The sequence below is a fragment of the Caballeronia sp. AZ7_KS35 genome, from assembly GCF_023631045.1.
In the GTDB taxonomy this organism is placed as follows: Bacteria; Pseudomonadota; Gammaproteobacteria; order Burkholderiales; family Burkholderiaceae; genus Caballeronia; species Caballeronia zhejiangensis.
In genome coordinates this window covers 1-54,292 of sequence record NZ_JALQDV010000071.1, presented here as the reverse complement: position 1 = coordinate 54,292, position 54,292 = coordinate 1, and the positions used below count along the sequence as shown (strand labels likewise).

Here is a 54,292-nt window from a genome sequence, read left to right as displayed (position 1 = left end):
CGTCGCGCCTGTTCGCGGCGCTGCATCTCCATCTGCTCGCGCTGCGCTTTCATTGGATCGTCGGCCTGCACAGTGCTTGCCGGTGGCGGAGCCGGTGCCGCGGCGACAGAAGAAGTACTCGCCGACTCGTGATCCTTGAGTTTCGGCACAGGCTTCCTGTCAGGGATCGAAATGTCGCTATTCGCCGCTGACTTGGCCGTGTCACTGCCGGTGTGCTTGACCAACCACACCGCCGCGATGGCTCCGGCCGCGATCGCGGCGATGGCGATGCCACCAAACCGCTTCTTTCGATTGTCGACGACCATCGATGCATTCGCCTGCTTCTCCCACTCACGAACGGCTGCTTCGCGGTCGTCTGGAGCATTGGTGTTCGGATCCGCCATATCAGTGCTCCACGGCGCTGCGTGTTGAAGCGGTGCTCGTGTCAGCACGGCGATAAGGATTGGCGTTGTTCTGTACGCACAGGTGGGCATCGCCGTTGCGCAGCGTGAAAAGGCTCGCCGTACGTTTGACGACCATGTACGGACCTTCCCGGCGCGGACTGACGGCGGACTCCGTCCCGTCCGGGCCTACGGTGTAGAAGGAGGGAATCTCAGCGTTCTGGTCGAAGAGGAAATACGTGAACTGGCCATCGTCAAACGCGCGTTTAAGCGGAATTGCGGCTTTGTCGCCGGACACGCCGTAGTCAATATTCAGTCTCGCAGGATCAATTCCGTTACTTGGGCTCGCGTCGGCCCGGCTTGCGCCCGCGAAACCGCTCATACTCGCATTTTGGTTCGAACCGGAGTTCAGGTAGATGAAGCGCACAAGAAACGTCTGGGTTGTGCGCGCCTTTGCACTGGTGAGCTTGAAGTAATAAGTGCGCTTGTCGGTCACGACAGTCAGGTTGGTTGCAGCATTCGGCTCGACCGGCTTGATGAACAAGCGATTTTGGTAGGGCACCGTCTGCCAAGCGATCGAGTCACCCAATGAGACGACTTTAACGATCTCGTCGTTGGAAAACTCGATGGAGGTCTGGTAACCGTATGTGCCGACCACCTCGTAGACTTGATTGGGATCATACGGAACCTGCTTGACGCGATCATCGGTTACAAGCGCATGAGGGAGTTTGGCCGCAAGTGAAGAGGCAGGAATCAGCGAAATCGTCACGCTGCTGAACATGGCGAAAGCGATGGGAGCGGATTTGAAGTTCATGGTCTGATTCCTTGCACGAAGCACTTACCGACGGCGCGTTACTGGCGGCTCAACTCTTGATCCTTCCGATACCCCGTCGTGGCAAATCCGAGCGCGTTCTCCCAACGGTCGCCCAACGCGAGCGGTTTGAACGTAAAGGTGTAGCGCACGAGCGCCGTGTAGTAGTCGGTCTTCGGCGGGCTGCCAGGCTTTTCGGTGATCGATTGAAACGAAACCTGATACGCATCCTTCCCGAGCGACGTGATACCGGTGATCTTCGGATAGCGACGGCCGCCCTGGCCGAGCTGGTAGTAGGGGTTATTCGCGTTATCCGCGCTCGTCTCCGCGTCATACTGAGCTGCGACCGATTGCGTCGAATGCAAGCGACAGAGATCGGCGAAGCGTTGCCGCCAGTCCGGGTCAAACGTGTTGCAATACATGATGAAGTCGTACACCTGGCTCTGAACAAAGCTCTCCTGCCCGGAGATCGTTTCCTTGTTGACCACCTGTTGCTTTACCACGTGTCCGTTTGCATCGAGCACGGACACGACAGGAATGACCGTGTGAATGTTGGCTAGCACGGTGATCGCGCTAGCCATGCCGCCTACCACAAAGAGAAGCAAACCGATGAACAGGTATGCGCGGTTGCGTTCTTGCTTGAGCTTGTTCGAGCCGCCAAGCTGCATCCGTTGGGTGTCAGTGTCGCCTTTGAACGTTCTTCTGCCGAAGCTCATTTGAGCGACCCCCTGGTTATCGTCCGAGCAGCCATCATCAACAAAGACAAGCCTTGTACCGATGCACCGCCGGAAAGGGATGCAGCCCAGCCTTTGACTTGCAGCATGAAGATGATCAATACACCTTCAACGATGTAAAGATAAGCAACTTGCTGTACGTTGATAAATGCGGCATCCGTGACGCTCGAGGCTTTTCCGGCTTCGTCAATCGCATCGCCAAACGCGAGAAAACCAAAACGGACGATGGCAATAACCAAGATATAGATAAAGCAGAAATTCAACATCTTGCTCAGCCAATTGATGGCCCACTGCCGTGTTTGTTCAAAAAAGAAGAAGCCGGCGAAGACCGGTAACAGAACCATCGTAATTGCGAGGCCGAACTTTGCGATCGTCATGTAGACGAGCGCAAGCACAAACAACACGCAATTGATTAGGAAGAGACCGAATCCCTGCAGAATCATCCCGAATTGATACCAACTTACGTTTTGCATCAACGCGGAAACCTGGCCAACGTTGTTATACAGTGCGTCGAGCATTGATGCCGTCGATCTGCCTGACATGATGGTCGAAGCCACTCCTTCCATGAACGACGTGAAGAAGCCATAGATGCTTTGGCCCATGCCTCCCCAGTTCAACGCAGAGAATACGGCGGCGGTCATGAAGGCTTTTGCGAGTAGGGCGTTCCATCGCATCGGCTCGTAACCGCCATATATCTTGTAGCCGGAAGCCGCCCAGTAGAGCACGGCGAGCAGATAGACAGGCGTAGATATGGCTCCAGCAAGAGCGGGGTAGGTCTGCGTCAGGAACGACTGAGTTACGCCATCGGCGGCGCCAATCATTCCTTCGAGGGTCATTGTCGCCATGGATTGCTCGAGCCGTAGAGCTGCTTGAAATGTGCAACTACATCGGGCGCTTGAATATCTGCCTCGGTCAGCGTCACGCCGGTGTCTGCCTTGACCTGTTCAATCACCTTGACCACACAGCCAGGAATCATCTTCCCGCCGAATGAAGGATCTTTCGCGTACAACTCTGCGAAGCAATGACCCGGATACCATTTGGCAACCGCTACCTTGTCCGCTCCAAGCAGCGGGTTCCCGCTGCCTTTTTCAATCGTTGGCGTCGACGATGGGGTCATCTCTTGTGGGGCAATTGTGGAAGGTACGGCAGGCTCTCGGCTGAGAGTCTTGAGGAGACCGTAGCCACCGACAAGTACCACAGCAGTACTCGTCAAGATCCATGTCCAAAGGTGTCTAGACATCTCCATTCCTCCCATAGCTAATTGCGTTGATCGGTTCGAATGAGCAGGCGCACGGCGATCTCTCGAGCTTGCCAGACGTACTGGTGCAGCTAGAGAGCACTGCGCCGATCACCAAAACGACAACTGCGCGGATGCTGCGTTTAATAAGCCACAGCGGGAGCCATACCGAGGCAGTGCAGATTTTCAGAACTAGGATGAAAGGCTTCATACTTTTCCTCCTTCTGTGGCATGTTCCTTCCTACGAAGAATTTGCTATTTCTTCCATTGATAAAACTTCTGATTTCCGGCAGTAGCTTGATTCTGTTGATTCAATAGATTCGCCTGCAAATTCATGTTCATCGCGTTGAGCTTCGCCATTGCGCTCGACAACATGCCGTTCTCGCTGGAGATGCGGTTCTGCAAGTCTTGGGCGTCTTTAACGTTGGTCGTTGTATCCACCTGCTGACTCAGCACGGACAAGTTGTTGAGGTGCGTCTGGACCTCGGAATACAGCGAGTCCCCACCCGCTAAAGCAGCCCGAACGGAATCTGTGCTCATTTTGTACGTCGTCGCATTTTGCGCACTCGGATCCGCGAAGACGTCCTGCGGCATAGTGTTGATGAGCTTCTCGTAAAAATTTTGCCTCGCGCCGAAGGTGCCGCTCTGCTGTTGCGAAACGACCTCCTGCCACGAGCCCGGTACAACCGATGCCGCGTTGATCGACTGATTCAACCCAATCGACCCGCGACCATAACTTCCGGTGACAGCTGCATACTGATCTTTCAGAGTTCTGTACTGGTCCTGCAGTTGCGAAAGTTGCTGCTGGAGTTGCAAAAAGGTCGCGGCATCAAACGTGGGAATTCCCGTGGCGTAAATGGGCACCGAAACGCTGAGCGTGGCGCCGAGAGCGATGGCTAAAAAAGTATTCTTCACGGTCACGCTCCTTCCCGCTTGAGGTTGTGGGTGTTCTCGGCGAGCGCACGCCGCATGAAAACGGGCACCCATTGTTCTGGTTCGTCGGTCTCGAGTTCACTGATGATTCGCTCCATCAGCGCAACACCCTTGTCGTTCGACGACAGGACAGGAATGAATTCACGCATATCAGACAGATCGAACTTGACCCGAATCGACTCGTTGCCGCGCCGTATCAAAAACTTGAAGCTCTCGGGCGGAGTGTCGTGAACGAAGTCGAACTCGCCGATCGTCAGCCCGAGACGGTCCACCAGATCGGCCTTGCTCGCCTCGCCGTTCGGAAGGAAAATCTTCGTTGCGGTCTGCTTCTGGATCGAATCGGTTTCGCAGTAAAGATATTTCGCGTCGGGCGTGACGAAGATCAGCAGACCGTTCTTGCGGCGAATTTGCATGATGTAGCTGTCAATTTTCTCGCGCCAGTACGCGTGTTTGACAAGATTCTGACCTTCCTCCAGCACGAGGATGAACGGCTCACCGTTCATCGACTGCTCGATGCGGTGAAACGGATAGCTCAACACGACAGGCAGCTCGGGTTGAGCAACTCCGTCCTTGATAAGCTGCCGCATTTCGAAGCAGTAGTGCCGGCACCGGGTGAGGTCGATGCTATCGTGCTCGTTGTCGAACACGCCCCAGTTGGCACCTGCTGAGCCATTCGCGCCATGCCAGATCCGCATGTCCTTCGCGAGTTCGCCCTGACCAAAGCACCATGCAACGTTGCGCAAACGTCGGTCTTGGAAAGGCAAGACGTCGTAGTTCTCGGCGACTGCCCGCTTGAATCGCTCGATGTCGTCGGGAACGAGCGTTCCGCCATAGCACGTGCGCATCAGCGTCATCAATTCCACGAGGTACAGGCGATTCTCGGGCGAGTCGGGTAACTTGAAGGGATTCCAACCGGTGTTTCCCTGAACCGACAGCGTGGTATGTGGCGCACCCATCGCTCGCATGAACACTTTTGCACCCTCGCGGTTATCAAACCAAAACACTCGAGGCCGGGCCTTGTCTGCCATGGCTATTAGTGCCGACAGTAGTGTGGTTTTCCCCGCTCCAGTGTCTGCGGTCAAGGCCAAATGACCCGCGACCATCCCCTCCATTTCTCGGTGAAAGTTGAAGTAGTAGGCGGTGCCGCTTTCTGTCTCAAAAGGCATGATCGCAGGCCCCCACAGGTTGCCGTCAATCTTTCCAATCGCATAGTTATGCAGCGAAGCAAATCCAGCGAAGTTGCCGGACTTTATCCTTCCGCGCCGGCCGATGAAGTGCTGCGCTTGGCCGGGAAGCTGGGACCAGAAGAACGTCTCGACGGCAAACCATTCGCGCACTGCTTTGACGCCAAGATTCACGAATGACTTTTTGAGCAGCGCGACTGCATTATCGAGATCCGCAATCGTTTGCTTTTTGTTCTGAATAGGGTCGACGTGCGTTGTGGCAGCCGGTACATGGGCGAGTATCGTCAAATGATGCAGGCCGTTGACCGCCCGACCGCTCGTCAGGTCGCGCAAACCATCCGTGATTTCCTTTCTGTCCTCTTCGGCACCGCCCTCCCGGTCGTTGACCACGAGACGTCGCCGCTCCTGCTTCATATCGTGCTCGGCAGTGATCCGGTCGCTGAAGAAGAATGACTGTGTGACGATGTACTCGACGGGTTGTTTCAAAAACTCGTTGAGCATGTGCGAGGGCGTGCGGGCTGGCCATTCCGCCATGCTTAGCATGGCGCCGGCGCGCGATGCGCTGAGATTTTGCACGGCCATCATGTTGCCGACTACCTTGAAATCCAGCCACGACACGGCAAGCGTACGGTCGAGTTGCAAGTCCGTGATGGGTACGCGCTCGTCTTCCAGATTGATGAGGTAGTGGAAGAAGCCGGCAAGTTCCGAATAGTCCTCGCCGAGATAGTCTTCTATGTTCTCGCGGTCATAGGCCTGACGAACGCCGTACTGTTTCTGGAACTCTTCCCAGCTCAGATCAAATCGATGGATCGCGACCTGAGCGTCTGCAGCGCTTACCTGTTCATTGGCGAACTCTGGCCGGCGTCGGACACACAGCTTTCGAGCGCCATAGCCGGATAGGGTCTGCACAACAAGATTCGTGGCTTCGTTTAGATCCTTAGCCTGCTCTTCGAACGACTCGTGGTTTTCGGACGAAATCCTCGCAACTGCGGCGAGAGAGAAAATTCGGTCCAACAGTCCTGGTGCGCCTTGCCGAAAGCGATTCCGTACGACGCTGATGTAAATTTTGTTGACGTAGAACGAACGCTTTTCATACCGTTCCCGCCAAGCTGCAGCAAAGCGCTGGGCAAACCAAGTACCGCCATCACCGTGCGGGTACTGATTGACCTTGCGACGAATCAGGTGCACGTATACTCCGCGGTCGCTGTTTGCAATCGAGCGCAGCACGGTATTACGTCGGCGCTCGAATTGCTTAATTTGCGTCGCACTGAACGAGTCAAAGTACAAACCATCAAGCTCAATAACCTGCACTAGACCATCATCTTTCGTGATGACAGTCTCGTCGTCGTAGTGCGCGGTGTACGGGATCATGTCGCTTGCCGCCATTTCCTTATCATCGAGGGCAGCCCCATCTGGCAAGGGCATCGACAGCGACATGTCGAACTTCTCTCTCAGAATATCAACGAGGCGCATAGCGTCGGCATCTCCAGAAGCGCTTGTTTGGGCAGGCCTTTAGATGCGTTGCGGCGGCCAAGATGTCAAACAAGTAAACGTCTTTGAGACAGATTAGGTAACTAGCAAGCAGCAGAAAGGGTATGGCCATTGCCGGCAGTATTGACCGCGCGATCATCGCGGCCATGCCAGGAATGTAGAAGCTCATTGCCAGGCTTGCGAGCGTCAACCCACCGACCATCGTTGGGCGAGTCATCGCAGCGACAAGCGCTTCCCCTTCATCCTCGTGCGATTCCTCGCCCGCGCTCATACGATTGTTCCGGCCGAGCGTGCCTTGAGATCAGATACGATGTTGGGAGCAAAGAAGACGAGGCCAATACCGAGGCCCCACCCGCCGAGCGTCATGAGATCGATGCGGCCGGTCTTCCAGCGGTATCCTTGAATCGCCAAGGTGATGATGCCGATGTAGTAGCCCCACTCATAGATCAATAGTTGTGTGACCGACCTTAAGAAGGCAGTGATCCCGCCAAATGTTCCTGAGGCATCTTGAGCGTGTGCGAGCTGCGGAAGAAGGAGAAGGGCGATCACGCAGGCGTTAGCCGTCAGGTCGAGCGCTATGTCCAGTCGATCGGCTTTGTGTGATTGAGCGGATTGATTTGCGTTCTGAACTTGCATTTTGGCCCTCTCATGAGCTGAACCGCAAGGTTCATTGATTTTCGGAATTGCTTATAAGGAATACTAATTTATGAGTCGGGTTGATCGGGGTTGCAAAGACGAGCTTAGTCGCTTTTTGGTTGATCGAACTCGATCGTCGCCTCGGGCTGGAGGTGAGTTGTTTCTCTCATACGGATCCTGAGTTCGACTACCAGTTGAGCGTTTCTTGATCGCTCTTCTGCCTTGGCGCGTGCGCTAAGCCATTCGTTCAACTCCTTGGGAATTCGATACTGCGATCGAACAGATTCGCCCATTCTCGCTCCCTCCCTCGCTTTCGTCACTATCAAGTGACTGCTAGTCACTACACATCAGTGCCTGGCTAGTGTCAAATTTAACTATGGAAGATACCCACCGCTCACAATATCGCTTGCCTTGGCCGCTCTACGAAGAGCTGAAGGCAGCTGCGGAGAAAAACCGCCGCCTGCTGAACGCGGAACTTGTGGCTCGGCTTGAATCAACGTTTCCGCAACTGACGCTGAATACAAACCGGGATCTGTCGACACTGCATATCGCCATTTCTCGGATGTCGCTGGCGGGACTCATGACGCCAGCCGAGATTACGATGTTTGCGCAACGCATGCTCGACCTCGCGGAGCGAAAAGGTGGCACCGATGACGTACCTCGATAGTGCCTATGATCAGACAAAATGTCGGATTCTGTCGTAATGTAGTGCCACATTCTTTGTAAGAGTTTGTTTCATTGTCCCTTGGCGCATCGCTGACAGCTGCAGCAGAGACTCCGCGATTTCGCGAGCAGTTGGCCGGTAGGGTACGACTTAAGTTCGTAGCAACAGCAAATTGCCAACGATGCGCCGCGTTGCTTTTCTTCGGCGCGTCCGTGCACGGGAGGTGTGTTCTCGTATTGCCTTTGGTAAAAGGGCAGATTTGCGAGTGACGAGGCGAGAGCTGGCGATTGTTGCAGCGAGCTGAGCGCTGCATGAAGACGCCGGAGTCGGAGTGAGCGCCGCTGCTTGTTGCAGTCGAAGAGACGCCAAAGTCGATAGAAGTATCTGCGCTGCTAACTGAGTGCGTCAAATCCCTGTTGCAGAAGAGTGGCCTGTTGAGCAAAACCAGCGGGGTCTCGTGATCTCAGCTTGCGCAAGTTCTCGATTTTCCATCGGATAGCTGGAAGGTCGCGCAGATGGTCGTAGCCCATCAACGGCCATTCATATTCGAGCTGGACCAGCGAGATGAGAAACTTTCGCTGCTCAGGCGTCAGGTTCCGCGGAAGATCATGGTGAAGCCGCGTCTGCACATCTCTCAGTATGTCAAGGCTAACGGGATCGACGGTCATGCCGACAAAGCCTGCCTCATAATCGTTTTCAAGTGAGCGCGGCTGGGCAAACAGAACTTCGTGCACGGGGCGATTATGTCCAGCGAGATATCCGACGAAGCCGCGACAAAATCTTCGTGCAGTCCAGTTGTGTCATACATATGCTGCACGTCAAAGATGTTTCGCGGGTGTTGGCGGTCCAGCGCGGCCACGAGCTTACTGCCGTAGAGCTCGGCATCAGACAACGTCGGCACTTCGAACTCAACTCGAAACATACGCTGCGCACGCGGGACCACGGCGCGCCTCACTGTTGGTGTCAGAGTCCCCCGAAAAACGTAATTCACCTCGACTTTCACCTGCGCATTAGCGGATGACACCGTTAGCTTCACGTCGTCACCCTGATGCCGTCCACTGGCCGTCGCCATCGAAACGGTATGACCTTGCTGTTCAACTGCCGTCTTCACGCGCAACAGTTCGCCATTGATAATGGACAGGGCCTCGTTGCGATCGGGACCGTGGTCGCGCATGACTACGTCGATATCAACCGAGAGACGCGGCAGGTCCTGAACAAACATGTTGATGGCCGTACCGCCCTTCATGGCGAAGTGGGGCGTATCAATACGTCTGGGGTGATCGCCAGCATGAGCCGGACGGTTTCGAGGTACTGGTCATTCATATCGAATCTTGCAAGGCAAGCGATTAAGCTTTCAAGGTGAATTTCGGAGCATCCTTCCGACTGCTGGTCCATCGCCGACCGGGGCCGAGCCGGTCAACATGTCGCTGGAGGTCGTGACCCCATGCGAAGCCGCTCGCTTGGCCGAGGTCGCGGACGAGTTTGACGACCTTCACGCGCGTACAGTGTGAGAGAAGGGTATCGAGGACCTTTGGCCGTAGGTTGCGAAGCGAGGACACGAGGTTCATCGCTTCCTCCAAAGGCTGACCTTTGGCCCGGCGCTTGCCGATATCGCTGGCAAGTTCCAACAGAGCACGCTCAGGTTCGGAGACAAGCACGGAGGGGTCGCGATTGGGGAGCGCCGAGAGGAATAGTTTCGGGGGCATGTCGGCGTCGAACAGGCGCGTGGTTTGGAACGTATAAGGCATGTATTCCTCGATCCAATCCGGCATCGCATGAGATTGGTCGGCCCACAGGACGATGCGGTCTCGGAAGTGCAGATTGTGGCGCACGCCTTGCCAGTCCAGCGCGGTTTTTCCACCCACATGAAGGCTGGGTATGCGTCTGCTCAGGTAAGCCAAGATCCCGGCGGGCGTGGGCGTGTCGCCGACGAGCAGGTAGGCACCTTTGGACAAGCGTTGCAGCCATCCCGCTTTGACGAAATACGTGGTCTGCTGGGCGCTGATGCCGCAGTCCCGCAGCATTTGCGGATCGAGCGGTTGCCCACGGGGGGCGACCTCCATCAAGCGCTGTAATGTTTTGCTTGCCATCGACTTACCCGATGCATGATTTTTTCTGTGTAACTTCTAATTCATTTAAGTTTATCAGAGTAAATCATGCATCGGATTAACTCATCACGAGCGTCGAGCGCCGATGGGCTCGCGTGAGCTTGCCACACCCGAGCGCGCGCACGTGCTGCATGATTCACTAGCGTCAATTATCGAAAGGTTTGTATTTTGCTAAAATATTTCATGCATCAGTTTTCAGAAATGTTCTATTTGCAAAAAAAAGCGTAGGGCCGCCGCAGAGGTGCGGTGACGTATCCATACTCATTGAGTCGCTTGATGCCCGGTGCCCGGTGCCCGGTGCCTGGCGCTTCGGCACTGAGCGCGACTGGCCCCGGAAACTCCAGTGTGCCTTCAAGGTCGGAGACGCCGGATACTGGGAGAAGCCATGCTCGGGTTATCTGGAACACTTGAATTGTTGTTCGTCGAGATCGCGACTGGCGAGGACGAAGAACTCGTCCTCACAGGTAAGGACTTTCACCCAGAACGTCGTTCGATGCTAGACGACGACGTTCTGCGGGAGGACGACGAGGGCGAATACGTCGCGCACGCCAGCGCGCTAGGCTTCGATTTCCGGGTCGTTGCCGCACCGCCCAACCAGATTGACTTCGAAGATGATACGGAAGAAATCCGGATCGAGGTTGTCGAGAACGACCTTGAATTCGTCGAGCCGGACGATGACGAAGACGAAACGGACGGTTGAAACTGCGCCCCGCCGCGTCAGTCCGTGGGCGGGCTGAGGTGCAGACCGAAAGCCGCGACTGAACTATTTCGCGCGTAGCGGCTAGTCGCCGAATGGCTCGACCTTCTCTTTCGGCACTTTGCAAACGCGATCGGCTTCGAACGCTCATCGAAGGTGTCTTGAAGCGGTACGTGCGGAATACAACGTCAGCAGCGAAGCAGGGATATAGAAGCTTCCGGCGAACGGCTGCAGACTTCGACGAAGAGGGACCACGCGAGCCAGCGACCGGAACGGCGGAGCGGCTCGGCGGCGAACCGCGATGCATAAGAAGTATGGCTTTGCTACATCGGGCAAGCCTGTCCGACTCGTCCCGGGAGATTCGCATGGAAACGTTTTCGCGGGCGACGGCCAAAGCAAGTATTGTTTCCAACTCGGCGCTTCGTCGCCGCGAAAGCCGGAAGCTGACTCCTTGCACGGCGACCTATCGCAATCCTGCGGAAAATTTAACATCTACTGAAACGCCGGCGATGGTTCAAGCGCCAACACATCGCGGGGGCCAAGTTCACCGGCTAGTCGGGTCTGCGCGATGCTGGAGTGCACAAGAGTGCGCGCCCGGCCGGCAATCCGCTCGCACTGCGTCGCCGGACGAGCGCAGCGGCGGGGCGCACGCGGCAGGTCGAGCGATATCTGGATTACGCGCTCTGGGAACATGTACGCGACAGCGTCGAGCGATGGCCCCGGATCACGGCGCGCGATCACCAGCAACATCAGCGCAGCCGCTGGCTGATCCGCCTGCTGTATCACGCGGGACTACGGGTGTCGGAGGCGGCGAACGCGAAGATGGCCGACTTCTACCAGCGCCGGGGCAAGTGGTGGCTGCACGTGGTCGGGAAGGGCGGCACCGAAGGGGAGATGCCAGTTAGCGCCGCGCTGATGGCGGACCTCGCGCAGTACCGAGTTTTTCATGGCCTCGCACCGACCCCGTTGGGGATTGAGACGACGGCCGCAGTGATGAGTGTGGCGGGCGATCCGCACAAACACATGACCCGGGCGGCGGTCTATCTGATCGTCAAGGAAGTATTCCGACGCGCTGCCGATATGCTCGAAGCGGGCGACGTGGCTGGCGCAGAAACGCTGCGACGCGCGTCCACGCACTGGCTCCGACATAGCGCGGCGACCCATCAGGCCGATGCCGGCACCGACCTGCGTTTCATTCAGAAAAATATGCGTCACACATCAATCTAAACGACCGGCATCTATCTCCACACGGAAGATGACCAGCGCCACGCCGAGACAGTGCGGGAGCAAGGCGAAAGCGTGCTGCCCCATTCGTAGCGCCAGCGAAACGCTGTGCGGCGAATCGCCGAATCAACTACCCTGAACTTTTCCGTATGGATGCCGATACCCATGTATCCATAACTGGAAAATAAGGGATTCAATTGCAGACGCCGTTTCGCCAAACATCGCTGTGCCTGATTGCTGCTTCACTTCTCGCCGGTTGCGCGAACATCGCGCCGACCGCACAGCAGACAATCAGCGTCACAACCTTCGTCAGCGCGCAAAATCCGTTTTTTGCCGACAAGCGGGGAGAAGGTTCTGGTGACACCCAGGTGAGAAAGCCGGGCACGACCTACATCAACGTGGGACCCCTGATGGACGTCCGCAAGTGCAACGCTGAAATGACATCATGCGCGTGGGGCGTCGCCAAGGTCACCAGTCGTATGACCCTGGTAGGTACGGACAACGCGAGCGCCACTGTGGCAGTCGAACTCGTCTACGATCTCGGCCGGAAGCAGCAGATGACCTGGGGCAATACGGTTATCACGGACGCAATCCCGGATGACATCCCTGTCCTCACGGACAAGGCGACCTTTGCAAAGAAAGTCAAGATTCCTTATGGCCAGATGCGACGTGTGAGCTTCGGTCATGGGGTTGACTTCAATATCTGTGCGGTTCCCGCAGATCCGCAAACCCTGATCGCCGTCGATGACAGTTGCAATCTGGATGGCGTCATGAGCGGAAAGACCGCGCAGGCCGTCATCCCTGCGTTGTAATCGCTCGATCGGAAGTGGGCGGGCGGCGGTCGATGCTGAGCCGCCCGTGCCTAGCATAAGCGCCTGATGGGTCTTCGCTGCGTGCTCTGCCAGGCTGATGGTGATCGGGGCACCCTATTGTCCGTCCCGGCGTCCACCAGCCGACGGCCAACCGGGGTTGCCGTCACGACTACGCGAAAGGACCCTCGAAGGTCACGCGAGGGTTCCGCGCAGTCCCAATTAAGCTTCTCGACAATGCTGGCGCCTGCCATCACTCAAGTCCGGGCATCAGAGTGCCGATATCTCGCGCAGGACATCCGCGATCGCGTGTCTGAAGACGCGCGCGAAGTGCCATCGTGCAAGTCCTCAGTTGCCGGTCCCCGGTACTGTCTCCGGATGAGGTATGGGGAATCCGTTGTCGCTGCAAGCTTGACTACCCTTGATGCGCATACCCTACATCGCGACAAACTTCCCTTCGGACTCTCCCGCAGCCCTCGTGGGCAACAAAGACCTGACTATCTCATGGACGGACATCGTGTTGGCAGCGGTCACGGCCGGCAAGCCTGGCGCTTTGCATTTGCTGGCGCATCGTTCGCACTCGCTCGCTAACCTGGTTGTCCGCACACACGCCTTGTATGCGAATCTGCAGCAGCGTGAGCAAAAGCTTGACCGCTCGTCCCTCTACGATTCACTTGACCCGACGGAGAAGGGCGCAACCTCCTACTTTCTCGGCATGGCCATGGCGAAGCTCTTCGCCGCCCCATTGTTTGCCACGCCGTGGTTGTTTCACGTCTCCATGGCGTCTGGTTTGGGCACAACCCTGTGTTTCAAGCTCGGTTCGAAGTCGCAGCCGGACCTGCTCGGTAAAACCACTAGCGGCGAGTGGATTATCGTCGAGGCGAAGGGCCGAACCAAGGGGCTGGACCTGCACCTCAATGTCGACGCTGCGTTCGGCCGCTACTACCCTTTCGTCGAAGCGATCACGGGGCGATCGCCCTCAAGGGAAAATTTGTTCGGCAACGGGATTTTGAGACCGTCTTTGACGCGGATTCCGGGATTACGATCGGCGTCGAATCGGAGCTACTCAATGATGTAGCAGCAGGACGGTCCGATCGGATTCGGGCACGGAGAACTGGACAGCGGTCGAAAAGAGTCGAAGGCGAGAACGGCGCAATCATCTACCCGGACGGGCTGCTTGTGCCGCTCGATCCTAGATGGTCCTCTTTGCTCATGTCCCTCGAACCAAACCTTGTCGAACGCCCGGGCGAGAAGCCCGGGCTTTTTTTTCTTGCCTAGTGAGCTTGAAAGCGGGCTCTCATTCGCGTAGGTACGAGGAATGCATCATGCGCAAAAAGCCTAAACAAATAAAAGGGATCGGGCCATGATCGTACGCATCGCACAATACCCACTGAAGGAGCGCTTGCTTTTCGGAATTGCGTCGTCAGGAGCCATCCTTTTGGCCCAACAGGTGCTGACTTGGCTTGTCCATGGTCGGCTCACCTTCCTGCTCATCAGCGCGTCGCTTCCGTTGATGACGGTATTGTTCGGCGCGTGGTCTGGAGCATTGCTCTTGGCCATCGGACTTGCCTACGGGGCACTCTGGATGCAGCCTGTGGGCAGCCTCGCAGTTCAAACTGGAGACGATCGCGCCGTGCTGCTGGCATATGCAGTCGTTGGCGCTTTCCTCGTGGCAGCCGGGCAGCAATTGGCGAAGGTGGCCCGGCGAGCAGGGCGAGCAGAGGCCGCTAGCCAGGATGCCGCAGAGCGACTTTTGCAGGTCGAGCGCGAGGCGCGGCACCGATTCGACGTCGCTTTAAACAGCGCCGGCGTGCCGTTCTTCATCCTGACCCCGATCGTGCGTGATGGCGTCGTCGCGGAATTACGGTGGGAATATCTCAACGAGGCAGCTGCCCGGCTATTCGATCAACCCGCGGCGGTTGTCATCGGTACCTCCACGTCGTATGTGCGTCCGATGGGATGGGATTCGGACGTCCTGCTTGAGCGGCTTGCGCCGCTCGCCGAACGCGCAGGGCGGGACGCGTTCGACGTACGGATTCAAGGAGACCTAGGCGAGCAATGGTTTCACGTTGTCGCTGCCTCGCTGGGCGGGGCGGTCGTGGCATGGTTCGGCGATGTCACACCGCGCGTGCGCGCTGAACAGGCGCTCTCAGAAGCTGACCGCCGCAAGGACGAGTTTCTGGCCACACTTGCGCACGAACTGCGCAACCCACTCGCGCCGATCAGGCAGGTCGCGGAGATCCTGGAGCAGCCGAGGCTGACGGAAGAACGCACGCAGTGGTGCGTCAAGGTGCTGCGTCGCCAGTCGGCCGCGATGGCCCTCCTGCTGGACGATTTGCTGGACGTGTCGCGTATTACACGTGGGGCGCTGACCCTGCGCAAGGAAGTCGTGGCGCTTCGCGAGGTCATCGACGAGGCAATCGAGATCGCGAGGCCCATTGTCGAAGGCAAGGCGCACGAACTTGTCGTGCGACCGCCTGCGCGACCATTGCATATCGAGGCGGACCGTCTCCGACTCGCGCAGGTGCTGGGCAACCTGCTGACGAACGCCGCAAAGTACACGCCACCGGGTGGGCGCATCGAATTGGCAGCGAGGGCAGATGACGCCGAAATCGTGCTCTCAGTCGAGGACAATGGAATCGGAATCGAGCCCGACAAGCTGTCGGCCATTTTCTCAATGTTTTCACAGATCAATCCCGATCATCACCGCGACGGAGGGCTCGGTATCGGACTCGCGCTGTCCAAATCGCTGATCGAGTTGCATGGAGGCCGACTGACGGCGTCGAGCGCTGGCAAAAATCGGGGAAGCTGCTTTTCCATTCACCTTGCAGCCGAGTGCCGGGTGGCGGCCGCGCCGGCACCGGCGCGCGATACGCCAGCCGTGGCGTTGGCGAAGCGTTGCATTCTGGTAGTTGACGACAATATCGATGCAGCGGATGCGCTCACCGCCGTCCTTGAGCTGGAGGGGCACGAGGTGCGGACGGTCTATTCGGGCGAGGAAGCGATCGACGTCCTGAACCACTACAGCCCGGAGGTGGTTCTGCTCGACCTGGGGCTACCGGGCATGAGCGGAATCGACGTCGCGCGGCGGATTCGCGCGACGCCCGCAACGAAGGATGTGACGTTGATTGCCATCACCGGCTGGGGCCAGCCTCAAGACCGGGAGCGGACCGCCGAAGCCGGATTCGACTTCCATTTCACGAAGCCCGTTGATGTCGTCCAGCTCAATGAGGCCATCGAATGGCCGGGCCCGACCGTTCGACCGGAAGGCACGCCCGAGGCGCACTGACTGCCCCGGTGGACTATGCCTTGCTGATCGTTAAGCACAGACAATGATGGAGGCTTAAATGTGCTATGGGAACCCGCAACAACTGCTGGACGAGATCCTGAAGGTGCGTCGGCTGCAGCCCGATCGACATGGCCACACCGCGCTCGATATTTCGAGCACTTTTGCGCGTATTCGGGCTGCGACGAGCGGACCATTGGGACGAAGCTTTCGCGTGGGCGAAGCTGGCTTACGTGAGCGCGCAACTGCCGCCTGCGCCAGCCAGCGAAGCTTCTTCGGATGAGGTCGCTGACGAGCGCAGCTACGCGGATCGCAACGCCACGACCGTCCGTTAGCAGGTGTGCGAAAAGTTTGCTTTGTTCTAAGGGTTAACGTCAGGTACAAATTGCCGCTTCGTTTCTTAGCATCTGGGAAACACACTAGATCCTGAGAGAAGGCGGTCAATGCAAGCTGAATACGAGATCCTCTACAAGGGGTGCACCCTGTCGCCCATTGCTGTCGACGACGGCGAGTTCTTTACCGCGATGGTCTTTGTAAATGCGCCCAACGGCGAGAAGCGCGCAAGCGGTTCACTGGGCCAGTTCCCGTGCGCATTATCGGCGAGGCAGTTCGCTATCGCCTATGGGATGGCGGAAGTGGATCACAGAGAGCCCCCCGTTCCTGACTGGCCCACCCACGTTAAGCCGCCAAGCGTCCCGCGCCGCGTCCGGACTTAGTGGCTGAGACGCTCGCGGCCGGCGGTAGCCCTCAAGGCAGTCGTCGGCTCGGAAACCTCCGCCGCATCGACCACCCGATTGCGGCCGCGCGCTTTGGCACGGTACAAGGCGGCGTCTGTGAGGCCGAGCAGCGCTTGCGCCGACTCGGGATACGTGGGCAACGTGCATGTTAGACCGATTGAGACCGTGACGGGCCCGCCGCTCGGAGACGCCGATGGGATCGCGAGGTTCGCCACTGCGGCCCTTAGCGAGTGTCCGACGCGCAGTCCCGCCGGCGACTGACAAGCGGGCAATACCACGACGAACTCTTCACCGCCGTAACGTGCGATGAAATCGCTTTGCCGACGCAAGGTGCTCGAAAGCGCGCGCGCGACTTGTTTCAAGCACTCATCGCCGGCGAGATGTCCGAACGTATCGTTGTATTGCTTGAAGTGGTCCACATCGATTAGCAGGACGCACAACGGCTGGTTGCTGGCAGAGGCTAGTGAAAACTCGCGCGCAAAGCGTTCATCGAAGTAGGCACGGTTGAAGACGCCCGTCAGGCCGTCACGCGCCGACGTCTCGACCAATGTCCGGTGCGTTTCCGACAGACGGCGGTAGAGGCCTGTCGTCTCATAAATGAGCATCCCGAGCACAGCGCTCGATGAAACCATCGAGGCTCCACGGGCGGCGTACCAACCCACGCTGTAGCGCGCGCTCGCCGACAAGATCGAAGCGCAGTCGGACCGGTTGGCTGCGCAGGTCCGCGCCGGCGTAGACCCGGCTGCGACGCGAGCCGTTTTGTACTGTCTTAAAGAGAGCTTGATGGCCCTCAAGGCGTCGAAAGCGGCGTTAGCCGTCGATTTGCCCGCGTCAGCTATGAAAAGCTGCAAAAAGCTCGGCACGATGTCGAGAGCCGACAAATAGCGCAGCGGTGGATGGTTTCAGGCGCTGGCGCGGTTGCCGTCTGATCGGCAAGCAAACTGGTTTCTATCGCCCGGGAAGAGCACGTTTCCCGCTCTCTTTCGGCGCTTAATACGCCCAGCTGGACCCGTACACTTCTTTCCGTGGCGATGAAACGCAAACACGAGTCGCACAACGGCAGTCACCGAGCATCCGGCCCAACTCGCGCCTATCCGGAAAAGCGGTTGCCCGCGTGCGCTTTAGGTTGCATCGCTCCGCTTCAAGAGATCAGTCGTTACGGGGAAGTTGTTGCTGTCCAGCGGTAGAGAGACGTTGTAGGGTTGTAGGAAGTCGACGCAATCGTAGTGAGCGAAGCCCCGGCCCGGATCATCGGTCGGGGCTTCGTCTTTTTGCGGCTATCTGGTGGGCCTCTTTCAGCTGTGTTTTCCGATACTCGGCCTCGTCACGCCGCAATCGACGCGGCACGACTTTGCCACGCGAGCAGCCGCCGCTTTCTTCCTCTAGACTAAGGATGTGCTTCAGTCCAATTGCCCCGCACAAGCGCGGTTCGGCACATAAAGTTTCCGAAGCGACTGCCGAAAATCGAGTGATGGATAAGGAACAACGACGACGGCTAATTGTTGACGAGCAGCTACACGCGGATGCCCGGGCGCTGGCTATTAGCATCGAGATAATCCGGCGCGCACGCGGGAAGAGAAATCCGCGCGACGTCGATTTCGGTACGCCTGAGTGGAAGAACACCTGCATCGAATTTGCCAAAGATTTGCGCTGGGCTTTGGGCATTGGCGACGACGGCCTTACCGAAGTTCGTCGACCAGACAACCCTTGATCTCGGCTTCTCATGGCCTCACTTAGCGCGTGATCATAATCGGGCCAGCCATGCTTCAGACTGAGGCGAAGACGACGCCGCCCTCCTTGTGGCAGGCATCATTCGGCTCGATGATAGAGCACTCGAGTTCCGGGTAGGCGAGCCGACGATACACGCTGGTCTCGAGCAACTCGCCGCGAAAGCGGCGGTAGAGAATGCGCCCGGCGAAGTAGTACTGCGGCTCAAGCGAGGCGGGCGCTTCGGCTGGAACGGCTCCGCGGAATGTCGTGCGTTTGTCGGCCTCAAACGTCGTCCATAGCTCGCTGCCCGCCGGCAGCAGCGTCGCCGGCGTCACCGCGTCCGTGACGGCGTAGCCCCAGCCCGCTTTCGGCAGCGCGTGTCGTGCGCCGATGTACGTACGCTTGATCTCGAATGCGCTGCTGACGACCTCGAAATCGCAGTCGCAACGGTTTTGCAGGGCGAACGTCACTCGCGCTGGAGAACCAGGAATGACGCGGGCCTTGCTGATGCTGATCGACAGTTCCCGCGCGTCCGTCGTTGAGATTGGGTGGACTCCGGTCACCGGTTCACTGCGTTCGTGATGGCGCGCATTCCATCCGGTACCAGTAGTCGACGAGTCGCTGCGCGGCTTGCAGATCCTCGGGATAGTACGGGTCGTACCCGAACGGCGATGGATCGTATCCTGCCTTTCGTAACGCGGCTAACTCCGACTGGTGCTCAGCCATCGTGGGGTTCGCATTCGTCCTCAGCGCAGTCAGGTCGTGGCACTCGCGGTCGGTGAGGTATCTGCCGGGCGGCGGCATCTCGCCGACAGCTACGCAACCGGCGAGCAATGATGCCGACGCCAATGCGGTCGCCAAGTGTTTCCGTGTCGCGCCCACGATTGCCACCCGCATTAGTCGCCGCTGCCGAGCTCGCTGTGCTTGTGCGAGTGTGTGGCCGCATGGACGAGCTCGTAGTGAGCGCCTTTGCCACTCCGGGTCGGCGGAAAGTGTTCGCCCTCGACGCAAGTCACCTCGAAGCCCGATCCGCCATCCCCTTCCTTCACGACCTTGTAGATGCCCGAGGTCTGAACTTTCTCGCCGGGTTTGTGCTGTTCTGCCATGGGTTCCTCCGCGCTTTCGTTTATAGCTGGGAAAGAGCAAAGATTGTTCCGCCCCGATTACTTCCGGCTGAGATAGCGATTGAGGAGGGGCGTGGCAGTGGCGCCGTGCACGAACACCGACAGGACGATGGTTGCCAGCACGATCTGCAGGAGCGGCCCAACGCGCTCGTGCCCGGCCTGTTCGAAGGAGAAGAGCAGGTAGTAGAACGCGCCGACCCCACGCAGGCCCAACCACCCAGTTAGAAACCGCTGATGGCGGTCCATCGACGAGCCAATCAAAGACAGGGTGCTGCCAAGCGGCCGGGCCACAATAAACAGGAAAAGCACCGGCCAGACAACGGACCAATGGATGAGCTCTCGCCAGTGCGCCGATACGACGCTGCCGATGACGACCATCAGGCCCAGTTCGACAAAGCGTTCGATCTCGACCGAGAAGCCCATCATGTTCTCCGCGATATACGCGTGAGCCAATTCTGGATCTTTGGCAGCTTCCTCCCGCTGGCCCCGCTCGACCGATTCCAGCACCTCGCTTGGCGGCTTGTCACCCGTTGCCTTCATTTCCTGCCGCCGCAGCGCGACGCCGGCGGCGAAGACTGCGATGAAGGCGTAGCCGTCGACGATCAGGGTCGCACCGTACGCCAAGGCAACGAGCCCAAGCGCAAGAAAGCCTTCGAGCCCCAGCGCATGATCGTACTTCGTGCGCAGCTTGGTCACCAGCACGACGACACCGGTGCCCAACGCCCAGCCGAAGAACAGTGCGCTCGCCAGCCCCCACGCGATAGCCAGGGCAAACGTCCACGGATTCTCGCTGCCCAAACTGCTGACTCCGCCAAGCGCGAGAGCAATGTAGACCATCGGAGAAGCCGCACCGTCGTTGAGTCCCCCCTCCGACGACAATGCGAAGCGCAGCGGTTCATCGTCGCCCGCTTCCTCGACGCGCAATTCGTTGGCCAATACGGGATCGGTCGGCGCGAGCGCGGACGCCAGCAGCAACGCCGGCCCTGCGGCGAGGCCGAGGCCCCACCGCGCGGCGACGAACATTACTGCGATGGTCAAGAGCATGGCTGGACCGGCGAGGCGTAGCGTCAGTCGCCAAAGCGGCCTCGAAAGCTCGACGCGCAGGTACATCCCGATGGCGAATAGCGACACCACAAGTCCCGCTTCGGTGAGCGTGCGAAGCAGGCGCACGTCGCGCTCGACGTCGATCGTCAACAGTCCAGCGCCCGCCGGACCGAGGAGGAAGCCGGCGATGAGGTACACCATCGCGCCGGTCATCGGCAGCCGCTCAACGAGTTTGCGGCCCAGCGCCATCAGCACCATCAATGCCCCGACGATCAAGAACCAAACGGCTTCGATCGTCATCAGCGTCTCCTAGAGCTTCTGCAGTCTGCGGAAGTGGTTGAAGTGGCGAATGGCCAGGGTCGCTTCGCCGAGTTCTTCATGGATGCGCGCGGCGTTGAAATGGGCATCAGCGAAGTCGGGGTCGTGTTCGATGCAACGCTCATAGAACTGCAGCGCCTCGCGGAAGCGGCCCGAATCTTCAAGCGCCACCCCAATGTTGAACAGCAGCACCGGGTCGTTCGCCCGGTATCGCAGCGCGTCGCGGTAGACCGCTATCGCCTCATCGAACCGCTCGCTGTCCATCAGGATGCCGCCAAGGTTCAGCGATGCGTCGGTATAGTCGGGCACGCGTTCGAGCGCTTTCCGATAGGCCGCTTCCGCAGCATCGAGGTCATCGTCCTCCAGCGCGCGCGCCTGCCGGAACAGGACGACAGCTTCTTCGCGCGCCCGCTGCTCGCGCGGCGCTTGCATAGAGGCTACGTTTCCCGACACCTGCGCCGGCTCGAAATCCAGCAGCAATTGACCCGTCTCCGCATCCCACTGGCGGCTTGCCTCGTCCCGTACGGCGACGCGATCACCAACAGCAGCAATGCGCACGCCCGTGAGTGTTCCCTCACGCCCCCAACTTTTCCGAAGGTGATCGAGCGCGCGGACGATTTTCGTTGGCGAGACACCCGCCACGCGGAGCGCGTGCGCGGTCCGGAGCATGACGATGTCCTGGAAAGTGAAGCGCCGTTCGCCTCTTTCGCCGCTCACCGGTGACACGAAACCCGCGGCGATCAACCGTTCAACGACGCTGCGCGACACGCCCAGCAGGCGTTGCACATCGCGAAGGCTGTACCCGTCGTCTTGCATATCACCGTTTCGTGCCAGTCTTGCGCGCCGGTGCCGGTTGGTCCTCCGTGGCCGCACGTCGCACGGCACGGCGCTTGGGCGCCGGGGTAGCTTCGGCCGCTTCTTCCGCTGGCGCGGCGGTGCGCGCGCTCTTGCGTGCCGCTCGCGGTGCGGCTTTCTGTTCGGCTGGCCGCTCGGCAGACGGCTTTTTCTTCAAGCTCGCCCGTAGTGCTTCGACGAGATCGATCACTTGTGCGCCGGGTTGTTCGATGGCGGGCGCGGCGGTGATCTTGTTGCCCGCGATCTTTTTGTCGATCTCGGCGAGGATGCGTTCTTTTTCTTCGTCCTTATACGCGGCGGCATCGTAGCTGTCGACGCGGTACTGATCGATCAGTTGCTCGGCGAGTTGTAGTTCCGTCGGCTGAATATCCGTCTCTTCGATGCCGATATCGGCCTGCGAGCGAACCTCATCGGCGTAGAGCAAGGTCTGGAGAATCAGGCCGTCGTTGCCGGCGCGCACCTGCACCATGTGCTGTTTGCCCTTCGACGTCCAACGGGCGACGGCGCACGTGCCGCTGTCCTTCATCGCTTCCTGCAGCAGCCGGTACGGTTTGCCGCCGCGCTTGTCGGGGGCAAGGTAATAGGGCTTGTCGAGGTAGATCGGGTCGATCGCCTCGGTCGGCACGAACGACACAATGTCGATCGTGTGGCTCGCGCTCGCTTCCAGCGCCTCCAACTCCGACTTCTCGAAAATGACGTACTTCTCTTTCTCGAACTCGTAACCCTTGACCATATCGGCGCGCTCGACGACTTTTCCGTCGTGCGGACAGACGTACTGCTGTTTCAGCCGGGTGCCGCACTCTTTGTGCATCAGGTTGAAGCCGACGCCTGACTTGCTCTCGGTGGCCGTATATACTTTCACCGGCACCGAGACGAGTCCAAAGCTGAGAGTCATTGACGCGATCGAGCGAGCAGCCACAGTGGCCTCCCATTGAAGGTGATGGCCCGGCTGATGGTGACACGCCTATGGTGCTTTGGCGACCTGGGCCTCGTCTGCGCGCACCTGCCGGTCTAGCCCGGCCATGACACGCCATTCTTCCAACACGCGTTCCAGCAAATCGTAGGTGACCGGCTTGACCACATAGCCATCAAACGACGGAAAGTCATTGTCGCCCAGATCGTGCCGGCCGGTGATCGCCAGCATGTAGGCCGTCTGCGATGCGCCGTCCTCCCTAAGGCTTTCGCACGTGTGGCGTCCATCGCCGTCTGGCAGGTCGACGTCTGCCAAGATGACGTCGAACAACTGCTCGCTCGCCATTTGGCGTGCCGACGCGCACTCGTGCGCCACCGCGACCTCGTGACCCATTTGCTTAAGCAGCGCCGCGAGACCCGCCGTGAAGTCCCGGTCGTCGTCGAAAACGAGAATCTTCATATCGTCTCCCTTGCGGCGGGCGCGAAACGGTGGCCGCGTGCGCCTCTTCGCATTGCAAAAAAAATGCCAAACAGAAGTGCGGCCGCAAAACGCGCGGGCGTGGGGCAGTGCAACGGTTTCCTGAGCGCCGCGCTGTATTATTTTCGGACCGGAGCAATCCAAATGTGCACAAGCTACGAATCGAATCCGAATGACCGCTTCGACGTCTTCAGCCTGTTCCCGGTGCCAAACTTCGACTACAAGCCGGAAATCTACAAGGACTATTCCGCTCCGATCTTTCGCCGCATCGACGGTGAATATTCGACTGACCCCGCCACGTTCGGCATGGTCCCGCGCAAATTCATCCCGGAGGGCGTGAAAGCCTTCGATACGACGAACGCGCGATCCGAGACAGTGGGGCAGAAGACGAGTTTTCGCACTGCGTGGAACAAACTGCAACTCGCTCTTATTCCATGCCGCCGGTTCTACGAGCCAGACTACGAGACGGGGAAAGCAGTGCGCTGGCGCATCGGGACGACCGATAACGCGCCGCTGGCGATCGCCGGGCTTTGGCGTGCGTGGAAAGATCCGGCAGACGGCTCAACGAGCCTGTCGATGACGATGTTGACGGTCAACGCCGACGATCACCCGCTGATGAAGCGGTTTCACAGGCCGGGAGCCGAGAAGCGGTCGGTGGTGATCATCCCGCCGACCGAGTATGAGGACTGGCTTAACTGCAAAAGCACGGACGAGGCGCGGTCGTTCCTGCGGCTCTATCCGGCGGAGGCGATGCACGCCGAGCCGTTTCCCTTGCCGCCTCGCGTTCCGAAGGGGAAGGCGACGCCAAAAGAGGATCTCGCCCAGGCGTCGCTTCTTGCAGATGATGGGGGTTGAACTGAGAGCGCGCCCGGGAGGTTAGTTGCTGAAGTCTGCCGAGTCGATCCAGCCGTCGCTGGCCAGCACCATCGTCCGGTTTGCTTTGATGTGGCCGGCGAGCGCTTGGTCGAGGTTGAAAGCCTTCGCCACCTTGTCGTTCTTCGTCCAGTCCGGCACCTCAACAGGACTCGCGGTAAAGGCGACTTCGGAAATCGTGTGGCCGAGCGCGTTGCTGGGCTCCGAAAACCGGGTAATGTCGTCCACCTTGTAGTGGCCGACGCAGAAAGCGAGACCGCCCGGACTAGCCAACGTCTTTTTCCCGGCATCGGTCAGCGAATAAATCTTGGCGGGCACGGTTGACTCACGGTTTCCGAGCCACGACTTCACCTGTTTCGTCCCGTTGCTCAAGGACAAAACGCCAGCATCGACGAGAGCATCGAAATAGTGCGTCCGCTGCGCATTGTGTTCGTCGACCTGGGCCTGCTGTTGCCACGACGCCTTCGTTTCCAACCCAACCGCGATTGGATACTTGTTGCCGTCGGCGGAAACGGCGGCCGGCGTGACCGTGATGCACTGTTTAGCGAAATGCTTGTCGATCGCTTTTTCGAAGTTGGAGTTGCTGGCTTCCTTGGACGACCCGCAGGCCGCGAGGAAACACGCGAAGACGGTGGAGGCGATTAGCTTTCGTTTCATCGGTTTTCGGTTCTAGTGCGGTGCTCTTGTGCGTCTGCCGACAGCCAAGATGGAGTCGGCGGCTTTCGAGATGCGCGATCAGGCACGGCTCGCGAGTGCACGCTCGATCTTGCGGTCGGTCTTGTACTGGCTCAGTGCGAACACCGACCAGATGGCGGCCGGAATCCAGCCGATCAGCGTGAGCTGCAGAAGCAGACAGATGATTCCGGCGATCGGGCGTCCGATCGTGAAAAACTGGAGCCACGGGATGATGATGGCGAGAAAGAGGCGCATTTTGAGTTCCTTGATGGTTCGATGAGACCGCCGGTATAACGGCTCACTTAAGCAAATCCTTAACCGGGCGGAAGTGCGGGTACTGCCTGCCGCCCTAGCTTGTTCAGTTGACGACGAGTGCGCCTCCGTTGCCGAGGCCGCCCTTGACGTTCTGCGCGCGGTACTGGCGAACTGCGCCAACGAGGTTGTTGAGCGAGTCGGTGAATGCGGCGACGACAATCTTGCCCTGCGCGGTCCGTGCGTATGCACCACCGCCCGCAGCGCCAGCGCCGCCGAACCCGCCCGCGAACACGCCGGAGAGCATGCCGAAATCGACGTTACGCGCCGAACCTTCGGCGGCCGCCAACTGGACGCTGGAGCGGTTGTCGACGAGCGTCAGCATGGTCGAGGCTTCCTGTGCCTTCATCGTGCCAGCGGCACCGGCGAGCACCCCGCCAACCACTGGCACGAACGCGAGGAAGTCCCGCTGCGCCGCCGCCCGCGTCGCGGTTGCTGAACGTCACGCTCGGGCTGATCGTGTAGTCGGCCGCGACCATCTGGCCTTTGTGCATCTTGGAGGTCTTGTGTTGATAGGTGCGCAAAACTGACCCACTTCCGCTAGAAATTTGCATCGAAAATTGACCCACATGTTCAACTTCCTGCTTGGACGCCAAGCAGGAGAACGGAGTGATAACCGTGAGCATGTTGGCCAAAGTTCGGCGGATGCATTTCCGCGACGGCCGTCCCGCTGCGGGACATTGCGAGACAGACGGGGCTCTCAAGAAACACCATTCGACGCTGGCTGCGCGAGCCGTCGACCGGCGAGCCGAAGTATCCGAAACGCGTCAATAACAGCGTTGTCGACCCCTGGTCCGAGCAACTGCGGTTGTGGCTGCTCGCCGACACCAAACGTCCAAGAAGAGAGAGACGTTCGGCGACTCAGATGTATGAGGATTTGCGCGCCTCCGGGTACGACGGCAGTTACGACCGCGTATCAGCGTTCGTTCGCAACTGGAAGAAGGAACGCGATGCCGGAGCGCAGCGTGGCGCCTTCGTGCCGCTAGCGTTCGAATACGGCGAAGCGTTCCAGTTCGACTGGAGCTGCGAATACGTCTTCATCGGTGGCCTCAGGCGACGAGTGGAGGTCGCGCATCTGAAGCTTGCCGCGAGTCGCGCCTTCTGGCTCGTTGCCTACCCGACCCAAAGTCACGAGATGTTGTTCGACGCCCATGCACGAGCGTTTGTTGCACTCGGTGGCGTCCCTCGTCGCGGCATATACGACAACATGAAGACTGCTGTCGACAAAGTCGGACCTGGCAAGGAGCGCGCTATCAATGCGCGGTTTCACGCGATGTGCGGTCATTATCTGTTCGAGCCGGAATTCTGCAACCGAGCCGCCGGCTGGGAGAAAGGCATCGTCGAGAAGAACGGTCAAGACCGGCGCCGACAGATTTGGCACGATGCAATCGCGATTCGCTGGGAGTCGCTGGAAGTTCTGAACATATGGTTGGCCGAGCGATGCCGACAGGCGTGGAAGGAACTAAAACATCCTCAGTGGCCTGAACTAAGCGTCGAGGATGCTTTGGCAGACGAACGTCCACGGCTGATGCAGATGCCGAAGCCATTCGATGGCTACATCGAGAAGCCGGTGCGCGTGTCGCCCACGAGTTTGGTACACCTCGACCGAAACCGTTACAGCGTGCCGACCGAGTACGCACATCAAATCGTGAGCCTGCGCTGCTATCCGACGTATATCAGCCTTGTGGCCGACGGCATCGAGATTGCCCGCCATCCGCGCAGCTTCGACCGCTATCAGACCTTCTACGACTGGCGCCACTACATCGCCTTGGTGGAGCGCAAGCCCGGCTCGTTGAGAAACGGTGCGCCGTTCTTGACGATGCCCGAACCGATGCTTCGACTGCAGAGACACCTGTTGAAGCAGACCGGCGGCGACCGCGTGATGGTGCAGGTCCTCGCGGCGACTCCAATCCATGGGCTGGAGGCTGTGTTGGTGGCGGTTGAGCTAGCGCTCGAATCTGGGCGTCCGAGCGGTGACCATGTCCTCAACATCCTCGCGCGGATAAAGAGCCCGACGGCTCGACCTGGTGACGTGGTGAGAACGGCAATCACGCTCAAGGTCGAACCGGTTGCGGATGTTCACCGATACGAGCGGCTTCGCGTTCGCAACCAGGAGGATGGTCATGTCGAATGAGACCGCCGCATTACTGAAGTCGTTGAAGCTCCACGGTATGGCGCAAGCGTGGCCCGAACTGCTCGCGCGGGCGCGTCACAACGAGTTCGAGCCGGAGAAGTTCATGCAAATGCTGCTGAAGGCCGAAACAGCTGAGCGTCAGGTGCGGTCAATCAACTATCAGATGGCCGCTGCGCGTTCCCCTGCGCACCGCGACCTCGCGGGCTTCGACTTCGAGCAAGCGAGCGTCGATGAGAGCCTCGTTCGTGAACTTCACACCGTACGATTCTGCGAATCGGCGCAAAACATTCTGTTCATCGGCGGACCCGGCACGGGGAAGACGCACCTTGCGACGTCAATCGGAATCGAAGCGATACAGCACCACGGCAAGCGGGTTCGATTCTTTACCACCGTCGAGCTTGTGAACCAACTTGAAGCTGAAAAGGCGGCAGGCAAACCCGGCCAACTCGCGAATCGGCTGATGTATGTCGACGCCATTGTGCTGGACGAACTCGGCTATCTGCCATTCACGCAAACCGGGGGCGCACTGCTGTTTCATCTGTTCTCGAAGCTCTACGAGCGCACGAGCATCCTAGTCACAACTAACCTAAGCTTCTCCGAATGGTCGAACGTATTCGGCGACGCCAAGATGACGACTGCGCTGCTCGACCGCCTCACACACCACTGCCACATAGTCGAAACAGGCAACGACTCCTGGCGCTTCAAGAACAGCACGGCGGGGCAGCCCGCTTCGCGGGCTGCAACCCGAAAAAGCTCACCCAAACGACAGAAAGAGGAGGAAATCGACGCCCCGAAATGACGTTTTTGCACATTAGGGGTGGGTCAGTTTTAGATGCAAAAAGTGGGTCAGTTTCCGGCGCAAATCAACACGCGAGATAGCCAAGCTGCTCGGCGCGGAGGATCAGTTCTTCCGAGTGCGAGGCGCCACGCAGGAACGTGAAGTTGGAGAAGCACTGCAACTCGGCATAGCCGGGCAGCATGGAGGTGTACACGTCCATCGCTTCACCCGAACAGGCCGTGCAGGAACCATCGTGGATCTTCTTCGGCGCGGCTGCCGACCCGCTCACGGTAGATCCAGTAGCAAGTGTGGTCGTCGGCTTCCGCGACAAAGTAATCGCGCGTGACGAGCTCGCCGCCCCACCATCCAGCTTCGACGCGCTCACCGGGCGATACCGTTCGCAACGGACTGCCGTAGAACGGCCGGTGCTGGCGCGTCATCAACTGGATGGGCGTTTCAAGCAGCCATGAAGGCCGCGGCTGATCGCCGGGCAGCGGACAGCCTTTGACGTCGCTTGCGACCGGCACCCAGTTCGATACGATCTCGGGTCGATGGTCGGCCACAGGTGCCGCGCGCAAGACGTTCTCATGGCCAAGCCGCGCGACGAGTGGTTCCATCAACCGATTATGGTCGGCCGCGCTGCCGCCTGGCTCGGGAAACATCGTGTCCGACGGCGGCTCGGCCGCTTCGACGTCATTGACTTCGAGGCGCACGGCGATGACCGCGGCCGCCAGCTCGACGCGTCCAAGCCGCTCTTTCAGCAAGCGCGTGAGGTGTTCCTCGTGCCACGTGGGTTCCGCGAGCGCGACCTCAATCTTCGTTGGCGGCAACGCCGCGCGCCCGCGCTCATGTTCGAGTTCGATCGAGAAGCGCGTGAGCGCCAATTGCTTGCTGGCGAGCCAACCGGTCAACTGCACGATGAGCCGCCGCGCGACAAAGAGCACAGCTTCCGCATGCTCGACGCGATCCGGTAACTCGATTCGTGCGTTGAAGGACGGCGGCGTCTGGACCCATTCATAGAGTTCGGGCGCCTCGCCCACGGCGCGATCGAGCGTATCCAGCAGCGCGGTACCGCAGCGTTTCTTGAGACCGACGCGCGGCAAGCGCCGCAGGTCCGCGACGCTCGTGCATCCGAGACCATCGAACCAGTCGGCATAGCGTCGCGCTTCCAACACCAGCAAGGCGGGCAAGCGCGGCAATTGACGCATCAGCGAGCGGATGGAGAGACGGCGGCCGCCGCGATAGCGGGCCATGAGCCATGCGCTTCGGCCGGTGGGCGCGACGCTCATCCGGACCGTGAAGCCGAACGCGGCGAGCGACGCGCGGATCGCGCGGCGCAGTGCTCGCACGCCACCAAAGAGCCGCAAGCTCGCGGAGACGTCGACCAGAACCGTCTGCTCCTCAGCGATCGACACTTGCGGACTGAACTGCATGAGGGCGGTGGCCACGTCCGCGACCGCCTGCTGCTCCTTCAGTTCGTCTTTGTCGTGAATGCGCGCATCGGGCGCGAGCGTGAGAACGCCGCCTTTGCGCATGCCTACGCGAACGCCTGCGTCGTGCGCTGCCTTATCGAGCGCGACGACACGCTCGTGATCGAGCACGACCAAGCCCATGCCCGACCCCAAGCCCGCCTCACTCGTGGACGACCAGTTCGGCTGGAAGACTTCTCGGCTGAGGTGCGGCAGATACACGCCGATCCACACTTGCATGGCGATTCAACAGGATAGGCGAATGGGTCAGTCCAACGACAAGCGGCTCATCACGCGCGGGGCCGCGGCACTTGACGAACTCCAATGAAACGCTGTCGCGCGCAGGGCGCACAGCGCTGCGAAGCGGGGCAGGCGACGTATCACTCGCAGCAGCGAGCGGCCGGACCATGAAGAACAGCGATTCGCTCGTCTGCGCGGCAAGGTGCAGGCGGCGTAGCGCTTCCGGTCGCACATGCGTTTGCCAGAAGATCAGTGCGCCGAACGTCCCCGCTCGCAGTATCTGCTCACCCGCCCACAGCGCATCGGCGGTCTTCTGAGCGCGCACGACGTTGATCGACGTCTCAGGCAGACCCCAATACGCCGCCGCTTCGGGTTGAAAGCGGTGAGGCGGCTGCAGAAAAGCAATGCGCCGTTGCGCGACCGCCTTTAGCGCCGGCAGCAGCAATCGCATTTCACCCACGCCCGGCTGCCGGCTGCTGCACCAGCAGGTCGGTCAGCGCGCCCTTGGGCCAGCCACCCCCCGGCAGCTCTGCGGCAAGCGTCTCGGATCCACACGGCACGACGTTCACGCGAGCAGAGGCCAGTTGCGAACCTCGACACAAACTTGGATGAATGTCTTCGAGGGCTAACGCTCCCATGTCGAACCCCATGCTGTATGTTTGTACAGTAGTCTACCGGAAGGACAGCGGTTTGGTATGCCGGAGAAGTGCAACAACTTTCTCAGCGCGAGTAAGCTTGTCGCAGTAAAACGTCAGTCTTAATTATCGAATCGGTATGAGTTACTCAGATTCGGCGACGCAGGTTTCCGTCCGCGCCGAAGGCGACTGTGCTTGCGTAAGTGCGAGCAGTGCGGCAAAGGGCGCGCAGACCCTCCGAACGAAGAATATTTCGTCGTGCAGGCATGGTAAATGAGAAGAATCTTATTCCTCGCTAACGATTGCCAAAAGGCTGACTGTCTGTCGCAAACGTTTACCCTGTGTAACTAATTGTTGCAAAGCGGCTTTTGTGATCAGACAATTCGTTTGCGCCTTGATTGACAGCGCGACGAGCAAGTCGAAATTACTCACTGGTCTGCCGCCATGAACACCACCTCCGATCTCAGTGCTATCCGCGAACTGAACATGTCGTACCTCACGCTCGCGCAACGCGTTCTGGCATCGGACCGGGAAGCGGCCCAGTCGCACTTGGGTCTCTCGGTGGATATGGCGGACATGCTTCTGAAGCTTTCGCCCGAACAGACGCTGAAACTCGCATCGTCGTCGCAAGTGCTGTGCTTCTTCCGCATGAGCACGGATGCGATGCTCGCGGGCCTCGCCGGTCGCAGCCACGACGTTGTGGCGTCGCCCGTCGCTAACGACGTCCTCTTGGCGGCCTGATGATGACCACGACCACGCCTTCAAAGAGCCTCGCTGACGAAGCTGCACAAGTCATGCGCGCCATCACGCTGATCAAGCTCGGCGCGCGCATGCAAGTGCTGGAGTCGGAAATTCCGACGATTTCGCGTGAACGGCTCATTCGCCTGTATCGAGAAGTGAAGGGCGCATCGCCGCCCAAGGGCATGCTGCCGTTCTCGGAGGACTGGTATCTGACGTGGGCGCCGAACATCCACACGTCGATATTCGCGAACGTCTACGCCTTCCTCGAAGCAAATAGCGAAGGCTTGGACCGAGTGGATCTGCTGACTCGCGCGTACTCGCTTTATGCCGAACACTTCGACATGATCGGCGAGCCCTTGCAGATGGACCTGACGCGCGCCTGGACCTTCATCCGTTTCAAAGACGCCGGGATCCTCCGTCTCGCGGGCTGCACGCGTTGCCGCGGCAAGTTCGTCGCGCACGCCCACGAGCCGTCGCATCCGATGGTGTGTGGCATCTGCCAGCCGCCGTCGCGAGCAGGCAAGATGAAGGCGGCTGCAAAAGCGGCGCTCGAGCGTGACGCCGCGTTGCAGGCGAAAGCGGCCTAAGCTCTTATCCCGCGAGCGGCTAGGCACGTAACGCCGACGCAGGTCGTCGCGAACCTCCAAGATGTCTAGTACGTGTTGTGCGCTCGGGAGCGCCACGTAAGACACTCATGTGCTTTGGCGGTCAATGATCTCGAACAGCTGCTGGCAGGATTGGGCGACGTATTGTTCGGGTGCAGTAGCAACGCCGAGCAATAGACCGTTCAAGCGCCACGACGCATCCGCGAACCACAGGGACAAAGGCGAGGGCGCAATGCCAATGGTCTTCGCTTCCTGAACTACACGCACGTCGGATGCCTCGTCGGGAAGCCGAAGAAGTACTGCGAGGCCCGCATTCACCCACTGTGCGTCGCGCATCCGCAGTTGCTTACCCAGTCCATCGCGCTGGGCGGAGTATAGGCGCTTGAGCCGACGCAAACGCCTCACGAAGTGCCCATCGCGGATGAACTGCGCCGTGGCCAGTTGAACCACGGGTGAGGGCGCTGGAGCGAGCGTTGCGGTACCCTCGGCGAACGCGTTGGCCAATTCCATTGGCGCTACGACGAAGCCCAGTCGCAGCGCCGGGCTAATAGTCTTGCTAAACGAACCGATGTGGATTACTCGCCCACCTTCGCCTAGCGATGCAAGTGCCGGCGCCGGTCGTCCTTGCAGTTGTAACTCGCCTAAGTAGTCGTCTTCAATGATCCATGCACCGCTCTGGGCTGCCCAATCGAGGACCTGCAGGCGTCGTCTCAATGACAACGTCGAACCTAGAGGCGCCTGCTGACCGGGAGTCAGAACAGCTAAGGCCGCGTCTGCCGCCTTTTCTATGCCATAGTCGACGTTGAGGCCCTCCCCGTCCACTGGTACCGGCACGATATTCATTCGAGCCAGCTCCAACCCTTTGCGCGTAACCCGGAAGCCAGGCTCTTCCATCCAGACTTTCTTTCCGTCCAGACCGAGCACACGCAGGGCGAGACCCAAGCCCGCGGTGTAACCGGAAGTGACAAACACTTGATCGGGGTGGCAGTGGAAGTTTCTGGCGATCGACAGGTTGCCGGCAATCTCCCTTCGCAGCTCGAGCTCACCTCGCGGGTCCGGATACAACAGCGACGATAGGCGACATTCCGTTTTCAGCACATTCGAGGAACGCGCCCGCGAAAACAGCTTTTCCGGAAGGCCTTCGAATGCCGGCACCCCGAGTTGGAAGATCGACGGCCCAGCCATCATCTCCCCGTAAGACTTTATGAACGGACCGAGCAGGGGCGCTTTCGGCTGCGCTGTTACTAGGTACGGTCGAGGCGCGACGCGAGTGCCTCCTGCGCCAAATGTCTCAATCATCTGGCTATCCGACAACCGTTCATATGCCGCCTGAACGGTGCCGCGTGCCACACCGAGTTGTGCGGCTAGATCCTGCCACGACGGTAGCCGTGTGCCCGGCGCAAGAATGCCTGACTCTATGGCCTTTGTAATGCTTCGGCGAATTTGTTCTGCCAGCGGCAGCTTGGCTGCTCGGTCGAGTTCGATGCGAAAGTCTGGGTCCACGGTCTTGGTACACACAAAATAGATTGTCTTGGTGCTTTTGTTCGCACCGTCCTTGGTACAGAATTCTCGCACCCAAGCGACGCAAAATGTGAGTTCAAGACGCAGATTGCCGAATATGAATTGGCTTATCGCCGGCCGTGCTATTCCTGCCGCGCCTATGTCCAGGCGCAGTTTGACGTGCCAGTCGTTCGTCCTCACGCATTCACACCGCTATTGACGCTGAAGCGCACCGAGAGATAGGTATGGAAATACTGCACATCGATTGCAGCCCTCGACCGGAATCGTGCAGTCGACGACTATCGGCGGGCATCGTCTCCAAGCTTCTTGAGTTCATCCCGGAAGCGCAAATACGGCGCAGGGATTTGGGATTCGAACCGATACCTCATTCCGACGCAGCCTATGCCGCGACGCTCGCTACGCCCGCATCGTTGGCCGCTGAAGGCCGCTGCGCCGACGCTCTCCGTCTCGCCGAACAACTCATCGAAGAGGTCGAGAACGCCGACCTTATCGTAAATGGAACGCCGATGAATAACTTCACGGTTCCATCCGTCCTTAAGGCGTGGATCGATCAGATTCTTCGTGTCGGTCGCACGATGAGGTCGACCCCTGCTGGCAAAGTTGGGCTGCTGCGGGACCGTCCGGTTTTCGTCGGCATAGCTTCGGGCGGTGTGTTTATGGCCGAAGGATCCAATCAGCCGGACTTCCTTACGCCCTATTTGTCTGCCGTACTGAACTGCATCGGCATACAGACCGTCTACTACCTGCCGTTCGAGGGCACGGCCTTTCTCGACGACGCGCGCGCGGCACAGTTGCGTAGTTCGCTGATCGCTACCATCGAACCGACGATGGTTGGCCTCCTGCGTGACCGCGTTGGCATGTCGGCAAGTCAGTGACGGTAGGCCGCAAACGGCAAACCTTGATATGAGCGCTACCCGGCTTATGGATGACGAACGCCCGCCGTTGCACCTATCGATCGTCGAAAAGCTGTCGTCCTCAACCATCAGCGTACGCTGGAGCGACCCGTGTTTTGGTCACTACGCAAACCCGTTATGGGGCATGTGTTCAGCCCGCACTGATGCAATCTGTGCGCTTTCCGGTGCGCGCATTCGCCGTGGGGATACGGTGTTTCGTCCACGCGCATACGGCTCGCAGTTACCGATCATTCGCAATCGGATGATTTTAGCTTCCGCGGTGTCCAGCGTTTTCGAGAATTCAACATCGTAGGAATTACTCAAGTATGAGCACCCCAGCAAAGGTTGTCATCGTTACCGGCGCGTCGCAAGGAATCGGGGCGGCGATCGTTCTTGCGTTCCGCAAGCTCGGTTATGCCATTGTCGCGACTTCGCGCTCGATTAAGCCCTCGGATGATCCGGACGTGCTAACGGTAGCTGGCGACATCGGTTGCCCTGCGACCGCGCAACGGGTTGTTTCTGAAGGCGTCGCACGGTTCGGCCGAATCGATACGCTTGTGAACAACGCCGGGATCTACATCGGAAGGCCGTTCACCGAACATTCAACGTCCGGTTACAACGCCGTAGTGAACGCAAACGTCGCGGGGTTTTTTCACATCACGCAGCTTGCCATTGCTCAGATGCAGCAGCAGTCGAGCGGCCACGTCGTGAGCGTCACGGCAAGCATCGCTGACACAGCGTACAGCGGCGTCTACTCGGCACTAGCGGCTCTGACGAAGGGCGGAATAAATGCTGCGACGAAGTCTCTTGCGATCGAGTACGCGAGGAAAGGGATTCGGGTCAACGCCGTTGCGCCCGGAATCATCAGGTCACCCATGCACGCGGCGGAGGCGCATGCTGTGCTTGGAGACTTGAATCCGCTTGGCCACATAGGCGAGATGAACGATATCGCTGAGGCGGTTCTCTTTCTGGATGCAGCACCGTTCATCACCGGCGAGATTCTCCATGTTGATGGCGGGCAAAGCGCCGGACGCTAAAACCCGCATTTTTCTGCCAGCAATACGGCGGGCGGACAGCTCCGTCTGCACCTGTGGTGGCACAGAAGCCCGATGGGTTCTCGAATGTTCTTGATCTCAACGTCCTGACGGAGTCCTATGTCGCACGTCGACTGGCTGAGTCGCCTGCTGCAAATGATCACCGTCACCGGCCGTCCGGAGGTGCGGTGTGCCTATGGCGCGCCCTGGCGTGTCGCGTGGGCGCAGTGCGCGGCGGCCGAGATCCCCTATCACGTCGTCCTGAAGGGCCGCGCCATCATCGAGGACCACGGTGCAGGCACGACTATGGAGCTCGAGGCCGGCGATATCGTTCTGCTGCCGCACGGGTCGGCGCACGTACTACATGACGGCAGTGGGCAGACGCCCGGACCCACGCGAGAAAGGGAAGGCGCCTCCGGACTGATATACAGCGAGAACGACGCCAACGGCGAAGCTTTGGACATGCTGTGCGGGCGGTTCTTTATCGGACCACCTCATGATCGGCTGGTGCGCAATTACTTGCCTATCAATCTCGTGGTGCGGGCAATGGATGAAGTGCCGGGCAGTTCGCCGACTCGAAGCCGCCTTGCGCACTTCGTCGAGCTTATGCGCGACGAGCGTAGCTGCGAGGACGTGGGCGCATACGCCATGCTGAACGCGCTCAGTTGCGCACTCTTTACGCTCGTCTTGCGTGAGGCGAGCAAGTCGGACCGAGCACCGACGGGGCTGTTGGCGCTCGCCGGCCATCCACGGCTCGCCCCAGCTATCTCCGCGATGTTGACTGAGCCCGCACGCCCTTGGACTTTGCCCGACCTTGCCGCGTTGTGCAGCATGTCGCGCGCGACGTTCATGCGGCACTTTCAGGAGACACTTGGGCGCTCGGCCATCGATTTTCTAACTGATGTACGCATGGGCCTGGCGGCTAACGAACTCAAGAAGCCGGCGATCTCGACGGAAGCCGTCGCAGAGTCGGTGGGATATCAATCAGTCTCGTCTTTCCGACGTCTCTTCGCGGAGCGAATCGGCATGACTCCAGGACACTGGCGCCGCCTCGCACGCGCGAGCCAATAGACGCGAAGGGGGCAAGAGCGTCACGCGTTGGCTTGATCCTTTTGGATACGTTTTTGAGTAAAACACGTCTCGAGATTCTGCATTCGAAGGCCTAGAGTAGAGGCTCCGAACCACCTGATGACAGCCACGCACGATGAGCCGAATAGCCATTCCTGCCATTGACACCGCCACGGGCGCAACTGCTGACGTCTATGCGCGCGTAAAGAAAGTTTCTGGTGGCCGTGTTTCGAACACCTACGCCGCGTTGGGCCATCTTGTGCCCGCGTCGTTAGCCGCAGTGTTGGACGCGCAAGCAAGTCTGAATGCGGGCACTCTGCGGATTGGTACAAGTGCGCCGACTTCCTTTCACTTGCAAAATTGGCGCTTCATCGCGGTGCGCACGCCGGAAGCGAAAGCCCGGCTCAGCCCGATCGCATGGAGCCAGCCCGCAGTAACCGATGCCGCGGTCACTTTTATCGTGGTCGGCCAGCTCGTCGACACCAGTGTCATCCCTGAGCGTCTGGACCCCCTTGTGAAGGCAGGGGTCATGCCCGCGGCGATGGTGTCGGATTGGGAGAACCCCGCGCGCGAACTTTACATGGCTTATCCGCAGCGTCGGCGCGACGAGGCTGTACGAACCGCCACGTTTGGCGCGTCGGCAATCATCTACGCGGCACGCTCAATGGGGCTCGGCTCAACGCCGATGATCGGGTTCGATGCAGACGCGGTGCACCGGGAGTTCGGACTTGCGCAGGACGAAGTACCGGTGCTGTTGCTGGCTGTGGGACCGGAACGAGCAGGGAACTGGGCGCAGAAGCCTCGTCGCCCGGTGGACGAGGTGTTGGACCTCGTATAGACGCGCGGTGCCCCTCACGTCGCCGATGGACAAGCCCACAATGAAGCGATTACGCCACACAGTAAGCCTGTATTACGTACGCGGCGCGTTCGAGCGGTCCGCGGTGAAGAACTAATCGAAGGACATTTTTCCGACGACTCATTGTCGTACAACCAGCTAACATGGAGTGCATCATGTCAAGGACTACTATATTGCGTGCCAATGAAGTACCCGATGCATCGAAGCCGACGCTCGACGCGTTCACGAAGAACATTGGGTTCACCCCGAATATGATGGCGAGCTTCGCCCAAAGTCCAGTCACGTTCAACGCTTGGGCAACTTTGTTGGGCTCGCTGAGCAAGGTGCTCGATGTCAAGACGCGCGACAGCATCGGCCTGGCGGTCTCGGAGGTGAACGGCCGCAACTATTGCCTGAGCGTTCATAGCTTCACGGCCGAACATATGGCGAAGTTGCCGTCCGAGGAGATCGTGCTCGCTCGAAAAGGGCATGCCGCCGACCTGAAGCGGGACGCCGCCGTCCATTTTGCGCGCAAGGTCATTGAGAGCAGAGGTCACGTCAGCGACGACGATCTGAAGGCGGTCCGCGATGCGGGCTACACAGACGCGAATTTGATGGAGATCGTTGCGCTCGTGGCTATGTATTCCCTGACAAACTTCTTCAATAACGTGTTCGATCCCGAGAAGGACTTTCCCCCTGTCGCGCCCGCTGGCGCGATCTAGGACGGTTCGCATTTGGAGAGGAGCTTGGCATGAAGGCGGTCGTTGTGACGGATCAAGCTGCGGGCATTCCTGGGATGAGGCTCGCTGAGCGGCCTCAGCCCCAGCCGGCAATTAACGATGTGGTTGTTCAGGTACGCGCATCGGGCTTCGTCGGGACCGAACTGACGTGGCCCTCGACGTGGGCCGATCGTCTCGGGATCAACCGGACCCCGTCTATCCCCGGCCACGAATTGGCCGGGGTCGTGACAGAAATCGGCTATGGGACCACGGGCCTATCGCTGGAGCAGCGGGTGTTTGGTCTCACCGATTGGTACCGGGACGGCACACTCGCCGAGTATGTCGCAATCGAGGCACGCAACCTCGCGCCGCTACCCGGCGACGTCGACTTTACCGTTGGCGCCAGCCTCCCCATTTCCGGACTTACGGCATGGCAGGGGCTGTTCGTGCACGGGCGGCTGCGGGCCGGACAACGCGTGCTGGCCCATGGCGCGGCAGGGGCGGTTGGGACGATGGTCACACAACTCGCTCGGGGAAGCGGGCGCTTTTGTCATCGGTACTGGCCGTGCCGCTGATCGCGAAAAGTCACTTGAGTTTGGCGCGCACGAGTTCGTGGACCTTGCCAATGACAGGCTGGAGGACGTTGGTGAGGTTGATTTGGTTTTCGATGTCATTGGCGGTGACATCGGGAAGCGCTCCGCGAGCCTTGTGCGAGCTGGAGGGACGCTCGTCTCCGTCGTCGGGCCGATCGAGGCCCCCCCAAACAATGGCGTCGCGGTTGACTTCGTTGTTGAGTCGGATCAATACCAGTTGAACGAGATCGTCCAGCGAGTAAGAGACGGTCGACTAAGAACAAACATCGGTCAGGTCACGACCCTCGAGGATGCCGTCGCCACCTTCAACGGCAATCGTCGGATCAGCGGCAAAACGATAGTAACGGTTCGTGCGTAAGAGAAGCAAATGAAAACTCATCATCCTGTTTTCGCGCGGTGGCCGGCGACGTACCCCGATCGGTTGCAACTCTTCTCCTTACCCACGCCCAACGGCGTAAAAGTCGGAATCATGCTAGAGGAGACGGGGCTTGCCTATGAAGCACATCGCATCGACATCCTGGCTAACGAGAATCACGATCCTGCATTCCTTGCACTCAATCCCAATGGCAAGATTCCGGCGATCATCGATCCCAACGGCCCTGGTGGCCGGCCGCTCGCGTTGTTCGAGTCCGGTGCCATCCTGCTCTACCTTGCCGAAAAGACCGGGCAACTTCTGTCCGCTGATTCGGCTTCTCGCTACGAAACGATTCAGTGGGTGATGTGGCAAATGGGTGGTGTAGGGCCGATGTTCGGTCAGGTCGGATTCTTCAACAAGTTTGCCGGCAAGGCCTACGAAGATAAGCGCCCGCGCGACCGATACGCGGCTGAATCGGCGCGTCTGCTCGGTGTCCTCAACAAACGCCTCTCAGAGCGGGCATGGGTAATGGGCCCCGAATACAGTATCGCCGACATCTCACTGCTTGGCTGGGTGCGCAACCTAATTGGCTTCTATGAAGCCCGGGAACTCGTCGGCTTCGATCGATTCACGCACGTGCAGCGTTGGTTGGACCAAGGTCTCGCTCGGCCAGCGGTGCAGCGCGGTTTGAACGTGGCCGCGTTGTGAAGCACAGGGCCGCTCGCGAACGATGACACAGGACGCATCGGAATCCAAAAAGGAGAAGCCCGTGAACATCAAAAGCATTCTCATCGCGGCTTGGCTAGGGACCGCAGTTGCAATGACGAGCCCCGCTTCTGCTCATGTCGACGGAAAGGAAACCGTCACTGAGAATTTCAAAGCGGCCGTTCCCAATATTCCGGGAAAGTCACTAGTCGCCGTTGTAGTGGAATACGCGCCGGGGGCGGCCTCTCGCCCTCATACACACGCAAAATCGGCCTTCATTTACGCCTATGTGATCGACGGTGCGATCGAGTCAAAGGTGAACGACGGTGAGACGCGTACCTATCGGGCGGGAGAAAGCTGGTCGGAACCGCCGGGCGCAGTCCATTCGATCAGTCGGAATGCGAGGACCAAACCAGCCAAGTTACTTGCCGTGTTCGTCGTGGACACCAGCGAGCAGGCATTGACCACGCCGGTCAGATAGCTAGCAGACAAAGCGTGCGACGGTAACCCGGCCGATAGGGCCAAGGCTGAGCCGTCCATCTACAACGGAGGTCATCCCATGACTGCCATTAGAGCCGACGCAGAGTCGATCATCAGAAAGGCGATACTGTCGTTTGTCGCAACGGTGAACGAAGACGGAACGCCCAACCTCTCGCCAAAAGCTTCGTTGATCGTGCGAAACGGAACGCTCTATTTTGCCGATATCGCATCGCCCAGGACGATCCGAAACATGAAACGGAATCCCGCCGTCGAGATCAACGTGGTCGACATCTTCCAAAGGCGCGATTATCGCTTCAAAGGCCGGGCGCTGATACTCTCGGCAGACAATCCAGAGTACATGGCCATTGCCGAGTGGGTGAAGGCGCCCAACGGCCATGAGTATCCCGTGAATCACGTCGTGAAAATAGAGGCTATTTCCATTACGCCACTGCTGTCTCCGGCGCATGTTTATGCCGATCCCCCTCGCACCCAGGAGGAGATCGCAGCTATCTACTATGAGAAGTACGGTCTTGGACAGATTGAAAAATGATCGCTGACATCAGAGAGTCAACCTAAATGCAGCGTTTTCGGCAAAATGCAGCAATTGCAATATTGGGCGGCCATGCATTCGGGCTTGTTCATTGGGTCTACCATCGGTCCACCTGGACACTCGACGACTATTGCTATCTTCAAGATTTATTCGTTGCACCCGATGCACGCGGCGGCGGTATAGGCCGTGCCCTAATCGAACATGTTTATGCCGACGCGAAACGGCGCGGAACATCTCGCGTGTCTTGGCTGACGCACAAGACGAATTACGCCGCCAGGCGCCTCTACGACGAAATCGGTGATCGTTCAGGCTTTATTCAGTATCGAAAGTCGTTACCCTAAGAGCGGAAATTTTGCGGCGATAAGTTGTCTCTCGGTCCCATAAACATTCACATGGAGCAGCAAAATGAGCATCCAGCGAGATCGATATCAGTTTCGGATAGCAGAGAAGGGGGTCGGCACGGATTATGGTTTAAGCCTATTGAGATGGGCGCTTGTCCTTGTTTTTATTTGGTTTGGCGGGATGAAGTTTACCGCTTACGAAGCGAACGGGATCGCTCCATTTATCGCCAATAGCCCAATTATGAGTTGGCTGCATGCCCTATTCAGAGTTCGAGGTGCGAGCTATGTAATAGGGGTCGTCGAACTGTCAACGGCTGGCGCGCTGATCGTTGGAGCGTTTTGGCCGCTTTTCTCCGCGTTAGGAGCGGCGATGTCGGCCGTGACCTATTTGATCACTCTCACATTCTTTGTGAGCACGCCCGGGGTGGCCGAAGCGACAGCAGGTGGTCACTGCGCTACAGGAGGACGAAGGCGTTCTGTACCTTACTGCCGGGGTATGGGCAGCTTTCGGTCTTGGTTGTCCTCGGGCGAGCTGAGCGAGACAAGTTTGAGGAGCGCCGTTACTTCTGGAGCACACAGTTGCTCAAGCTCTATGACGACGCGCCGACACATCCAGACGGAAAGTGGCTCACGATTCCCATTTCGTCGACCGGTGATCGAGAGGAGGTGATGGAGCTCCTTCAAATGAAGCGCCCCGCACGTTCGCGCAGCTAGATCCGGGCCGCAGCGAAGTCGGTTCGAGCCCGTGCCGCTTTACGGCGACACGCGGCCTGACCCGTTATCCGCGAGTCGTCTTCGGCACGTTGAAAAGCCGAAGCAACTCGTCGCGAACATCGGAGATGTCGAGCACGTGTTGCGCGCGCGTGAGCGCCACATACAGCAGCCGCATCTCGTCCTCGTCCAACGTCAGCCGCCCATCGACCATCTTGAAGCGGAAGTCGTTGACGATCCGCACCCGCTTCCATTCCAGTCCTTTCGCCCGATGGATGGTCGAGATGACATAGTCAGCTTGGCCTTCGGGCGTCTGACGTTGAGCGAGCGCGCGCAAGTAATCCGTGCCGCGATCGTCGATGATCTCAACGACAGGCAGCAAGTCGCGTCCGACTGCGCTGCGCGCGAAAGCCTGCGCTTCTTTCCAGTTTTCGAAGAGCGATAGGGCTGTTGGCCGGAAAGCTCGCCTTCCGTTGAGCAACTGATCGGCGCCGTCCGCAAAGGCAATGATCTCGCTGGGGTTCATGCGAAGCGCCGGTCGGTGCCCCATCTCAATGCCCGCCGCGAACTGCCAGATTGCCGTCGCGTTCTTCCGGCAAAGCACTGCGTCCACGGGCGGCTGCACTGACGGATCTTCGACCATGATCGAGCCGATGGTCGGCTGGCCTCGGATCGGTGTGCTCTCTCCAAGTAGCGCAAGCACGCAACTCGCGAGTCCTGCGAAGGTCGGCCCAAAGCGGAACGATTCGGTCAGCTGCCGCTCTGACGCAGCGATCTGCGCCATCGCGTTGACTGCGCCGCGCCACTCGTAGATCTGCTGGTATGGGTCGCCCACATAGATCGTCTGCGCGTGCCGTTGCTTAGAGAGGACGGATAGCATGATGCCGTCGCTATCCTGGGCTTCGTCGAACAAGATGAAGTCGGCGTCGATGCGCGGATTGGACTGGCCCCACACCTTCAGAGAAACGTCTGGCTGTATCGCCTTCAGCCCACGCGGGTTGATGCTTTCCGCCCACAACCGCCCAACGCTGGGCGCGAGCTGCTCGCGCAGCCAGTCGGCCGCGTCGTCGCGGATCTTTTCATCGACCGGTATGTGGAAGGGCTGTGGCGTATCGTCAGCGGACCGACAAAAGCGGCCGAGAGCGTCAGCAATCATCCGGCCGATCTCGAAGGGCGCGACTTCCGCATTCTTTCCCGTGATGGTCGGCACCTCGATAGGACCGAACCCATATCGCGCGGCCAGTTCGTGCGGCGGCTCGGACGGCCGATTGATGCGCGCGGTCAGCCTCGCGGGGGTGCTAGCGTAGGCGAGCGAATGGACGGTGCGGGCTGAGACGTTCGCCGGAAAGCCGCGGCGCGCCGAGTCCGCGATCTCCTTATTGAACGCCAGATAGCTACCGCGCTGGCCAGTGAGCTGCTGGGCGACGAGCCGAAGCGTCGAAGTCTTGCCTGCGCCCGCATACGCTTTGACCTTCAGATCGCCACCACCTTTTGCGGCTTCGACGACGGCTTCCTGTTCCGCCGTGGGTTTGTATGCCTTGGCCACCGATCGCTCTTCCAACGAAAAGAAGCAGTTTGCCCCAAGTTCGACCGACCGGTGCCGGCGCGGCCGCCACGCTCGCTGTTGCTACTTGCGTCCGTCGGCGATGAAGCGCGGCGGAAAGATGATGCAGCCGTGCTCGTCGCGCTCGACGGGCAGGTCTGAACTGTCCAGCATCTTCTCGACGTCCTGGACCTCGGGCAGTAGGGGCCACGGCCACGCTTTTGTCGCCCATGATGGAATCCAGTCCTGACAAACAAAGCCAGAATTCTTCTGGCTCGTCCCATATCGAATCGAACGTTTCATCGAGAAGTTGCTGCATATAGGAGACGTGCTCAAGACGCATCGACAACCAGTGACGTCGGACGCGGTCTTCGCCGGCTATTACGGTGCGCGACTCAAGATCGAGCACGAACCGGTGCTTCATGTAGGGGTCACTGGCCCACAGCGATTCCCATTCTCCGACCGCATATCGTTGCATCGACGCTCCTAGTCCCAGCCCCAATCGTGACGCTCTTTCGCATGGAGAGCCAACCCAAGAATATCCGGTAAGCCAAACGACGACGCCCTTCGTTTTGCTGCGATGAACTGGTCAACGAGTGTCGGCTTCACCCTGAGCATCACCATCGCCTTCAGTTCGTCATAGTCGAAGAGATGGATCATCGCGGGTCGGTTCGCGACCAACGCGCTAATCTCCCGACAGCGAACGGCTTCGCGAGCGCTCGCCAAGCCGTACTTTTGCCGCACGTGCTCATGGACGTCGCGACGTGCCTGAATGCGGTCTTCTTTCGTCTTGTACTGCTCGAATACGTCAAATTCAATGTCCAAAAGCGCGAGGCTTATCTCGTTTCCTGCTTGTATACATCTCGGCGGCACAGCAGATCCTCTCTCCTAAAATAATTTCGGCGGTAGAAGACGTCATAGCGGCCAAACCGGCGAGATTCTTAAGGGTTTGCCGAAAAAGCCTTCATCAGGACCGGCGTTTGAGCACCTGCAACAGCCCCGCGTCGACGGGGCGCGCACTTGCCAGGTCTACGAAAACGGGCAGGCTGCCGCCGACGATGTCACGCGACTCTACGGCGACGACCGGCGGTTTCCAAGGTTCGCCAGATGGTCGACTGGACGGCAGGTCAGCCGCGTTGAAGTCGAGCGAGTATTCGGTGAATCCCCGGTCTGTTTCCACCACTACGCGCGTGCGGTCCACGCGAATGCCACGAAGCTCTTGGCCGACAATGCGTCCGATGACGACGTCGAGTTCTTTTTCTCTCGCGAGGCGCACGCCTCCTGCGTGGTGCTTACGATGCAGATGGATCACAACAGCAGCTGTAGGCTCTTCTTCAAGTAGCACCAAGCGGTAAGTTGCGACGCGAGGCTCTCGTTTCTCATTCGCGTAGACGATGTCTCTGAATTGACCTAGATACGCCATGCTCGCTCCGTTAGCTGCCGCGACACTATCGTCACGCCTCACTACCGAGCCTACGGAGCGGCCAGCGAAGTCAAGGCAAGGCGGCAAACCGATCTAGGGTGCGATGTGGCGTTCATAATGCTGTCGAGCAGCCATATGCCGCCGCAAACTTTACCGACAAAAAATGGACAGCAAACCGCCGAAGCCAGTAATCAAGCGTGACCCCGAGGGGACCCGCCGCCGCATTCTAGCCGGCGCGCGGACCGACGCAATTGCCCAGGTCGCGGGTACGAACGAACGAATGCTGTACTACTACTTCGGCAGTATGGAGCTTCTCTACGTCGCCGTATTGGAGTCCATGTACGCGGATTATGCGAAGAAAGAGAGCGAGCTCGACCTAAGCGGCCTGCCACCTCGCGAGGCGATGGCAACGCTCGCCAGGTCGATCTGGGCGCACTTTTGGGACAACCCTGAATGGCTTGGCTTGATCAACAACGAGAACCTGCATCAGGGCCGGTACCTGAAGACTTCACAAAAACTTAGCGAGACAATTTCGCCAGTGGTTGATGTCGTCAGGTCGATTCTTGCGCGCGGAGCCGATGCAGGGCAGTTTCGTAGCGGAATCGACCCGTTGGACTTTTATGTCACGCTAGTTGGGATGGGCTACTACATCGCTTCGAACCGCTTCACGATCAACACGTTCACCGGTCGCGATTATGCGCACCGGTCTGATCGGCAGAAAATCTGCGAAATGCATTTGGAGATACTGGACGCCTATCTGCGTTCCGCCACGTAGCCGCGCAGACGCCGATGTGTCGAGCCGCCACCGGCTGTTGCCGACCCGGAGCGGACTTTCGGCTCTCTCAAGAGCAGCCGTTCGAAGACGGTTGATCCGGCCGGCCAACGGCCCGCAGAGCGCTAAAGGTACTTGAACTTTATGATCTGCAATTTGTTATTGAATCGCGCAGCTTTGAACTGAACTGGCTCCGTCGAGTTCGTAGTTGTGCGCTCCATGATCCACGGAATCGGTCGATACTTCGCTGTCCGACCATTGATAATTAAATCCAAGACCTCGTATTCCTCCACATAGGCACGCGTTAAAAATCGTCCACGAGATTGCCACTCCCAATGCGCCGGCACAGTTCGCTTAGCTATGACCGTTGCGCTTCCCGTCTGTGCTTTCACGCCAGCAAAATTGGCAATCTCGAACAATGTTCTGGCGATGCAGGCAATGACGACCGCGTAGAAGAAGAAAAGCACGCCTGCGCCGCCAAGTTGACCGCGATTGAGTAGCGTGAAGGGAAGCGACACAAAGTTAAGCAAAGACAATCTTGATCCCTACCGTGGAAGGAAGAACGGTGCAACGCGCCGACCGGCACTTACGCACGAGGCCGTCGATTCTCCCTCGGGCTGGCCGAATTGTCAGCAATCCCGCCTCACACGTCGAACGTCGGTTTGTGGCCGAGAGCGCCAGCTCGATGAACGGTCTCCGAAGCGGATCTTCAAGTCCTCAACGTGAGCTGGAGCGATGCGTCCCAACGCGAACAAACGGCCAATTCCGGCCATTGGCATCGGCCATACGGTGGTCGTTCGAATGACGGGTAGTCTTTAAAAAACCGCCGCATTGGTGCGCGCTCGTCGGCCCCGTGCGGACGTTTGGCGAGGTTCATCTCTACGTAGCAATACCGGGGAGCGAGTTCCCCTGCTGGACAAGTTCGATCGATGCCGCCTAACTACGGAGCTCCGAAAATCGGCTACTGAAACGGAGCGAACCGAAGAGAGTCAACATTTCGGTCCACCGAGTGGCCGCATCCCACGAATTGGGGAAAAGCACGCTTGAAGAATCAGGCTGAATTTGCTCTCTCTCATCAGAGATCCTTGAACTGGCGACCGACCAGCGCATCGTACGTCTTTGGCTCGGCCGTGACGATCGCCCGCATCAGTTCGTCAAGCGCCGTGCGGCTGGCAAGTTCGCGGGCGAGAACTCGAGCGGTGCGCACCGACACTTGATGCGAACGCAAGATTCCACCTCCGTCCACGTCGAAAGTAAAAAAGTGAAGATCAGGGTTACCGTTCGGCGCTGCTTGATGCGCTGCGATCGTCGCAATCATGGCGAAGGTCGAGTTTTCATTGCGAACCGCATACGTTGACCAAAGGCACATTTTTGACGTAACGGCCGAAACACGGGGCGTCCGTATTAGACGCCTTCCGGAAACGTACTAAAATGTTTTTAACGGAATTACATCGGCGGGAGTTCGAATGCTGACGCGAGAGGGCGCTGACGAAGCCGAAATAATTGTCCGACCGCGCACCGGTGGCGGCTGGCAGGTCGAATTTCCGTCGCCCGTGGGGGTCCGTATCACGACGGCGCATACGGAGCAGGAGGCGCTCGCCTTAGCGCGGTCGTTAGGTCCTGACATGCAAGTGCGGCTTCTTCCTGCCGCTGATGGCGTCGTGCGGGAGCGGTCGCGGGCCGACGGGCCCGACTGAGATTGTGCTGCGTCTTTGATCAACAATGACATGATCGTTGTGTTCCGGAATGAGGGAAGTGTCGGCCACGAGTATGCGGCCCAAGCCCTACGCGCTGTCGACCTCGAAGTTTGCGATGATGTATTCGTGGGCGCTTCGTCAGTGACGACCCCAGCGCGCGAAAGGCCGACCTTGCGATGTGTCATTGATCGACTATGGCCGAACGACATGGTTGTCGTTTTCGATCTGGCGTCCCTTGGCAACGGCTACTCCGATGTTCTCGCTACCTTACGGACGATCGCGGAAAAAGGCGCGGCGGTTGCCTGCCTTAGCCGGACAGTTGCAGGATGGACGATCGTTCGACACGAAACGTTAATCGCCGCGCTCATTTTGGTTGCAGACACGGATCGAAAGATCCGAACAATACGAGCGAGAGACGCCTCTCGGCGGTTGAGTGACCTTGGAGCGAAACTAGGGCGCCCCTGTTCGCTGAGCGCGGAATTACAGCGTGAGGCGCTCGCAGCGTTGGCAGCAGGAAGCACGGTCTCGGAAGTTGCCCGCGCCTTGAACACATCACGACAGACAATTTTACGACTTCGCCGATCGCAGGAAACGAGTGAAGGCAGCGCTTGAACTGTCGCACCAATGCAGCGCGCTGCCCTGGAGTGATTGGTCCACCTCTAGGCGCGCCTGCTAATTTGAGGGCATTGAGGCGCCGGGATCGAGGAAGGTGACCGCTACGTCGACGCTTTCGCCTGTGTCTGGACTATAAGGAAAGATGTTTCGAACAAAGGTATGCGGTCCTTCGTGGACGCCCTAGCAATGGACAAGTGATTCTCTGATGCTAAAGGCGGCGATGTTCGCCATGCTGCCGCCCGGCGGCGTGCTCACGCTGCACCGCGATCCATACGCGGGATCGCTGCGCTATCACCTGGGACTCGTGACGCCGAACGACGACAACTGCGCGATCATCGTCGACGGCCAGCGCTATTCGTGGCGCGACGGCGAGGAAGTCGTTTTCGACGAAACCTATCTGCACTGGGCCGAAAACAAAACGGACAAGGACCGCATCATCCTACTCTGTGACATCGAGCGGCCGATGAAATACCGATGGGCGCAGGCGTTCAACCACGCGGTAGGCGGCTTCCTGATGCGCGCGGCTACCTCACCGAACGAGATGGGTGACCGTACCGGCGGTCTGAATCGCGCGTTCAAATATCTGTATTCGATCCGGCTCGTCGGCAAGCGTCTGAAGGCATGGAACCGGATCGTCTACTACATCGTGAAGTGGCTGCTGTTCGGCGGGATAGCAATTGCGATTTTCTGGCGCTACTGAGGCCAGCCGAAGGCAAGCCAGCCCAGACAAGGCGGTGCCGTAACGCGGCGAGCATCCCCAGATGAGCGGAATTTTCAGTGGAGCGGCCATTCAAACGGCGCCAGGTCTCTCGAAGAATGGCCGATCAAGGCCGCACTGGGACCTGGTGTGCTGGCTGCCGCCCAACGACGCAGAAGTTCCCTTCGCTTGCATTTCGCTCCGGCAAGCCCTTGCCTCTGCAAAGCTGAGCGGCCACCGGCATGACTTCCGACCGCGAGTTGACGAGGTCATTGGCGCAACTGTGACAAATCTAACACGGTGCACGCCGACAAGACTTTCCGATTGAGATACAAGGTAGTCATCCGTATTATCGGCAACGCGCGAGGTCACGGCTCCCCATCGTCGAAGGCGCCGAAGAGCAACATCAACGTGACATGACGGTCTGACGGGTTTTATCCGCGCGATTTCCTCCGGTAGACTGGGCGCTTCATCGATCAATCGAAGCGCCGAGCCGACATGGACCGAATAGACGCGATGAAAGTGTTCATCGCCACGCTCGACGAAGGCAGCTTGGCGGGCGCGGGGCGGCGTCTCGGCCGCTCGCCTGCAGCCGTTAGCCGGGCGATCGCCTTTCTCGAGGCGCATACGGGCACGGCGCTGCTTCATCGCACAACTCGCACCATCAAGCTGTCCGAAGCCGGCGAACGTTATGCCGTTGCTTGCCGCCGCATCCTCACTGATCTCGAAGAAGCCGATTTGCTGATCGCGCACGAACGCGCCGCGCCGCGCGGGCTGCTGACGATCACCGCGCCCGTCGCCGCGGGCGAAGATATGCTGCGTCCGCTGCTCGACGACTTCATCGCGCGCTTTCCCGCCGTGTCGGTGCGTCTGCAACTTCTCGACCGGCCCGTGAGCCTAATCGATGAAGGAATCGATGTCGCGTTGCGCATCGCGCATCTGTCGGACTCGACGCTCGTCGCGATTCCCGTCGGTGAAGTGCGGCGCGTCGTGGCTGCGTCACCGGGCTATCTCGCGAAGCATCCGCGCATCGAAAAGCCCGCGGATCTTGGGCAGCATCAGATCATTTCGATGACGCACTTCGGTCTCGATTCATGGAGCTTCCCCACCGCAGGCGGCTCGACGATTCCGCAAGTCGTGCAGTTCGCGCCGCGTTTCATCGTCAACACGGTGCGCGCGGCGGTTGCGTCCGCTGTCGATGGTAATGGCCTCACACGGCTCTTTTCCGATCACGTCGCCAAGGAAGTAAAGGACGGGACGTTGCAAATCGTGCTGTCCGACAGCGAGCACGGGCCGTTGCCGGCGCATCTGCTGACGCCGCACGGACGGCTGTCGGTGCCAAAAGTACGCGCGTTCGTCGATTTCGCTATGCCGCGCCTGCGGCGTCGGTTCAGGGAACTGCAACTCAATTCAATCGAATAGCGGAAGATTGTCTTCCCTTCAGCATCGATTCTCTCTCGATGCGATCGAATATAGACTGGCCTTCATCGAGGCGCGCACGCCGCGTCTCCGGCAAAGATGGAGGGGGGTATGCGTTACGCAGTCTTGAACCCATCGGAACCCGAGCCGTTCCAGGTCTGGCGCGGCATGCTCGCAGGGGCGAGCGCGAGTCTCGTCGGCATCGGGCTCGCGCGTTTTGCCTATACGCCGCTCTTGCCAGCGATCATCGGCGCGCACTGGTTTCCCGCGTCGACGGCCGCTTATCTCGGCGCGGCTAATCTCGGCGGTTATCTTGCGGGCGCGCTGGCCGCGGGCTTCTTCGCGCGGCATGCGCGTGCCGCTACGGTCTTGCGCGCGATGATGGTCATCGCGACCATTGCGTTAGTCGCGTGCGCGTTTCCGGTGTCGTTTCTGTGGTTCTTCGTGTGGCGGTTCCTGTCCGGCATTTCTGGCGGCGCGCTGATGGTGCTCGCCGCGCCGACGATCATCGCGCACGTCGCGCCCTCGCGTCGCGGCTTTGCGAGCGGGGCGATTTTCACGGGCGTCGGGCTGGGCATCGCGGCGTCGGGGACGATCGTGCCGTTATTGCTGCGACAAGGTCTGACGCAGACGTGGCTGGGCCTCGCGGTGGTCTCGTTGCTGCTGACCATCGTCGCGTGGAATGGATGGCCCTCGCAGGATGCACCGGCGCCCGCCGCGCAGCAAGCGAGCGTCAAGGCGCCGCCGCCCGCATTGCGCGCGCTGTTCGTCGAGTACGCGTTGAATGCAGTCGGTCTGGTGCCGCACATGATCTTTCTCGTCGATTTCGTCGCGCGCGGTCTCGGCAAAGGTGTCGATGCAGGCGCGGAGTTCTGGGTGCTGTACGGGCTCGGTGCGATCGCCGGGCCGCTGCTTGCCGGTCATCTGGCGGATCGCGCGGGTTTCGGGCCGGCGCTTCGGGTCGCATATCTGCTCCAGTTGGTTGCGGTCGCGTTGCCCGCGCTGTCGTCGAGTTCGAGCCTGCTGATGGTGTCGAGCGTGCTGGTCGGTGCATTCACGCCGGGCATCGTGCCGCTCGTGCTGGGGCGCGTGAATGAGCTGCTCGCGCATCATTCGGCCGCGCAGAGGGGCGCATGGCGCACCGCGGCGACGGGCTTTGCGGTCCTTCAGGCGCTCGCGGCATACGGTCTTTCCTTTCTGTTTTCGAGCAGTGGCGGCGATTACCGCCTGCTTTTCGTGATCGGCGCGGCGGCGCTCGCGATTGCCCTAGCCGTGGATCTTTTCGCTGCGTTGAGGTCAAAATGAGCCAGGTCGTTCAACCCTCGGGAGCCCTCGGCCATGCAGAACGCAATGGCCAGTACTGGCGACGCAATCTCGCAGTCTGCGTGTTCGGTTCGTTCACGACGCTCGTGAGTCTCAGCATGTTGCTGCCGTTTCTGCCGCTCTACGTGCGGCAACTCGGCGTGAGTTCGCAGTCGGCGGTGATCGAATGGTCGGGCGTCGCGTTCAGCGCGACGTTTCTTGGCACCGCCGTCACAGCGCCGCTCTGGGGACGTCTCGCCGATCGCTACGGCCGCAAGCCGATGCTTGTGCGCGCGGCGGTCGGCATGGCCATCGTGATGTCGTTGATAGGAGTCGCGCATTCGGTGCATCAACTCGTCGCGCTGCGTCTGCTTGCCGGTCTGATCGGCGGCTACGCGTCGGCGTCGACGGTGATGATTGGCACGCAGGCGCCGCGCGAGCGGGCAGGGTCAGCGCTCGGCATTCTGTCGACGGGCGCGCTCGCGGGCAATCTCGCCGGGCCGCTCATCGGCGGCATGCTGCCAGGATTGATCGGCATACGCGGGACGTTTTTCGCGGGCGCGGGAATGATCGCGGGGGCCGCGCTACTCACGATCGTCCTCGTGAAGGAAGACTTCCATCCCGCCGATGCGAAGAAACACGCGGCGGATCCTGCTTCAAAGTCGGCGCATCGCACGAATTACGTCGTTGTGGCCGCGCTGCTCGCCACCGCGATGATGGTGCTGCTCGCGAACATGTCGATTGAGCCGATCATCACCGTGTATATCGGCGGTCTGGGCGTGACGGCAGACCATGTGGCGCGCATCGCGGGCGTCGTGATGGCGTGTTCCGCGCTTGGCAGCATGCTGACGGCGGCGCGGCTCGGCGCGCTCGCGGATCGCATCGGAAGCTGGAACGTGATCGTCGGATGTCTCGTGCTGACTGGCATCGCGATGATCCCGCAAGCGTTCGTGCATCAGTGGTGGCAGCTCGCCGCGCTGAGGGTGCTGATGGGCATGACGCTCGCAGGTCTGCTGCCGTCTATCTCGAAGCTCGCGCGCAGCGCCGTCGATGAGAACCGAAGCGGACAATTGCTCGGATATCTGCAATCGGCACAGTTTAGCGGGCAGGTCACAGGGCCACTGATTGGCGGCCAGATTGGCGTATGGTTCGGGTTGCATTCGGTGTTCTTCGCGACGGGAAGCCTGCTGATCATGTGCGCGGGCCTCGCGTATTGGGCGCGCACCCGCTGAATCGTGCAGCGCGGTTTGAGTTCGGACTCAAGAATTCCAACTCAAGCAGCGGGCTCATTCCCCGCTTCTGCCCCATGCCGCCAGTGCTCTCGATGGCGGGTAGCTTAGCGCGTCATACAGTTGTTGCTTCTTTGGGGGCCGGGGCGGAGCGAATCGGTCCGACGTTATGCGATGGGTTCGCCCGACGTCCCTTGTCGCCTCCTATCGACCCAAGGGACTTGATAAATATGCACTAAAACTTTGTGGACGGCTCGGAACGGGTCGCATCGGCACTTGCTCGGAAGGCTGGCGCTCAGCCCCGCTATGGGCGTACGGTGCGTCGAAAACCGGCGGCGATTATGGTCACTGTGTGGGTGGTTGGTGAGTTCGACGCGAAACGGCGCAAGGCTCATATCGGACCCAATGCGGCTTTCACGCAGCAGGCCGACGCGTACGGCAGCTCACGTGGACATCGCGAAGCCGCTCGCCTTTCAAGACGGCCTCGCACGCCTATGTCGCGTGGCACGACATCGCGCAGAGAACGCTAAAGGACAGCACGAGCACATTGCGCTAAAGTACTCCTACTGGTCCCCCCGGGAGGCACCATGCCGGCGACACTGAATGCAGGGAACACCGAACGCGAGGCGGTAGAGCGCATTTACCGCGCGTTCGCCGCGCACGACATCGCGTTGCTGCGCGAGGCCGTCACCCCAGACTGGGAATACGTTCCCGAGCCGCCCGGCCGGAAGCCGGGCCCCGATCAGATGATCGCTATCTTCGCCGACATGGCTACCGCGCTGCCGGACCTGCGCATTGAGATCCTGGACATGCTGGTGCAGGACGACCGGGTGGGCGTGCGCGCCGAAGTGAGCGGGACGCAGTCCGGCCCGCTGATGGGCATCGCCGCGACCAGCAAGCCGGTGCGCTTCGCGATCCATTCGTTTCATCAGGTGCGCGACGGCCGCATCGCGAAGACATGGCATCTCGAGGACTGGCTGAGTGTATTTCACCAGCTCGGCCAGATGCCGCGCAGTGCCAGGCGCTGAGCCCCGAACGCCGGACGTCTTCGACGCCTCGGCCGACTAGCCGAGCATCGAGCCGTTCGAGTTCGCGCCGCGCAAAGCGGTGGCCATTGCTTTCGAATGAATCGGCGAGCGGGCATTGAGCAATTGCGTGGAATCGCAAAGCTGTCGAGGGTCGGGCAACACTGGGCTTATTCCGCGAATCAGGGCTCGATGAACCTAACTGATACCGGAGGCACTGCATGGACGAAGAGAAAATTCGTGAAGCCCTGAATCTGCACTGGCAAGCGTCGGCGGCCGGCGATCTCGATACAGAACATGACATCTACGACGACGATGCCATCTGTGACTATCCCCAGTCAGGTGAACGAATCCTCGGGCGAAAGAATTTGCAGGCACTGCGCAGTCATCATCCAGGGAAGCCCGCAGGTTTCGATGTCAGGCGAATCCTAGGCGAGGGCAGTCTATGGATCACGGAATACTCCATCACTTATAACGGGCATGCGGCTTACACGGTAAGCATTATGGAGTTCTGCAACGGCAAGGTTCTCCACGAAACACAATATTTTTCTGATCCCTTTGAAGCGCCGGCTTGGCGGAGTCAATGGGTTCAGCAGACCGAGTAACGACGCATTTTTCGAGAGAGATGCGTGATGCGTCAATTCGATATGAAGAAGACTTACTCGAGGAGAATCTCCGGGCTTGAGAAGCCGAAGTTCTTAATTTAGCTCCTGCTGGACCGCTTCAATGGCGCGTCGTCTATGTGAGATATTCGAGTCGATCATTCGGAGATCGAACGCCCCAAGAGGTTGTTGTCTCGCACCACTGCGGAAACGCGACGCGGAGCACGTTCGTACTAGTCGACTGCGTCATTAATTTGGCACCTGGCGGATTCGACGTGAAGGATCGTCATACTTCCACTTGATCGGCTTTGGATGTTTATTGTGCTCGC

60 protein-coding genes and 7 pseudogenes (1 of these 67 cut by a window edge) are annotated in these 54,292 nt (G+C 59.4%); 34 read left to right on the top strand and 33 right to left on the bottom strand.

Going from position 1 to position 54,292, the window contains the following annotated elements:
- The 9 genes from NCT05_RS35660 to NCT05_RS35620 form a co-directional block, all read right to left on the bottom strand.
- Positions 1–383, bottom strand: the start of a protein-coding gene (locus NCT05_RS35660) for a TrbI/VirB10 family protein (protein WP_250504590.1). The gene continues 841 nt to the left of window position 1, outside the view; the window shows 383 of its 1,224 coding nt (coding positions 1–383); it begins with the start codon at positions 381–383; its stop codon lies off the left edge, out of view.
- A gap of 1 nt (position 384) precedes the next feature.
- The gene (locus NCT05_RS35655) at positions 385–1,194 is read right to left on the bottom strand and encodes a TrbG/VirB9 family P-type conjugative transfer protein (protein ID WP_250504589.1); all 810 of its coding nucleotides are present in this window, start codon (positions 1,192–1,194) and stop codon (positions 385–387) included.
- A gap of 38 nt (positions 1,195–1,232) precedes the next feature.
- Positions 1,233–1,907: a VirB8 family type IV secretion system protein gene (locus NCT05_RS35650; protein WP_250504588.1), complete on the bottom strand. Its 675-nt coding sequence runs from the start codon at positions 1,905–1,907 to the stop codon at positions 1,233–1,235.
- Positions 1,904–2,770 (bottom strand): TrbL/VirB6 family protein, encoded by an 867-nt coding sequence (locus NCT05_RS35645; RefSeq protein ID WP_250504587.1) that lies wholly within the window; start codon positions 2,768–2,770, stop codon positions 1,904–1,906. The genes NCT05_RS35650 and NCT05_RS35645 overlap by 4 nt, the downstream gene beginning before the upstream one ends.
- Positions 2,758–3,138, bottom strand: coding sequence for a hypothetical protein (locus NCT05_RS35640; protein ID WP_250504586.1), 381 nt, complete (start codon positions 3,136–3,138; stop codon positions 2,758–2,760). The genes NCT05_RS35645 and NCT05_RS35640 overlap by 13 nt, the downstream gene beginning before the upstream one ends.
- 279 nt (positions 3,139–3,417) lie before the next feature.
- Complete coding sequence (locus NCT05_RS35635; RefSeq protein WP_250504585.1) at positions 3,418–4,083, bottom strand: TrbJ/VirB5 family protein; 666 nt, start codon at positions 4,081–4,083, stop codon at positions 3,418–3,420.
- Entirely contained in the window at positions 4,080–6,752 is a 2,673-nt protein-coding gene (locus NCT05_RS35630) for a VirB4 family type IV secretion/conjugal transfer ATPase (protein ID WP_250504584.1), read from the bottom strand. Before NCT05_RS35630 ends, NCT05_RS35635 begins: the two co-directional genes overlap by 4 nt.
- Positions 6,739–7,041: a VirB3 family type IV secretion system protein gene (locus tag NCT05_RS35625; protein ID WP_284507648.1), complete on the bottom strand. Its 303-nt coding sequence runs from the start codon at positions 7,039–7,041 to the stop codon at positions 6,739–6,741. The genes NCT05_RS35630 and NCT05_RS35625 overlap by 14 nt, the downstream gene beginning before the upstream one ends.
- Entirely contained in the window at positions 7,038–7,406 is a 369-nt protein-coding gene (locus NCT05_RS35620; RefSeq protein WP_250504583.1) for a TrbC/VirB2 family protein, read from the bottom strand. The genes NCT05_RS35625 and NCT05_RS35620 overlap by 4 nt, the downstream gene beginning before the upstream one ends.
- Positions 7,407–7,782: 376 nt before the next feature.
- Here NCT05_RS35620 and NCT05_RS35615 point away from each other — a divergent pair, with 376 nt between their 5' ends.
- Positions 7,783–8,073, top strand: coding sequence for an Arc family DNA-binding protein (locus NCT05_RS35615; RefSeq protein ID WP_250504582.1), 291 nt, complete (start codon positions 7,783–7,785; stop codon positions 8,071–8,073).
- 389 nt (positions 8,074–8,462) lie between these two features.
- On the opposite strand, the gene NCT05_RS37145 is transcribed toward NCT05_RS35615, so the two are convergent.
- From NCT05_RS37145 to NCT05_RS35605, 3 genes are all read right to left on the bottom strand, one after another.
- A complete protein-coding gene (locus tag NCT05_RS37145; protein ID WP_350030118.1) occupies positions 8,463–8,738 on the bottom strand; it encodes a hypothetical protein in 276 nt (91 codons plus the stop codon).
- The gene (locus tag NCT05_RS37140; protein ID WP_350030117.1) at positions 8,735–9,316 is read right to left on the bottom strand and encodes a nucleotidyl transferase AbiEii/AbiGii toxin family protein; all 582 of its coding nucleotides are present in this window, start codon (positions 9,314–9,316) and stop codon (positions 8,735–8,737) included. The genes NCT05_RS37145 and NCT05_RS37140 overlap by 4 nt, the downstream gene beginning before the upstream one ends.
- A gap of 100 nt (positions 9,317–9,416) precedes the next feature.
- Positions 9,417–10,160 carry a type IV toxin-antitoxin system AbiEi family antitoxin domain-containing protein gene (locus tag NCT05_RS35605; protein ID WP_250504581.1) on the bottom strand — a complete coding sequence of 248 codons (744 nt, stop codon included), beginning with the start codon at positions 10,158–10,160 and terminating at the stop codon, positions 9,417–9,419.
- Positions 10,161–10,563: 403 nt separating this feature from the next.
- Between NCT05_RS35605 and NCT05_RS35600 the strand changes: the two genes are divergently transcribed.
- The 5 genes and pseudogenes from NCT05_RS35600 (at position 10,564) to NCT05_RS35580 (ending at position 16,197) form a co-directional block, all read left to right on the top strand.
- Positions 10,564–10,878 (top strand): hypothetical protein, encoded by a 315-nt coding sequence (locus tag NCT05_RS35600; RefSeq protein ID WP_250504580.1) that lies wholly within the window; start codon positions 10,564–10,566, stop codon positions 10,876–10,878.
- 594 nt (positions 10,879–11,472) lie between these two features.
- Positions 11,473–12,192 (top strand): annotated as a pseudogene (locus tag NCT05_RS35595) (tyrosine-type recombinase/integrase); the annotation flags it as partial.
- A gap of 104 nt (positions 12,193–12,296) precedes the next feature.
- Positions 12,297–12,911 carry a hypothetical protein gene (locus tag NCT05_RS35590; protein WP_250504579.1) on the top strand — a complete coding sequence of 205 codons (615 nt, stop codon included), beginning with the start codon at positions 12,297–12,299 and terminating at the stop codon, positions 12,909–12,911.
- Positions 12,912–13,386: 475 nt separating this feature from the next.
- Complete coding sequence (locus NCT05_RS35585) at positions 13,387–13,986, top strand: hypothetical protein (RefSeq protein ID WP_250504578.1); 600 nt, start codon at positions 13,387–13,389, stop codon at positions 13,984–13,986.
- A gap of 285 nt (positions 13,987–14,271) precedes the next feature.
- Positions 14,272–16,197 carry a hybrid sensor histidine kinase/response regulator gene (locus tag NCT05_RS35580; RefSeq protein ID WP_250504577.1) on the top strand — a complete coding sequence of 642 codons (1,926 nt, stop codon included), beginning with the start codon at positions 14,272–14,274 and terminating at the stop codon, positions 16,195–16,197.
- 709 nt (positions 16,198–16,906) lie between these two features.
- Here the strand turns inward: NCT05_RS35580 and NCT05_RS35575 are convergent.
- A complete protein-coding gene (locus NCT05_RS35575) occupies positions 16,907–17,812 on the bottom strand; it encodes a GGDEF domain-containing protein (protein ID WP_250504576.1) in 906 nt (301 codons plus the stop codon).
- A 590-nt stretch (positions 17,813–18,402) separates the two neighbouring features.
- Here NCT05_RS35575 and NCT05_RS35570 point away from each other — a divergent pair.
- Positions 18,403–18,642, top strand: a complete 240-nt coding sequence (locus NCT05_RS35570) for a hypothetical protein (RefSeq protein ID WP_250504575.1) — start codon at positions 18,403–18,405, stop codon at positions 18,640–18,642.
- A 55-nt stretch (positions 18,643–18,697) separates the two neighbouring features.
- On the opposite strand, the gene NCT05_RS35565 is transcribed toward NCT05_RS35570, so the two are convergent.
- Genes NCT05_RS35565 through NCT05_RS35535 form a run of 7 tightly spaced genes read right to left on the bottom strand, consistent with a single transcriptional unit; the run spans position 18,698 to position 23,354 of the window.
- Positions 18,698–19,204, bottom strand: a complete 507-nt coding sequence (locus NCT05_RS35565; protein WP_250504574.1) for a hypothetical protein — start codon at positions 19,202–19,204, stop codon at positions 18,698–18,700.
- A gap of 4 nt (positions 19,205–19,208) precedes the next feature.
- Positions 19,209–19,538, bottom strand: a complete 330-nt coding sequence (locus NCT05_RS35560; RefSeq protein WP_502801828.1) for a DUF4148 domain-containing protein — start codon at positions 19,536–19,538, stop codon at positions 19,209–19,211.
- Positions 19,538–19,747, bottom strand: coding sequence for a hypothetical protein (locus tag NCT05_RS35555; protein WP_008343290.1), 210 nt, complete (start codon positions 19,745–19,747; stop codon positions 19,538–19,540). Before NCT05_RS35555 ends, NCT05_RS35560 begins: the two co-directional genes overlap by 1 nt.
- A 57-nt stretch (positions 19,748–19,804) precedes the next feature.
- Positions 19,805–21,109: a cation:proton antiporter gene (locus tag NCT05_RS35550; RefSeq protein ID WP_250504573.1), complete on the bottom strand. Its 1,305-nt coding sequence runs from the start codon at positions 21,107–21,109 to the stop codon at positions 19,805–19,807.
- Between the two features lie 9 nt (positions 21,110–21,118).
- Entirely contained in the window at positions 21,119–21,943 is an 825-nt protein-coding gene (locus tag NCT05_RS35545; protein ID WP_250504572.1) for a tetratricopeptide repeat protein, read from the bottom strand.
- A 1-nt stretch (position 21,944) separates the two neighbouring features.
- Entirely contained in the window at positions 21,945–22,901 is a 957-nt protein-coding gene (gene ku, locus NCT05_RS35540) for a non-homologous end joining protein Ku (RefSeq protein WP_250504571.1), read from the bottom strand.
- A gap of 45 nt (positions 22,902–22,946) precedes the next feature.
- Positions 22,947–23,354, bottom strand: a complete 408-nt coding sequence (locus NCT05_RS35535) for a response regulator (RefSeq protein WP_250504570.1) — start codon at positions 23,352–23,354, stop codon at positions 22,947–22,949.
- 162 nt (positions 23,355–23,516) lie between these two features.
- Between NCT05_RS35535 and NCT05_RS35530 the strand changes: the two genes are divergently transcribed.
- Entirely contained in the window at positions 23,517–24,227 is a 711-nt protein-coding gene (locus NCT05_RS35530) for an SOS response-associated peptidase (RefSeq protein WP_250504569.1), read from the top strand.
- A 21-nt stretch (positions 24,228–24,248) separates the two neighbouring features.
- On the opposite strand, the gene NCT05_RS35525 is transcribed toward NCT05_RS35530, so the two are convergent.
- From NCT05_RS35525 to NCT05_RS35515, 3 genes are all read right to left on the bottom strand, one after another.
- Positions 24,249–24,902 (bottom strand): SEN1982 family lipoprotein, encoded by a 654-nt coding sequence (locus tag NCT05_RS35525; protein WP_250504568.1) that lies wholly within the window; start codon positions 24,900–24,902, stop codon positions 24,249–24,251.
- 78 nt (positions 24,903–24,980) lie between these two features.
- Positions 24,981–25,175: a YqaE/Pmp3 family membrane protein gene (locus tag NCT05_RS35520; RefSeq protein ID WP_025496372.1), complete on the bottom strand. Its 195-nt coding sequence runs from the start codon at positions 25,173–25,175 to the stop codon at positions 24,981–24,983.
- A 103-nt stretch (positions 25,176–25,278) separates the two neighbouring features.
- Entirely contained in the window at positions 25,279–25,557 is a 279-nt protein-coding gene (locus NCT05_RS35515; protein WP_250504567.1) for a hypothetical protein, read from the bottom strand.
- Positions 25,558–25,850: 293 nt separating this feature from the next.
- Here NCT05_RS35515 and istA point away from each other — a divergent pair.
- A pseudogene (gene istA / locus NCT05_RS35510) lies at positions 25,851–27,366 on the top strand (IS21 family transposase).
- Complete coding sequence (gene istB, locus NCT05_RS35505; protein ID WP_502801829.1) at positions 27,350–28,165, top strand: IS21-like element helper ATPase IstB; 816 nt, start codon at positions 27,350–27,352, stop codon at positions 28,163–28,165. The pseudogene istA and the gene istB overlap by 17 nt, the downstream one beginning before the upstream one ends.
- A gap of 64 nt (positions 28,166–28,229) precedes the next feature.
- On the opposite strand, the gene NCT05_RS36905 is transcribed toward istB, so the two are convergent.
- From NCT05_RS36905 to imuA, 3 genes and pseudogenes are all read right to left on the bottom strand, one after another.
- A complete protein-coding gene (locus tag NCT05_RS36905; protein WP_284507646.1) occupies positions 28,230–28,364 on the bottom strand; it encodes a hypothetical protein in 135 nt (44 codons plus the stop codon).
- A 4-nt stretch (positions 28,365–28,368) separates the two neighbouring features.
- Entirely contained in the window at positions 28,369–29,853 is a 1,485-nt protein-coding gene (locus tag NCT05_RS35500) for a Y-family DNA polymerase (RefSeq protein WP_250504565.1), read from the bottom strand.
- Positions 29,777–30,491 (bottom strand): annotated as a pseudogene (gene imuA, locus NCT05_RS35495) (translesion DNA synthesis-associated protein ImuA). Before imuA ends, NCT05_RS35500 begins: the two are co-directional and overlap by 77 nt.
- 441 nt (positions 30,492–30,932) lie before the next feature.
- Here imuA and NCT05_RS35490 point away from each other — a divergent pair.
- The gene (locus NCT05_RS35490) at positions 30,933–31,229 is read left to right on the top strand and encodes a flagellar transcriptional regulator FlhD (protein WP_250504564.1); all 297 of its coding nucleotides are present in this window, start codon (positions 30,933–30,935) and stop codon (positions 31,227–31,229) included.
- 2 nt (positions 31,230–31,231) lie between these two features.
- On the top strand, positions 31,232–31,816 hold the full coding sequence (flhC, locus tag NCT05_RS35485) for a flagellar transcriptional regulator FlhC (RefSeq protein ID WP_250504646.1): 585 nt from the start codon (positions 31,232–31,234) through the stop codon (positions 31,814–31,816).
- 105 nt (positions 31,817–31,921) lie between these two features.
- On the opposite strand, the gene pdxR is transcribed toward flhC, so the two are convergent.
- Positions 31,922–33,535 (bottom strand): MocR-like pyridoxine biosynthesis transcription factor PdxR, encoded by a 1,614-nt coding sequence (gene pdxR / locus NCT05_RS35480; protein WP_250504563.1) that lies wholly within the window; start codon positions 33,533–33,535, stop codon positions 31,922–31,924.
- A 44-nt stretch (positions 33,536–33,579) separates the two neighbouring features.
- Between pdxR and NCT05_RS35475 the strand changes: the two genes are divergently transcribed.
- The 14 genes and pseudogenes from NCT05_RS35475 to NCT05_RS35410 form a co-directional block, all read left to right on the top strand.
- On the top strand, positions 33,580–34,230 hold the full coding sequence (locus NCT05_RS35475; protein ID WP_250504562.1) for an FMN-dependent NADH-azoreductase: 651 nt from the start codon (positions 33,580–33,582) through the stop codon (positions 34,228–34,230).
- A 28-nt stretch (positions 34,231–34,258) separates the two neighbouring features.
- Complete coding sequence (locus tag NCT05_RS35470; protein WP_350030116.1) at positions 34,259–34,561, top strand: DUF3331 domain-containing protein; 303 nt, start codon at positions 34,259–34,261, stop codon at positions 34,559–34,561.
- Positions 34,562–34,574: 13 nt separating this feature from the next.
- Positions 34,575–35,285, top strand: coding sequence for an SDR family NAD(P)-dependent oxidoreductase (locus tag NCT05_RS35465; protein WP_250504561.1), 711 nt, complete (start codon positions 34,575–34,577; stop codon positions 35,283–35,285).
- 117 nt (positions 35,286–35,402) lie between these two features.
- On the top strand, positions 35,403–36,353 hold the full coding sequence (locus tag NCT05_RS35460; RefSeq protein ID WP_250504560.1) for a cupin domain-containing protein: 951 nt from the start codon (positions 35,403–35,405) through the stop codon (positions 36,351–36,353).
- Between the two features lie 133 nt (positions 36,354–36,486).
- A complete protein-coding gene (locus NCT05_RS35455; protein ID WP_250504559.1) occupies positions 36,487–37,188 on the top strand; it encodes a nitroreductase family protein in 702 nt (233 codons plus the stop codon).
- A 173-nt stretch (positions 37,189–37,361) separates the two neighbouring features.
- Positions 37,362–37,907 carry a carboxymuconolactone decarboxylase family protein gene (locus NCT05_RS35450; protein ID WP_250504558.1) on the top strand — a complete coding sequence of 182 codons (546 nt, stop codon included), beginning with the start codon at positions 37,362–37,364 and terminating at the stop codon, positions 37,905–37,907.
- 29 nt (positions 37,908–37,936) lie between these two features.
- A complete protein-coding gene (locus NCT05_RS35445) occupies positions 37,937–38,479 on the top strand; it encodes an NADP-dependent oxidoreductase (protein ID WP_250504557.1) in 543 nt (180 codons plus the stop codon).
- Between the two features lie 37 nt (positions 38,480–38,516).
- Positions 38,517–38,855, top strand: coding sequence for a zinc-binding dehydrogenase (locus tag NCT05_RS35440; RefSeq protein WP_350030115.1), 339 nt, complete (start codon positions 38,517–38,519; stop codon positions 38,853–38,855).
- A gap of 9 nt (positions 38,856–38,864) precedes the next feature.
- Positions 38,865–39,560, top strand: coding sequence for a glutathione S-transferase N-terminal domain-containing protein (locus tag NCT05_RS35435; protein ID WP_250504555.1), 696 nt, complete (start codon positions 38,865–38,867; stop codon positions 39,558–39,560).
- Between the two features lie 112 nt (positions 39,561–39,672).
- Positions 39,673–40,038, top strand: a complete 366-nt coding sequence (locus tag NCT05_RS35430; protein WP_250504644.1) for a cupin domain-containing protein — start codon at positions 39,673–39,675, stop codon at positions 40,036–40,038.
- Positions 40,039–40,116: 78 nt separating this feature from the next.
- On the top strand, positions 40,117–40,587 hold the full coding sequence (locus NCT05_RS35425; protein WP_250504554.1) for a pyridoxamine 5'-phosphate oxidase family protein: 471 nt from the start codon (positions 40,117–40,119) through the stop codon (positions 40,585–40,587).
- Between the two features lie 44 nt (positions 40,588–40,631).
- Positions 40,632–40,928 (top strand): annotated as a pseudogene (locus NCT05_RS35420) (GNAT family N-acetyltransferase); the annotation flags it as partial.
- A 64-nt stretch (positions 40,929–40,992) separates the two neighbouring features.
- Positions 40,993–41,376, top strand: a pseudogene (locus NCT05_RS35415) (YkgB family protein); the annotation flags it as partial.
- Positions 41,373–41,642, top strand: a pseudogene (locus tag NCT05_RS35410) (DUF3788 family protein); the annotation flags it as partial. The pseudogenes NCT05_RS35415 and NCT05_RS35410, both read left to right, overlap by 4 nt.
- A gap of 64 nt (positions 41,643–41,706) precedes the next feature.
- Here the strand turns inward: NCT05_RS35410 and NCT05_RS35405 are convergent.
- The 4 genes from NCT05_RS35405 to NCT05_RS35390 all read right to left on the bottom strand — a co-directional run bounded on the left by NCT05_RS35405 (position 41,707) and on the right by NCT05_RS35390 (position 44,605).
- Positions 41,707–43,185 carry a 3'-5' exonuclease gene (locus NCT05_RS35405; RefSeq protein WP_250504553.1) on the bottom strand — a complete coding sequence of 493 codons (1,479 nt, stop codon included), beginning with the start codon at positions 43,183–43,185 and terminating at the stop codon, positions 41,707–41,709.
- An 81-nt stretch (positions 43,186–43,266) separates the two neighbouring features.
- Positions 43,267–43,485, bottom strand: a complete 219-nt coding sequence (locus tag NCT05_RS35400) for a hypothetical protein (RefSeq protein WP_250504552.1) — start codon at positions 43,483–43,485, stop codon at positions 43,267–43,269.
- Between the two features lie 183 nt (positions 43,486–43,668).
- Entirely contained in the window at positions 43,669–44,007 is a 339-nt protein-coding gene (locus NCT05_RS35395) for a hypothetical protein (protein ID WP_250504551.1), read from the bottom strand.
- Positions 44,008–44,149: 142 nt separating this feature from the next.
- Positions 44,150–44,605: a hypothetical protein gene (locus NCT05_RS35390; protein ID WP_250504550.1), complete on the bottom strand. Its 456-nt coding sequence runs from the start codon at positions 44,603–44,605 to the stop codon at positions 44,150–44,152.
- Positions 44,606–44,768: 163 nt separating this feature from the next.
- Here NCT05_RS35390 and NCT05_RS35385 point away from each other — a divergent pair, with 163 nt between their 5' ends.
- Entirely contained in the window at positions 44,769–45,380 is a 612-nt protein-coding gene (locus NCT05_RS35385; RefSeq protein ID WP_250504549.1) for a TetR/AcrR family transcriptional regulator, read from the top strand.
- 122 nt (positions 45,381–45,502) lie between these two features.
- Here the strand turns inward: NCT05_RS35385 and NCT05_RS35380 are convergent, their stop codons facing one another.
- Both NCT05_RS35380 and NCT05_RS35375 read right to left on the bottom strand, forming a co-directional pair.
- Positions 45,503–45,913, bottom strand: a complete 411-nt coding sequence (locus tag NCT05_RS35380; protein WP_250504548.1) for a hypothetical protein — start codon at positions 45,911–45,913, stop codon at positions 45,503–45,505.
- 539 nt (positions 45,914–46,452) lie between these two features.
- Positions 46,453–46,695: a hypothetical protein gene (locus NCT05_RS35375; RefSeq protein WP_250504547.1), complete on the bottom strand. Its 243-nt coding sequence runs from the start codon at positions 46,693–46,695 to the stop codon at positions 46,453–46,455.
- A 409-nt stretch (positions 46,696–47,104) separates the two neighbouring features.
- Between NCT05_RS35375 and NCT05_RS37135 the strand changes: the two genes are divergently transcribed.
- The 7 genes and pseudogenes from NCT05_RS37135 (at position 47,105) to NCT05_RS35345 (ending at position 53,966) form a co-directional block, all read left to right on the top strand.
- Positions 47,105–47,686, top strand: coding sequence for a helix-turn-helix domain-containing protein (locus tag NCT05_RS37135; RefSeq protein ID WP_350030119.1), 582 nt, complete (start codon positions 47,105–47,107; stop codon positions 47,684–47,686).
- Between the two features lie 211 nt (positions 47,687–47,897).
- A pseudogene (locus tag NCT05_RS35370) lies at positions 47,898–48,389 on the top strand (aspartyl/asparaginyl beta-hydroxylase domain-containing protein); the annotation flags it as partial.
- A 495-nt stretch (positions 48,390–48,884) separates the two neighbouring features.
- The gene (locus NCT05_RS35365; protein WP_250504546.1) at positions 48,885–49,808 is read left to right on the top strand and encodes a LysR family transcriptional regulator; all 924 of its coding nucleotides are present in this window, start codon (positions 48,885–48,887) and stop codon (positions 49,806–49,808) included.
- Positions 49,809–49,916: 108 nt separating this feature from the next.
- Positions 49,917–51,110, top strand: coding sequence for a YbfB/YjiJ family MFS transporter (locus NCT05_RS35360; protein ID WP_250504545.1), 1,194 nt, complete (start codon positions 49,917–49,919; stop codon positions 51,108–51,110).
- Positions 51,107–52,339: an MFS transporter gene (locus tag NCT05_RS35355; RefSeq protein WP_250504544.1), complete on the top strand. Its 1,233-nt coding sequence runs from the start codon at positions 51,107–51,109 to the stop codon at positions 52,337–52,339. Before NCT05_RS35360 ends, NCT05_RS35355 begins: the two co-directional genes overlap by 4 nt.
- Before the next feature lie 584 nt (positions 52,340–52,923).
- Positions 52,924–53,364 carry an ester cyclase gene (locus tag NCT05_RS35350; protein WP_244808497.1) on the top strand — a complete coding sequence of 147 codons (441 nt, stop codon included), beginning with the start codon at positions 52,924–52,926 and terminating at the stop codon, positions 53,362–53,364.
- 218 nt (positions 53,365–53,582) lie between these two features.
- Positions 53,583–53,966 carry a nuclear transport factor 2-like protein gene (locus NCT05_RS35345; protein WP_061121030.1) on the top strand — a complete coding sequence of 128 codons (384 nt, stop codon included), beginning with the start codon at positions 53,583–53,585 and terminating at the stop codon, positions 53,964–53,966.
- The last annotated feature ends 326 nt before the right edge of the window (positions 53,967–54,292 follow it).

What these genes read in the sequence shown, in the direction of transcription:
- NCT05_RS35655 (WP_250504589.1), bottom strand. Translation starts at nt 1,194, where the DNA reads ATGAACTTCAAATCCGCTCCCATCGCTTTCGCCATGTTCAGCAGCGTG.
- NCT05_RS35650 (WP_250504588.1), bottom strand. Translation starts at nt 1,907, where the DNA reads ATGAGCTTCGGCAGAAGAACGTTCAAAGGCGACACTGACACCCAACGG.
- NCT05_RS35645 (WP_250504587.1), bottom strand. Translation starts at nt 2,770, where the DNA reads ATGGCGACAATGACCCTCGAAGGAATGATTGGCGCCGCCGATGGCGTA.
- NCT05_RS35630 (WP_250504584.1), bottom strand. Translation starts at nt 6,752, where the DNA reads ATGCGCCTCGTTGATATTCTGAGAGAGAAGTTCGACATGTCGCTGTCG.
- NCT05_RS35625 (WP_284507648.1), bottom strand. Translation starts at nt 7,041, where the DNA reads ATGAGCGCGGGCGAGGAATCGCACGAGGATGAAGGGGAAGCGCTTGTC.
- NCT05_RS35620 (WP_250504583.1), bottom strand. Translation starts at nt 7,406, where the DNA reads ATGCAAGTTCAGAACGCAAATCAATCCGCTCAATCACACAAAGCCGAT.
- NCT05_RS35615 (WP_250504582.1), top strand. Translation starts at nt 7,783, where the DNA reads ATGGAAGATACCCACCGCTCACAATATCGCTTGCCTTGGCCGCTCTAC.
- NCT05_RS37145 (WP_350030118.1), bottom strand. Translation starts at nt 8,738, where the DNA reads ATGACCGTCGATCCCGTTAGCCTTGACATACTGAGAGATGTGCAGACG.
- NCT05_RS37140 (WP_350030117.1), bottom strand. Translation starts at nt 9,316, where the DNA reads ATGAAGGGCGGTACGGCCATCAACATGTTTGTTCAGGACCTGCCGCGT.
- NCT05_RS35605 (WP_250504581.1), bottom strand. Translation starts at nt 10,160, where the DNA reads ATGGCAAGCAAAACATTACAGCGCTTGATGGAGGTCGCCCCCCGTGGG.
- NCT05_RS35600 (WP_250504580.1), top strand. Translation starts at nt 10,564, where the DNA reads ATGCTCGGGTTATCTGGAACACTTGAATTGTTGTTCGTCGAGATCGCG.
- NCT05_RS35580 (WP_250504577.1), top strand. Translation starts at nt 14,272, where the DNA reads ATGATCGTACGCATCGCACAATACCCACTGAAGGAGCGCTTGCTTTTC.
- NCT05_RS35570 (WP_250504575.1), top strand. Translation starts at nt 18,403, where the DNA reads ATGGATAAGGAACAACGACGACGGCTAATTGTTGACGAGCAGCTACAC.
- NCT05_RS35560 (WP_502801828.1), bottom strand. Translation starts at nt 19,538, where the DNA reads ATGCGGGTGGCAATCGTGGGCGCGACACGGAAACACTTGGCGACCGCA.
- NCT05_RS35555 (WP_008343290.1), bottom strand. Translation starts at nt 19,747, where the DNA reads ATGGCAGAACAGCACAAACCCGGCGAGAAAGTTCAGACCTCGGGCATC.
- NCT05_RS35550 (WP_250504573.1), bottom strand. Translation starts at nt 21,109, where the DNA reads ATGACGATCGAAGCCGTTTGGTTCTTGATCGTCGGGGCATTGATGGTG.
- NCT05_RS35545 (WP_250504572.1), bottom strand. Translation starts at nt 21,943, where the DNA reads ATGCAAGACGACGGGTACAGCCTTCGCGATGTGCAACGCCTGCTGGGC.
- NCT05_RS35535 (WP_250504570.1), bottom strand. Translation starts at nt 23,354, where the DNA reads ATGAAGATTCTCGTTTTCGACGACGACCGGGACTTCACGGCGGGTCTC.
- NCT05_RS35530 (WP_250504569.1), top strand. Translation starts at nt 23,517, where the DNA reads ATGTGCACAAGCTACGAATCGAATCCGAATGACCGCTTCGACGTCTTC.
- NCT05_RS35525 (WP_250504568.1), bottom strand. Translation starts at nt 24,902, where the DNA reads ATGAAACGAAAGCTAATCGCCTCCACCGTCTTCGCGTGTTTCCTCGCG.
- NCT05_RS35520 (WP_025496372.1), bottom strand. Translation starts at nt 25,175, where the DNA reads ATGCGCCTCTTTCTCGCCATCATCATCCCGTGGCTCCAGTTTTTCACG.
- NCT05_RS35515 (WP_250504567.1), bottom strand. Translation starts at nt 25,557, where the DNA reads ATGCTGACGCTCGTCGACAACCGCTCCAGCGTCCAGTTGGCGGCCGCC.
- istB (WP_502801829.1), top strand. Translation starts at nt 27,350, where the DNA reads ATGGTCATGTCGAATGAGACCGCCGCATTACTGAAGTCGTTGAAGCTC.
- NCT05_RS36905 (WP_284507646.1), bottom strand. Translation starts at nt 28,364, where the DNA reads ATGGACGTGTACACCTCCATGCTGCCCGGCTATGCCGAGTTGCAGTGC.
- NCT05_RS35500 (WP_250504565.1), bottom strand. Translation starts at nt 29,853, where the DNA reads ATGCAAGTGTGGATCGGCGTGTATCTGCCGCACCTCAGCCGAGAAGTC.
- NCT05_RS35490 (WP_250504564.1), top strand. Translation starts at nt 30,933, where the DNA reads ATGAACACCACCTCCGATCTCAGTGCTATCCGCGAACTGAACATGTCG.
- flhC (WP_250504646.1), top strand. Translation starts at nt 31,232, where the DNA reads ATGACCACGACCACGCCTTCAAAGAGCCTCGCTGACGAAGCTGCACAA.
- NCT05_RS35475 (WP_250504562.1), top strand. Translation starts at nt 33,580, where the DNA reads ATGGAAATACTGCACATCGATTGCAGCCCTCGACCGGAATCGTGCAGT.
- NCT05_RS35470 (WP_350030116.1), top strand. Translation starts at nt 34,259, where the DNA reads ATGAGCGCTACCCGGCTTATGGATGACGAACGCCCGCCGTTGCACCTA.
- NCT05_RS35465 (WP_250504561.1), top strand. Translation starts at nt 34,575, where the DNA reads ATGAGCACCCCAGCAAAGGTTGTCATCGTTACCGGCGCGTCGCAAGGA.
- NCT05_RS35460 (WP_250504560.1), top strand. Translation starts at nt 35,403, where the DNA reads ATGTCGCACGTCGACTGGCTGAGTCGCCTGCTGCAAATGATCACCGTC.
- NCT05_RS35455 (WP_250504559.1), top strand. Translation starts at nt 36,487, where the DNA reads ATGAGCCGAATAGCCATTCCTGCCATTGACACCGCCACGGGCGCAACT.
- NCT05_RS35450 (WP_250504558.1), top strand. Translation starts at nt 37,362, where the DNA reads ATGTCAAGGACTACTATATTGCGTGCCAATGAAGTACCCGATGCATCG.
- NCT05_RS35445 (WP_250504557.1), top strand. Translation starts at nt 37,937, where the DNA reads ATGAAGGCGGTCGTTGTGACGGATCAAGCTGCGGGCATTCCTGGGATG.
- NCT05_RS35435 (WP_250504555.1), top strand. Translation starts at nt 38,865, where the DNA reads ATGAAAACTCATCATCCTGTTTTCGCGCGGTGGCCGGCGACGTACCCC.
- NCT05_RS35430 (WP_250504644.1), top strand. Translation starts at nt 39,673, where the DNA reads ATGACGAGCCCCGCTTCTGCTCATGTCGACGGAAAGGAAACCGTCACT.
- NCT05_RS35425 (WP_250504554.1), top strand. Translation starts at nt 40,117, where the DNA reads ATGACTGCCATTAGAGCCGACGCAGAGTCGATCATCAGAAAGGCGATA.
- NCT05_RS35400 (WP_250504552.1), bottom strand. Translation starts at nt 43,485, where the DNA reads ATGAAACGTTCGATTCGATATGGGACGAGCCAGAAGAATTCTGGCTTT.
- NCT05_RS35390 (WP_250504550.1), bottom strand. Translation starts at nt 44,605, where the DNA reads ATGGCGTATCTAGGTCAATTCAGAGACATCGTCTACGCGAATGAGAAA.
- NCT05_RS35385 (WP_250504549.1), top strand. Translation starts at nt 44,769, where the DNA reads ATGGACAGCAAACCGCCGAAGCCAGTAATCAAGCGTGACCCCGAGGGG.
- NCT05_RS35375 (WP_250504547.1), bottom strand. Translation starts at nt 46,695, where the DNA reads ATGATTGCGACGATCGCAGCGCATCAAGCAGCGCCGAACGGTAACCCT.
- NCT05_RS37135 (WP_350030119.1), top strand. Translation starts at nt 47,105, where the DNA reads ATGATCGTTGTGTTCCGGAATGAGGGAAGTGTCGGCCACGAGTATGCG.
- NCT05_RS35365 (WP_250504546.1), top strand. Translation starts at nt 48,885, where the DNA reads ATGGACCGAATAGACGCGATGAAAGTGTTCATCGCCACGCTCGACGAA.
- NCT05_RS35360 (WP_250504545.1), top strand. Translation starts at nt 49,917, where the DNA reads ATGCGTTACGCAGTCTTGAACCCATCGGAACCCGAGCCGTTCCAGGTC.
- NCT05_RS35355 (WP_250504544.1), top strand. Translation starts at nt 51,107, where the DNA reads ATGAGCCAGGTCGTTCAACCCTCGGGAGCCCTCGGCCATGCAGAACGC.
- NCT05_RS35350 (WP_244808497.1), top strand. Translation starts at nt 52,924, where the DNA reads ATGCCGGCGACACTGAATGCAGGGAACACCGAACGCGAGGCGGTAGAG.
- NCT05_RS35345 (WP_061121030.1), top strand. Translation starts at nt 53,583, where the DNA reads ATGGACGAAGAGAAAATTCGTGAAGCCCTGAATCTGCACTGGCAAGCG.